The following is a 49,138-nucleotide window of genomic DNA, read 5'->3' on the forward strand; positions in this document are numbered from 1 at the left end:
AATTGTTTTTCATCATTTCCCGCACGAGACATATAAGCAATATCAAGAGTATAGCCATCTGGAGAAACGCTGTTTTCTTTTGTTCCCTGAACATATTGATTCCTAATCGTGTCAGGTGAAAAAGCTGTCCGATAACTTTCTCTTTTTTCTAAAGTAGGATTAGACCAATATTCTTCTCGTGCTGCCCATTTCTCACCAAGTCCTTCACGATATATGTTTCCATTCTGGCTTATGATTGCTGTTACACAATCTGGACGTTGCATGGCTATACGAAAACCAATAGGAGCTCCATAATCAAAAACATATAATGCGTATTTAGTCAGCTTTAGTTTATCGATAAACGACATCATAATAGTAGTAATTTGGTCAAACGTATATTTAAACTCTTCCCTGTCAGGTGATGAAGAGTTACCGAATCCAGGATAATCAGGAGCGATTAGATAATAATCTTTTTCTAAAACGGGAATTAGGTCTCTAAACATATGGCCAGCAGACGGAAAGCCGTGGAGTAAAAGAATAACTGGTTTTTCTGGATTGCCAGCTTTACGATAAAATACTTCTAATCCTTCGATCTCTAATGAATGATAAGTTGTCACATCATTGCCTCCTGCATATTTACCTTGATTATTCCCCGCTGTCCAACATATATTCACTATTCTTTTGCAGATCTTAGTGATCATTGCTAAGATGATACAACGTTATTGTAATCATGTAAAATACAGAAATGAGATACCAAATATCAATATTTCATATACCTAAAATGATGGACTATTCATGTCTTTTTGATTATTATTAGGATCACTCGAGCTGCTCAACACATCGTTGACAGGGTATCTATTAAAAGGTAGAATGCGAGCATGAACAAAAATACCGAAGAAGTTATTCTAGATACTGCGCAGTCGATTGTACAGGAATATGGGTTTAATGGTTTCAGTTATGCCCACATAGCTAAAAAAGTAGGAATACGCACCTCAAGTATTCATTACTATTTTCCCAATAAGGAGGATCTCGGAGAAGCACTGATTGTGAGGTATTACAACAATTTTATGGCTTCAATTGCTCAAATTGATGCCGAAACAACTGATAATATAGAAAAATTACGAAAGTTCATCCAACTTTATAGTGGTCCAGTTCAGGAATATTGTACTTGTATGGGTGTTATGCTTGCTACTGACCTAGCCTCGTTATCGGGTCAAACACTAGATGGAATTGCAAAGTTGTTTACAAGCAATTTGGATTGGTTGAAACGAGTATTGGATGAGGGACGGAATGAAGGTCAATTAAACTTTTCCGGTTCATCGGAGACAGTTGCCCATCAATTTCTTGCATCACTTCAAGGGGCACAGTTATTAGCAAGAAGTTTCCGGGATTACAATAGATTTAATCTAATTGCGGAAGGACTTATAGCCGCTTTGATTTAACTAAAATTCTTTCCATTCATTTGTACATGTTAACTTTAGTTAATTGAGATGAATGGTTTGAGTTCAATCTATGAATTAGTAGATAGATAAAGTAGCTGATAACGCAGGGTACTGTACGGACTGTGGATTTGTCGAGTTTCATGAATTTTATCTATGAATTAGTAGATAGATAAATAATAAGCAGATTAAGGAGGTGACGACGAAGGATGCTGTACGAATTGCGGATTTATCATATTAATCCAGGTAAGATGCAGGCTATTCAAGACAGATTCAAAAATCATGTTATTCAGTTATTCGACAACCATGACATGAAGATAACGCATTTTTGGGAAGAATCTGATGGTGATCGCCTATTTTATATTGTCGAGCATGAGAATATGGAGCAGCGTAATGTTAATTACGATCGTTTTCGTAATGATCCTGCATGGATTGAAGTGAAAAAAAACTCTGAGATTAACGGAGCATTAATTCATAAACAAGAGAGCATTTTCATGAAAGATGTATCTTTCTTTGAGAATAAAAAGGCACACTGAGGAATGCTAATAAAAAAAGATGAAATGGAGTCAATAAAAATGAAAACTTTGGTAATTGTCGCTCATCCCAACCTCGAAGCATCCAACTGGAATAAATCATGGGTAAAAGAACTGCATAAAAATGATGATATTACGGTTCATGAGCTGTACAACACGTATCCAGATGAAAACATTAATGTGGCTAAGGAGCAGCAATTGATCGAGGCACATGACCGGATTATTTTCCAATTTCCTCTGTACTGGTACAGCACACCGCCATTGTTGAAAAAATGGTTTGACTCGGTTCTGTTATATGGCTGGGCATATGGTCCGGAAGGCACTAAAACAGCGGGGAAAGAAATAGGTGTCGCTACTTCCACCTACGGTACTGCAGCATCTTATCAAGCTACCGGGTCCAACCGCTTTACATTAGAAGAAATTTTGCGGCCGATCGAAGCGCTGGCTGAGTTTATTAGTGCCTCGTATCTCCCTCATTTTTCACTCAACGACACTTCCGATGTTACCGAAGAACGGCTGGTAAAAAGCAGTCTGGATTATATCCAGCACATTAAAACGGTAAAGCCAGTTGTGGTTAAGTAATGAAAAATTTAATTATAGATGTTTTTATAGATACGATTTGCCCGTGGTGCCGCATGGGAACAGCCAGTCTGCGAACCGCTTTGGAACAGTTGCCTGAAGGAACAGAAGCAACCATTCGCTGGCATGCTTTTCAGCTTAACCCTGGTATCCGTCCTGAAGGAGAAGATTATCGGGAAGTTATGATTGGTCGTTTAGGCGGTACTGCGCAGTTCGAAGCGAGAATGAAGCAGTATAACCAATATGGGGCGCATTTCGGTCTTACATTTAATATGGATATTGTGAAATTCACACCAAATACTTCACGGTCTCATCAACTAATTGCTATTGCTCCAGAGGAGCTGCAAGAGCAGTTGATAGAGCAAATATATACGGCGTATTTTGAAAAAGGCATTAATATCGGCGATGTCAATGAACTTGCGGAGATAGGACGAGCTGCCGGATTGGCGGATGATGCTTCTGAGCTCAAAATTCGTCTTTTGAACGGTGAGGGTCTTGAAAAGGTTGAGTTAGGGCAAAGTGACGCTCAAAAGCTAGGGGTCAGAGGGGTTCCTTACTTTGTCGTTAATAACGAGATTAGAATTTCTGGATTAAAATCTCCCGATGAATTTATACAAGTATTTGAAAATATGTGACCTTGCATTAACGGATCTGAAATTATCAGATTAATAAAATTTGGAGTCGATGAATCATGAGTTTGTTCAAAAAACTATTTAATAAGGAGACAACACAAATGTCGAAAAAAGTGAATTTAGCGGTTATCTACTATAGTTCTAATGGTACAAACTTTCAGATGGCTCAATGGGCGGCGGAAGGCGGTCGTAAAGCAGGGGCAGATGTGAAAATTTTGAAAGTAGCGGAAACTGCGCCACAATCCGTAATTGATGGAAGTCCATCTTGGAAATCACACCTTGAAGAGACGAAAAATATTCCAACTGTGTCTTTAGCAGACTTGGAATGGGCGGATGCAATCATCTTTAGCATGCCCACCCGGTTTGGCAATCTTCCGGCTCAAATGAAGCAATTCCTTGATACAACAGGCGGCCTTTGGGCTCAAGGTAAAACGGTGAATAAAGTTGTGAGTGCAATGACTTCCGCTCAAAACGCCAATGCCGGACAGGAACAAACGATCCTCCAATTGTACACTTCGATGTATCACTGGGGTGCGATTGTTGCAGCTCCAGGATTTACGGATCCATCTGTATTCGTGGCTGGCGGTAATCCTTATGGTACAAGTGTCACCGTGGATCAGAACGGGGCGATGAAGGAAGATGTCCGTGCTGCTGCCGAGCATCAAGCAAAACGTACGGTAACGATTGCAGGATGGGTAATAAATGGTTTAGGGCAATAATAAAAGAAGTAACAATAATAAAGGAGTACGAACAAAATGACTATTCAGGGAAAAGTGTTTGTAATAACTGGTGGAAGCAGCGGCCTTGGAAAGGCTATGGCAATTGAGATGGTGAAGCAAGGTGCTAATGTGGTGATTAATGGACGCCGAGAACAAGCACTGGCTGAGGCTGCAAAAGAAATTGATCCTACAGCAAAGCAAGTCCGTTTCGTTGCCGGCAACATTGCTGATCCTAAGGTTGCACAGCAAGTAATCGATGAAAGCTTGACCCATTATGGACGTATCGACACACTGGTGAATAATGCTGGTATTTTCTTGTCCAAGCCCTTTACAGAGTATACAGAAGAAGAATTTGAAACTTATTTATCCACTAATGTTATTGGATTCTTCCATATTACGCAACGAGCGGTAACACAAATGTTGAAGCAAGGAACGGGACACATCGTTACAATAACGACGAGCCTGGTAGATCAGCCTTCTTCTGCAGTTCCTTCGGTACTGGCTTCACTGACCAAGGGCGGGTTGAAATCGGCGACGAAATCGCTGGCTATAGAATACGCTTCTCGAGGCATTCGAGCCAATGCAGTTTCGCCTGGAGTTATAAAAACACCGATGCACGCCATCGAATCACATGAAGCTCTAGCTAAGCTGCATCCAATGGGACGTATGGGTGAGGCACATGAAGTGGTAGATGCTGTTTTATTTTTGGAGTCGGCTGAATTTATAACAGGTGAGACTCTTTATGTTGATGGCGGGCAGAATGCTGGCAAATAAATAATATTGTAAGTGGAGAGGGAGGTATATCTAATGCCGATTGTTACCATTCAAGTAACTCGTGAGGGAACTACACCTGATCGTCAATCTGTAACTGCTGAAGAAAAAGCGGAGCTTATTAAAGGGATTAGTGAACTTCTGCTAAACGTTCTGAATAAACCGCTAGAATCTACTTTTGTCGTTATCGAAGAAGTGGATACAGATAATTGGGGCTGGGGCGGATTGCCTGCGCTAGAATATCGTCGACAACTGGCCGATAAAAAGAAGGACCTATAGTCGCTATTACGTTCAGTAGCGCAACTGAAATGGAGCGCACTCCGATGATTCGGCAGTGCGCTCCATTTTATTTATTAATATACGAAGAAGGGCTGCTAACAATCATCTATTTATATATAAAAATAGATAGATGGAATAGACGACAGTAGCAAAAATTAATTAGCATTGTACGGTGAGCGAATATTTTTCGTTATTTCATATTATTTGCTTCCCATGTTGCAATCTCATCCCGAACCCGTGGCGCCACTTCTTTCCCCAGCAACTCAATAGCTTTCATAACATCCTCATGTGGCATCGTACCAACCGGCAAGTGCAAGAAGAACCGTGTGAAGCCTAGTTGCTTACGCATAAAAATGATTTTATTAGCAACTGTTTCGGAGTCACCAACATATAGTGCACCTTCCAAGGTGCGTGAAGCATCAAATTGAGATTGCGTATATTGTCCCCAGCCGCGTTGTTTACCAAAATAGTTGAACGATGCTTGCGTAGGCGGAAAATACTTCTCTACTGCAAGTGAGGTGCTTTCCGCAATGAAACCGAGTGAGTGAACGGCTATTTTTAATTTCGATACATCATGTCCGGCACGTGCGGCAGCCTTCTTATAAAGCGGCACAAGCGGAGCAAAGTTTAAAGGACTTCCGCCAATAATGGCGAGTACGAGCGGCAGCCCTAGTTGCCCTGCGCGTATAACCGATTCCGGATTTCCTCCGCTGCCAATCCATACAGGTAATTGTTTCTGAACGGGACGCGGATATACGCCTAAATCCGTAATGGCTGGTCGAAATCTGCCTTTCCAGGTAACTTTTTCTGATTCCCTTAATTTTAGTAAGAGATCTAATTTTTCCTCGAATAGCTCATCATAATCTTTTAAATCGTATCCAAACAGAGGAAACGCATCGACCATAGAGCCCCGGCCTGCGATAATCTCAGCACGACCATTGGAAATGCCATCAAGAGTGGCAAATTGCTGAAACAAACGTACTGGATCTGCGGCAGAGAGCACCGTAACCGAACTGGTTAAACGAATTTTTTTGGTCATTGGCGCTGCAGCTGCCAGAATGACAGCTGTAGCGGAATCGCCAAATTCTTTACGATGATGCTCGCCAACCCCGAATACATCGAGTCCTACCTGATCAGCAAGAACGATTTCTTCAACGACCTCACGCAAGCGCTGTGCATGACTGATTGTCTCACCTGTTATAACATCCGGGGTTGTTTCGACAAATGTATCTACACCTATTTCCATTAGTAATTCCTCCTATTTTGAATTGCTCTCACGATGTTTGATACCATAACCAATTTTCTTCAACACCTGTATCAGTTCGTATTTTTCCTCATCCGTCGCGAAAGACATATTTTCAGAGATCAGTTGGGCATGTTTGGGGAAAATATCATCAAAGCTGCTTCGGCCTTCAACTGTTAATGCCACATTCGTTTTTCTTCGGTCATCTGGGATTGGGATTCGCTCCACTAGCCCCTTCTTTTCAAGCTTGTCGACCACGTAGGTAATACTCCCGCTTGGAATCGAGAAAGTATCACTTATTTTTTGAATGGACTGTGGCCCTCTATTATAAAGAAGCTCTAAAATTTGAAAGGTCTCTATACTAAGACCGTGGCTCTCTATGTCACGCTCTAGACTCGCGTATAGTTCTTTTACCATGTTTCTTAATACGCGTATTAGCTTTAAATCAAGTTCCAATCCTTCTGCGTCACGTTCAGTCAAATTCAAGCCTCCTTTTTCACTAGGAATTTATCCTATAATTATTTATTCTAATGTTAGGATAAATGATTGTCAATCTTATAACCGCTCAGTGTCGATGAATACAGCCATGTCACATCATAACGGTAACGGTGTAATGCGAAAAAAACCTTCAGATTGCTGAAGGTTTCTTTGCGGAACTGATTTCTTTTTTTGTTTTACCGCTGTATCAACTTTGATGAGCACTCAATTGCCTACACTGAATCTTCACTGTCCCTAATCATCAATCCAACCACTCTAGAGATAGCATCTCTCAGCTCGTCAGATTTGTTAGTCGCACTGGAATCGATGGACGGGCCGAAAGGGTTCGTTGCTGTCCAAGCGGTGGATAGAGCCATGATGGCGGTCAGAAGGAAGTTAGGCGGGAAGGCTGCTCCGATCTGTCCAGCAGACTGCGCTTGTGTCAATTCCACAACTTTTGCGTTGTGGGCAGCAGTTCGTTCGGCGGGGTTATCCGTCTTTTGTTCAAGACTGAACCATGTCATTAGCCGCATGAGGTTAGGGTTTGCCATCGTAAAATCGAATACACGCGCTGCGTAACCGGGAAGGTCCTCAGGTGTAAAGACAAGTTCATCATACACTCGAGTAAGATGCATTTGAAGAATGGTCGTGAAAAGCGTCTCTTTATTCTCATAGTAAATATAGATCATATTTTTATTGCACCCGGCTGCCTTGGCAATTCGATCTACTCGCGCGCCGGCAATTCCGTAGGCGGAGAACTCCGCCATAGCTGCTTCTAATATTCGTTCACGCGTCGCATCGGCGTTGCGCATTATTGTTCCCCCTTATCCGTTCTATAGCTTGGCTTTAATATAGCATGAATAATGTTGAATTGACAAAACGGTTAGTTAGCTGCTAGAGCTCATCAATACAGGTGAATGTTCCATCGAAGGTTTTAGATTTAGATACAGATTTAGGCGAATTCAGTTAAACATTGTTTGCATATGAGATAAGCTGGTTTCGATTTCATCGAAGTCAGCTTACTTTAATTATACTTCCCAACTCGCATCCGGCTCTTTTTTCGTACAACAGCCCCCTTTTTTGATAAGCTTGATGTGGTTAAATAAAAAACGAGAATACTACGCCTATAGGCGGTTGAACGAAGCGCTGCTCACCGAATTTCCTCAGGGCTTCACCTGTGTGGAAATATGCATAAATTCATAGAATAGTTCATGTGTTTTCGAATGCTGCTTCTCTATACTTGTGTTAATAACGGAAATAACGTAGAAAATGAATAATACGTCAATCTAATGATCTCTGCACGGGCGAAGAGGGACTATATATAGGAAGACAGCATCGGGAGGTTGGCTGATTTGTACAAGGTACTAATTGCAGAAGACGAAATGTGGGTCAGGCTCGGGCTGAAAAATTCGATTAACTGGGAAAATCTAGGGATGTCCGTAGCTGCGGACGTAGCTAATGGAGCAGAGGCTTGGGAGCACTATCAGAAGGACAAACCCGATATCGTCATTACGGATATCCGTATGCCGGAGATGGACGGTATGGAATTGATCGACCGCATTCGTGAGCATGACGGAGCGACGAAAATTATTATTTTAACCTGTCTGGAGGAGTTCGGACTCATTCAAACCGCGATGCGCAACGGTGTAAGCGACTTCATCTTGAAGCTGACGATGGAATCCAATGAGATGGTCAACATTTTAGCGAAAGTAAAACAGGAGCTTGATGTGGAGAGGGCAGATTCCTCCAAGCATCTTTTGCGTGATATCGACGTGCTGAAGGAAAGCTTCGTGAAGGATTATTTGTTCCGGAATCGTTATTCCCAAGAGGAATTTCTAAGCTATGTCGCGGAGTACAAGCTGATGCTTGATCCGCATAATATCCGAATCTGCCTTATGGACATTCATCACTATCATCGGCTGAAAACACGGTTCGGGGATGAGCGGGGCCAGCTGCTTCGCATGTCCATGCTGAACGTGCTTCAAGAGATATTGAGAGATTATGGTTGCGGGGAAGTATGCCATGACGCGGACAACCGCTATTTGTTTCTGCTCAGCTTTGGCAATTCGCTTAGCGAGAATGAGCAGTTCCAGCAACTGCATCAGCTGCTGGACCATATCCGCAGAGTGATGCGTTCCTATTTCAACATTGCAGTCACTTTTGCCGTTAGCAGCACAGCGCATGACCTGTCACCCCTGCGGGCGATGTACCGCGAATGTCTGCATGCGATGAGCTACAAGCTTTATGTGAATACCGATCATTTTATTAGTGGCGATGTTAATTTACAGTTGAGGGCGGAGGAGAAGATTCAATCCTCATTGGCTGGACTTACAGAAGTACTTAGCGTTCATGGTGATCAGCTAGTCAAGGAATTCGGTCATTGGACGGAACGGCTGAAAGAGCGTGCGCTCCCGCAATCACGGGAAGCAACGGTTCGTGACTTCAACTATTTGTTTCACCGGCTTTCGCTGCATGTGCCGCATCAATCGCAGGAAAGTGCAGAACTTGTAACCCAATGCACGCTGCGGCTGGAGTCTTGCGAGACTTGGGACGAGATGGTGCAGTTAGCCGAGAACTTCATTCAAGGGCTGATGCAGACCCGGCAAATTCCGATGAGCCGTAAGGTGGCGGAAGCCGTAGCCCATATTAACAGAAACTTTCAGGGAGAGCTGACTCTCCAGGATGTCGCTGATGTCGTCGGGATGAGCCCCAATTATTTATCCTCCCTACTGAAGAAGGAACTGGATGTCAATTTCAGCGAGTATCTCATTCATATCCGGGTTGAAAAAGCGAAGAGGCTGCTGCTGGAGAGCGATCTGCGTTCCTATGAGGTAGCGGAACATGTAGGCTTCATGGATCACAGCCATTTTAGCCGTACATTCAAGAAGTCTACGGGCATGGGGCCGCGTGAATTCCGTAAGCGCTGGGGCCGGGCCGAGGAGAACAGTGATGATGAATAACAAGCGATATGGGATGTTCGCTGCTATCGGAAGGTTTCTAGGCTATGCGCTTCATGAAAGGGCGCGCTGGGGGACGCTGCGCTTCCAGTTGTTTATTACTTATGCAGGTGTCAGCCTGCTCGTCTTGTCTTTGGGCGCTTTTTTCTTCTATGCGAGCACGACGAAGATCGTCAAAGAACGAGCGGAGCAGTTAACGCTGCAAAACTTCAAACAGGCAGAGAGCAGCCTGCTTGCGATTCGCAGTGAAATGGACAAAACAAGCAAGGTGCTGCTGGCGAATGAATCGGTCAGAGGCTATATGGACAGGCCGCTGTCGCAAGCCGAGGAAGTGGAGGCCACGGCAGCACTCACCCAACTATTCAATGATGTGCTGTTCCGGTATGACAACATCCATTCGATCTATGTGTATTCGGAATCGGGAAAAATCCTGGGCGTGACCCGTAAAAAGCTTTATACCAGCTCGGATTCCGGGTTAGCCAGCTGGCCGTATGCATCGGGGTTGTATGAGCATGTGCTCGATACGTTTCCTGGTATGGATTGGCAGAGCAACGTCAAGGTGCGGGATCAAGAAGCGGTTTTCCGGTACCCGGAGACGGAGGAATGGAATGATTCACTTATTTTAGCATCCCGGGCTATTGTTAGCTCCTACCAGGAACGCCCCTTATCGATTCTTACACTTAGTATGAAGGAGAGCAGTCTGTCTCCTTTTTTTGCTGAATTGGCTGGTATTACGAAGGGCTGGATTTATTTGCTGGACGGCAACGGCAACATTATCCGGGGCAACGGGCAGGACGGGAGGGAGCGGGATACGCCGGTCTTTACGCTGGAGCATGCGAACGGGAACAAGTATGGCAGCTATACGACAAGGAATGAGCATGAGAAGCTGCGGGTCGTGTATTACCGGGTCGGTACGACGGACTGGACGCTCGTGAAGGAGATTCCTTACCGCGAGTTTTCCAAGGACAGCAACACGCTGAAAAAAATCGTAATTGTCATGCTGCTTGCAAGCCTTCTTGTCGCTTGGGTGCTTGCTTATTACTGGATCATGAGGCTAACCGTTCCTTTGTCCAAGCTGACCAAAGCGATGAAGCAGATGGAAGTCGGCAACGTCGGCTTCGAGGTAGCTGGTATGGCGCATAATGAGATCGGCCGGCTCGGCATGCAGTTTAACAAAATGTCACGAAGCATTCAGGAGCTCATTGAAACGAATAAGCATACGGAAGAAATGAAGCGGGAGGCCGAGGTGCGTACGCTGGCGTCTCAGATCAATCCTCACTTTCTATATAACACGCTTAATATGGTGAAATGGATGGCGGCTGTGCAGCATGCGCCTAACATTGAGGAAACGGTTACGGCGCTTGGCAATATGCTCCGTCCGATTTACCGGGAGACCTCCGTCTTTACAACGTTGGGGGATGAGCTTGGCTATATTAAGCACTATATGACGATCATGAATCACCGGTACGGGGAGGGGACGCTCATTCATGTGGACATTCCAGAAGAACTCATGCAGGCGCAAGTCCCTCGGTTCATTTTGCAGCCGCTGCTTGAAAACTGTTTCGTTCACGGGATGTCACAGAAATATGCGGGGACGATCAAGCTGTCGGGCCGCGCGGAGGGCGGCTTGCTCGTACTGGAAGTGAAGGACGAAGGCAAAGGAATGTCACAGGAGAAGCTGGTTGAGCTGCGGTATCGGCTGGCGAAAGAAAAGATCGGCGGCGAGCCGGGAACAGCCAGAACGCATGGCATGGGCCTGCTGTACGTCAATCAAAGAATTCAACTGCATGCAGGCGAGTCCTTCGGGCTGGATGTTGATAGCGAGGAAGGGAAGGGCATGACGATTCGTATGCGCCTCCCGTTGGAATATAAACTGTAGAAAAATACATCATACTGTGAAAAAAATCATTTTTATCGGCTGAGCCTGCGAAAAAATCATGCATGGTGCAGGAATAAGTCATCTTTTCATCGTTCCGTCAATTCCTTCGCTTTCCCCTGTTGGCTAATATGAAGATACAACAAGGGAAAGTGAAGCATAGAAGAACGGAAGGTGGAGAGCAAGCCTATGATTCAGGCCGAGCGCAGACAAGTACGCTTTAGGCTGTCCAATCGCATGAAATTGTTTTGGATGGCAGTTCCATTTGTAATCATCGTATTTATTTTCAACTATATCCCTCTATTCGGATGGATATATGCATTTTTTGATTACAAGCCGGGAGTACCGCTTTGGAAAACGCCATTCGCTGGATTGGACTATTTCAAGCTGATGTATGACGAGCGCAAAGATTTATTCAATGTGCTTCGCAATACGATGATTATGAGCGTGCTGGGCTTGTTATGTACGCCGCTGTTTGCCGCATTTGCAATTTTTCTGAATGAGATGAGATCGAAGTCGTTCAAGAAGATTGTACAGATTACAACGACACTGCCGAACTTTATTAGCTGGGTGCTCGTGTATGCTGTATTCTTCATGTTCTTCTCCAGCGACGGCTTTATTAACAAGGTGCTGTTTCATTTCGGCTGGATTGATTCGCCGACGAACGTGCTGGGCAACAACGATATCGTGTGGTACGTGCAGACGGGGATTGTGATGTGGAAAGGGCTTGGCTGGGGCGCCATTATTTATTTGGCTGCAATAGCCGGCATCGATCAAGAGCAATACGACGCCGCGAAAGTGGACGGGGCCGGACGCTTCCGCACGATCTGGAATATTACGGTGCCAGGCATTTTACCGACATTTTTTGTTCTGCTCCTGCTTGATGTCAGCAATATGCTGTCTAACGGCTTCGACCAATATTTTGTCTTTTACAACCCGCTGGTAGCTACTCATATTGAAGTGTTGGATTACTATACGTACCGGGTCGGCATGCTGAATAGCGACTTTTCCTATTCGACGGCTCTTGGCATCAGTAAGACTGTGATCAGTATTACGCTTCTATTTACAGTCAATAATCTGGCCAAACGAATACGCGGAGAATCCATCATATGAGGAGGGACATCGAATGAAGCGGTTCCAGATCGGCGAGTTTTCATTTCATTCTATCAACTACATCGTGTACACCCTATTCATGCTGCTGTGCATTTACCCGTTCTATTACATTCTAATCAATTCCATCAGCAGCCCGGATGCGATTATCGACGGTGTCTACTTTTTCCCGAAAGGCTTCACACTGGATACGTATATCCAGCTGTTCCAGTCGGACAATATTATTAATGCCTTTATAGTATCCGCGTCGCGCGCTGTTATTGGCACAGTCGTGACGGTTATTGCTTGCGCTTTCTTCTCTTATCTCATTACGAAGCGCGAAATGTTCGCAAGAAAATTTGTCTACCGGTTTGTCATCATTACGATGTATCTGAATGCAGGGCTTATTCCTTGGTACATTACGATGCGGGGATTAGGGCTGAAGGACAACTACCTGCTGTACATTTTACCAACGATCATATCGGCTTATTTCATTATTCTGATCAAGACTTATATGGAGTCGCTGCCCATCGTTCTTGAAGAATCGGCGATGATGGACGGTGCAGGCTATCTGCGGCTGTTCAGCCATATCATTCTTCCGGTGTGCATGCCAATATTGGCGACGGTCGCCGTCTTCCATGCCGTCAATCAGTGGAATTCTTGGACGGATAATTACTTTCTCGTGAGCAACCCCAAGCTGCAGACGCTGCAGCTCATCCTGCTCAATTATTTGCGGCAGGCGGAATCGATGGCTTCCGATGCGAATCGGCAGTTGATTACTTCAGCAGCAGGGATAACCGGATTCCGGGTTTCCTCCGCATCCGTTAGACTGGCGATTACGATGATCGTAACACTGCCTATTATGATGGTCTACCCGTTCATGCAGCGTTATTTTGTCAAAGGTATCATGATGGGTGCTGTAAAAGGTTAAGAGCTTATGGATGTATACCTGGCTTGCTTCGGCAAGCTTTGTATAGCGTAGCAAATCGAACATTATAGGGAGGGTTCAACATGCAAACCAAATGGCGGAAATCTTTGCTTGCACTTAGTTTGACCGTAGCGATAGCCGTAACAGCGGCAGGCTGCTCAAGCGGCAAGCAGAATGGACAAGAAACAGGTGCCACAGAGGGTGCGAAGGAAGGGCAGTCTAAAGAAATTACGCTGACCATTTATGGCAACGGCTTTGGAGGCTCTGTTACACCAGGCGTTCAAACGGACCGAGTGGCGCAGGAAATTAAGAAAAAGCTGAACATTAACATCAGCACGGAAGCCAAAGTGAATGACGACAAGCTTAACACGATGATGGCGAGCGGCGATTTGCCGGATATTATTTATGCAGAGCGCCGGCATATGAAGCAGCTCATTGACGGCAATCTGGTCATTCCTCTTGACGATCTGATCGCCGAGCACGGCAAGAGCGTTTTGGAGGAATCACCACAGCGGATTGAATTCAGCAAAAAGTATTTAAGCAATGATACGCATAATTTATTCTTTATTCCGCTGCTGGCTGGCGATGCGCCTAAGGAATATACGTATGCATCCCCGGGTTACATGGTTCGTTGGGATTACTACAAAGAACTGGGCTATCCGCAATACAATAATTGGGAAGATTTGCTGCAGATCCTGAAGCAAATGCAGGATAAGCATCCGACGAATGAAAAGGGCGAGAAAGTATATGCGATGGCTCCGTTGTTCGAATGGGGCTACAGCATTCAGACGGAATTCTATGACCGCTATAACGGCAAGCTGCTGCTTGATAAGTTTATGGATGTTGATCCTGAGACGCTGGAAGCAAAAAGCGCAATTCTGGAGCCTAATGGCAGCGTATGGGAAACAGCCCGGATGTATCAGAAAGCAAATGCACTGGGACTGTTCGATCCAGACAGCTTCACGATGAAGTATGACAATATGCTGGAAAAAATTAAGAGCAACCGCCTGTTGTTCAGCTGGTGGAATTGGGCAGGCACGAACGAAGCGAATGACGCATTCGAGAAAGCCGGCGAATTGAAGGGCTGGGCGCCGCTTCCTCCTGCGAAGGGACAAACGCAATATGTTGGCGAGTACGGCTCAATCGGCCGTCTGGACTCTACGTTCGCTATCTCCAAAAACAGCAAAAACCCGGAACGTGCGATGGAATTGATCAACTTCCTGGTATCTCATGAAGGCTCCCGATTGATTATGAACGGCATAGAGGGCGTTGACTGGGAAGTGAAGGACAATGTTCCTATGGATACTGCGCAACGAATTGAACAGTCGAAGGCCGATCCGGACTTTGGTGCGAAAAGCGGTATTACGAAATATTACAACTGGAGCGGTTTCTCGGCCGGCGCCATTGATCCGAAATATAATGTGCCGACCAACTTCGGCAATATTATTACCCAGCAGCGTCTGGACAAAATGAATCCAATCGAAAAGGATTACAGTAAGCATTACAACATCAGCTACCCGGGTGAGCTAATTGAGAAGCTCGTGGAGCAAGGTGAGATTAAGAAAAACGGAACGGACTATACGCAATTTGCGGCGCTGCCGATTGTAACTCCGGATAATATTAAAAGAATTGACGGAAAAATCGACGAGTACATCAAGCGTATGGTTCCGAAGCTGATTTTGGCTAAGGATGATGCTGAATTCAATCAAATCCAGACTGGCATGATGAAAGAGCTGACGGGTATGGATTTGCAGAAATCGGTAGATTATTGGACCGACGCTTACAAGAAGAACAAAGAAGTTGTTAGAGGAAACTAGATAGGTTGAAGGGCCGGCAGCCTAGGCTGCCGGCCGGCGTGTTATCACCTTCGGAGTCTCACTGCTGCAGAAGGAATGAAGGCAGCTACAGGCTGCTGCAGCGAATCAAAATGTAAATCTGCATGTTGAAAGCCGGATTTTCGATGAATTAGCGCATCCAAATGCAAATGTGCATTTGGATTGGCCTGAAAAGCCTCAAAAGGGCGAAAATGTGGGGTTTCAAATGTACTTTTACATTTTGAGCGCTGATTTGGACCATTTGGGGCTCATCAGCCTGCACATTTGCATTTTGTTGCTCGCTTAGCACGGGAGCGCTGGCACTTAAAGCATTGGAGCATAGGAAGATGAAGTGTATGTAAGGGTTACTTTCTGACCGGCACCTTGTTGCCGGTCATTCTTATTAGGAGGAGAGCATATGGGAGAGTGCAACACGGGAATGTGGGGGATACCAGGGCTGTCGGAGCCGACAGTGAATGGCAGGCATGAAGCAGGGCAATTCAATTGGGAGCAGAGGGAGGTTAGTGCTGGAGTATTTGAATTTACGCTGCAGCTCAATGATGACCGGTCAGTTGGGAAGGACGGCAACCGAGCAGCTGAGCTGGAGTTTGCCATCGACGGCTGGTCGGTGAAAAATCAGGTGATGCTGCCGGGATCGGTATACGGAGGCAACCGGTTTCAGTCCCGGCGTATGCCGTATCCGCCGATATTCAAAGCGGAGGAAGATCTGCGCAAAGATGTGCCGGTGACCGTTACAGATATTGCTCGTTTGAACATCGGGCAAGGGGAGTCCCGATTGGAGCGGGACTCCCGGGATTTATCTACGCCTGCAATTGGCATCTACATGCCGGACAATAAAGTTGGCTTCTGGCTGCTGCTAGAGTCTAATCTTTCTGGCGGTCCGATTGGTATTGTAATCACGGAGAACGAAGACCGTTCTAAGGCGGCTCTATCGTTAAGAATTCCGACTGGCGGCGCCAGCTCGAACGGGGAAACAACGGTGCAGCTCCATGCCCATGTGTTTCCATGTACGAACGTGACAGAATGGATAGGGCGGTTTGCGCCAATCCGCAAGTCATTGGCAAGACAGCAGCAATTGCCGTCCGTTATCCCCTTTTTTGCAGCGTGGGATATCCTAGAAACGAAGTATAACGAAATGAACTGGGCAGAACAGGAGAACTATTATTCTGTCGGGCTGCGGGAGAACCATTTTCAGGATTGGCAATGCGGCTGGGTAGGCGGCGGTATCACGACGTATACACTGCTGGCTGCTGGCAGTAATAAAAGCCAGGAGCGAGCTCGTCAAACAATCGATTTTATGTTCCGTACGCAAGCGGAATCAGGGCTTCTGCACGGTATTTATTCGCAAGGGCAGTATCAGGGCGACGGCTTTGACCGGGAGGATGCTTCAAGGTGGCATCTCGTCCGTAAAAGCGGGGACGTCTTATATTTTACCCTCAAACAAATCGCGCTCATCGAGCAGCAGGGTGAATCGGTACCGGATGCGTGGAAAACCGGAGTGAAGCGGCTGGCAGACGCCTTCGTTCGTTTATGGGAGCAGGACGGCCAATTCGGACAGTTTATCGACGTCCATACCGGTGACATTATCGTGGGCGGGTCTACTTCTGGTGCGATTGTACCTGCTGGGCTTATGCTGGCAGCTGAATATTTCAACAACGAGGGATACGCAGCAGCAGCTCGCGAATCCGCGCGCTTATATGTGGATAGAGATTTGAGAGCAGGCTATACGACGGGCGGACCGGGCGAAATTTTACAATGTCCGGACAGCGAATCGGCATTTGCGCTGCTGGAATCGTTGATCGTGCTTTATGAAATGACGGGTGAACAGGAGTGGCTTGCATCAGCTCAGGAAGCGGCGAACCTGTGCATCACCTGGTGCGTATCCTATGATTTTCAATGGCCTTCCCATGCGGAGTTTGGCCGTCTGGGAATGAAAACGGCGGGAACGGTGCTGGCAAATGCCCAGAATCAGCATAGCGCCCCGGGCATTTGCACACTGTCCGGTGACTCTTTGCTGAAGCTGTTCCGTGCTACTGGCGACATGCTGTGGCTGGAGCTGCTTCGCGATATTGCCCGTACGATCCCGCAATATATGTCTCGCGACGACCGGCCGATCATGAGCTGGGATGAGCCTAGCAGCCGCCTGCCTGCCGGGTTTGTCAACGAAAGAGTTAATCTAAGCGCATGGGAAGGCGAAGACAAAGTCGGCGGCGTATTCAATGGCTCCTGCTGGAGCGAGACGGCGCTTATGCTGACTATTGTTGAGGTGCCGGGGTTATACGTTCAGCCAGATACCGGGATTTTCACAGCGATTGATCATATTGGCGCGGAACGGATTGCTGAGGCGAACGAAGGCGAACTTCGCTTGCGGCTGTGGAATGAGACGTCTTTTCCGGCCATCGTACATGTCCTCTCTGAGACGTCGCAGGAAGCCCGCAAGCCTTTAGGTCAGCAGCAGGCGTGCTCGCTGCCGGTTATTGAGCTTGCTGCCGGTGCATCGATAATCGTTCAATTTGGTTCAGAAGGATTTCAAGTGATATAAAGAATGTTGAACTTATATTTAAACAAGAGAAGCTTCCCCCTTCTCCACTTCAGTGGAGGGCGGGGAAGCTTTCTATTTATAGAGCCAAGAACGACAGGGTGATAAAAAAATGATTGGAAAAAAAAGGAGAATTACAAGATTTGTCGAATTAAACAAAACTCGACAAAGAGGAGGCGGGCATCAAAATAGAGCAGGAGATCTCTTAATGGAGGGGAATAATGACGATTATAGTACTGTGGGCAACAATGGAAGGCTGCTGCACTATTGTTTCAAACGATTCCCATCATATGAAATATCGGTTGTTTTAAGTGAAAGAGGCATGGTTTCAACAAAAATCGAGATAGCTTGGCATTATTCGCACTAATTTGGTGTGAATAGTTGATTATTTGTCGAAAGAGCGTTATAATCCCATTAATCATCAGTGAGTAACAACACGAGCTTACTGAATGCCCGAAAGGATGAACAGAGTGACATTGGAATTGCAAAACTTACAGCTGGAGTACGAGCTGCTTAAGGAATTGTTAAATGCCGAAAGCCCTTTGGGAGCCAGTACGTTGGTTCATACGCTAGGGAAAAAATATGATCTGAGTCAAGCAACGATCGGCCGGAAGCTGATGGAGTTGGACGTGGAAGGCTTTACCGTTCTGGAAGGCCGCAAGGGCCGGATTCTAACAGAGGAAGGAAACAAGCGCATTGCGTTTCTGGAAAGGGAGCTGCAGCAGAAAAATGTGAATGTCCGGCTGCTTCAGCTGTTGAACAATTCCGGAGAATCCGCTTTGCTTGATGTGCTTGTCGCCAGGCGGGCGCTGGAGCGGGAAATTGCTTCTCTGGCTGCGCAGCGGGCAACGAAGGAAGATATTCTTTTGCTGGAGGAATCGATAGCTGCTCAGTTAAAGCTGTTGTCCAAAAATATGATCCCTTATGAGGAAGATCGTGAGTTTCATACTTTATTGGCGCTCACAGCACGCAATCAGGTTCTTTTCCATGCTGTTCAATTAGTCTGGCAGACGAGCAGAGACTTTATGGAAACCGCCTATATCCGCCGTTCGGTAGGCAGTGAGCTGGTTGTTGATCACCAGCGGATACTCGATGCGATAGCGGCGGGCTCCCCGGAGCAAGCGGAAGCAGCAATGGTTACGCATATCAATCAGATGATCGAGGATGTTAAACGTTATTTCGCGATCAAAAATAGAGAGCAACGTATTTAGCAGGTTGCGCAGGGTGAAGGAGTGAAGGGGATGGATGCCATCTACCGGTTGGGCATAGATATTGGCGGTACGTTTACGGACGCGATCGTCACGAATGGCGAAGGTCAGGTTGTCGCAACACTTAAGACGCCTTCGGTTGCCGATGCGCCTGAGCAGGCCATCTTTCATGCGCTGGAGCAATTGCAAGACCGAGGAATTGATACGGGTAAAATTGATCTGTTTGTTCATGGCACCACGCTTGGAGTAAACACATTAATTGAAAGAAACGGCGCAGTTACCGGTCTGCTGGTGACGGAAGGCTTCCGCGATGTGCTCGAAATCCGCCGGCTTCGGCTTGAAAATACGACGAATCTATACGGAGACAAGACGCTTCCGTTAGTTCCGAGGCATCTGGTGAAGGAAGTTGAGGAGCGGCTGCTTGCGGACGGCAACGTGCTGAGGCCGCTTGTCCCGGAACAATTGTTAAAGGCGGTTGACGAGCTTGTTCAAGAGGGCGTCACAGCGCTGGCAATCAGCTTTCTGCATTCCTATGCGAATGATGAGCACGAGCGGCAGGCGCAGCAGCTCATTCGCGAGCGTTATCCGCAATTATTCGTCTGTACAAGCAGCGCGATTTGGCCGCAGCAGCGGGAGTTCGAGCGAACATTGGCTACTGTAATGAATGCTTATGTAGGCGAAAGAATGGGCTCGTACTTTAACCGGCTGCAGGCTGGAATCGGACAATATGGCGTTGAAGCTGCACTGCTGTCGACAATGTCCAACGGAGGCATCATGACGGCAGCAAGAGCGGCGGCGGAACCTGTCCGGACGCTTCTGTCCGGACCAGCTTCCGGCGTCATCGGCGCTACTCATATTGCGGAGCAGGCAGGTATATTCCAAGTGGTGACATTCGATATGGGCGGAACGAGCGTAGATGTTGCCTTAATTGATAAAGAACCGGCTTATTCTACTGAAAATCAAGTTGGCGACTTTCCCGTTATTATTCCGGCGGTAGATGTGACTGCAATTGGCGCCGGCGGAGGCTCCATCGCCTGGGTCGATTCGGTAGGCGTTCTGAAGGTAGGCCCGCGCAGCGCGGGCGCCAAGCCGGGGCCTGCTTGCTACAATCGGGGCGGTGATCAGGCTACGACGACGGATGCGTATCTGCATCTTGGCATTTTGCAGGCAGATCGTTTTCTCGGCGGTCAGATGCGGTTATATCCCGAATTAGCGGAACAGGCGCTTAAGCGGCTGGGCCATCAGCTTGGGCTAAACGCGACGGAGACGGCGCAAGCGATATTGGATGTAGCAACAGCTAACATGTACGCACAGTTCTCGCCGCTGATGGCGCGCAAAGGCGTCGATCCCCGCGATTTTACGCTGCTCGCTTATGGCGGAGCGGGGCCGATGCATGCTTTTCTAATGGCTCGGGAGGTTGGCATTCGCCGGGTTCTCATTCCGCCTTCACCTGGAACCCTTTGCGCAATGGGCTGTACAGTTGCCAATCTGCGCAATGATTTTGTCTATACGCATCACAAGAACAGCAGCAGTCTGAATGACGATGAGCTTGCGGGTCAATTTGCCGGGCTGGAGCAGCAAGGACGCCGCTGGATCGAGGAAGAAATTCGCGGCGGCGTGAAGCCGGAGCGCATATATGTCATTTATAGCGCGGATATGCGCTACGAAGGACAAGCCTTCGATATGGAAGTCACGCTGACAACTGAGGATATTAACAATCCTGAAGGAGCTGTCGTGAAGTTTCATGCGCTTTATGAGACGGTATTTGGCATCAGCCAGCCGGAGGCGGAGGTTATGTTCGTCAATTTGCGGGCTACGATCGTTGGTGTGCTTCCGAACAAGAGCAAGGCAAGCATGCAGTCGCCAGCCTTTAGCGGGAAGCCGATTGAGACTCGGAGGATTACGTTTGACGGGCGTCATTATGAGGCTAGCGTACTGAGCCGCGAGCAGCTTCCTGACGGGGAGCGGATACCCGGTCCTGCAATCCTCGAAGAGTATGATACGACAGTATTCGTCCCGCCTGGCTACTCGATTTATAGAGATGTGAACGGCAATATAATCGGGGAGGCGGAATGATGATTACAGATAAAGTCTTCCTTGAGATTTTCAATAACCGGATTCAGGCTGCGGTCGAGGAGATGGCTAACGTTGTTCTTCGTACCGGGTTTACCGCTTTTGTCAAAGAAACCGGCGATTTCGGCACCTATTTGCTATCGCCGGAGGGAGAAACATTTGGTTCGCCGCTCGATACCGGCTATAACTTGTCGCTGGGTATTCCAGCAGCTGCGGCGATTCAAGCGATCGATAACTGGCAGGAAGGCGATATCGTCATTTGCAATGATCCTTATACGACCGGGGGCATGGTCACCCATCTTCCGGATATTCATTTGATCAAGCCTTATTTCCATGCGGGGCAAATAATCGCCTTCGGCATGTGTTTTGTCCATTCCTCCGATGTCGGAGGCAAAGTTCCCGGGAGCGTGTCACCGACCGCTTACGATATTCATATGGAAGGGATACGAATCGCACCGGTTAAGCTGTATGAGGCCGGACGGCCAAACGAGCAAGTGCTGCGGCTGCTTCTGGACAACAGCCGTATTCCCGAGCAAAATCTTGGCGATCTAAAGGCGCTTATGGCGGCGCTCAATCGGGGCGAAGTCCGGCTTAAAGAGCTGATTGCCAGATACGGCGCTTCCCAAGTGGAACAGGGGATCGAGAGCCTGCTGGAGTACGCCGAGCTGAAAGGGCGGGCGATCGTCGAAGATATCCCCGATGGCTCCTATGATTTCTGGGACTACCTGGAGAAGGGGCCAGGGGGCTATCCGATTCGGCTGCGCTGCCGTATGACGATAACCGGCTCCGATATCCATCTGGACTTTAATGGAACGGACCCGCAGGTAAGAGCTTCATTCAACATACCGACGCATAACCAGCAGGGCCACTACATGCTAGTACCGGCGCTAATCCGATATTTCCGTACGATCGATCCTACCATTCCATGGAATTCCGGTATGATCCGGATGGTGCGGAATGATGCGCCATCAGCTTCGGTGCTCAACCCGGAGCCGATGGCGGCAGTGGGCGCGCGTGCAGCGACTTTTATCCGTGTTATGGACGTCATTACAGGTGCGCTTAGCAAAGCGCAGAGCAGCAAGCTGCCCGCTGCCGGAGCAGGCCAGGCTTGCATCGTTATGATGGCGATGACCGATGCCTCGGATGGAAAGAAAAAGGTAGGCGTCATCCAGCCGATTTGCGGGGGCTCTGGCGCAAGGCCGATGAAGGATGGCATTGACGGCATGGACTTCGCTGTTGGACATTTGCGCAACATCCCGGCAGAAACCGTTGAAGCGGAAATGCCGATCTTGATCGAACGCTACGGCTTGCGGGCTGACTCTGCCGGTGCTGGCAAATACAGGGGCGGCAGCGGCATCGATCTTCGTGTCCGAATTCTTAGTCCGGATACGGTAATGACGGCGAGAAATATGGAACGAATGCAGTTCCAGCCCTGGGGCCGTCTTGGCGGCGGCGTTGGCGAGCATGGAGAAGCTATCTTAAACGCCGGATTGTCTGATGAATGCGCTTTGGGACGAATTGACGAGCTGCTGCTGCAGCCGGGAGAAACGGTAACTTTTCTATCTCAAGGCGGCGGAGGCTATGGCGATCCATTCGACAGAGATCCCGTTCTCGTAATGAAAGATGTGCAGAGCGGTTTGTTGTCGGCGGGCAAAGCACGAGAAAGCTACGGCGTAGAGGTGAAAGGGAAACAGCTCGATGAAGCGTCTACTGCCAAATTACGCGCCAACCATGTAAGAAGCGGGGAAGCATTCAGCTTCGGACCAGCAAGAGAACAGTTTGAAGCGTTGTGGAGTGATGAATTGCAGCTTGCAGTTAACGCCGCATTGCGCAGCTATCCGGTTTCGCTTCGTGATTTCCTGAAGAGAAAAACGATGGCGGAGATCGAGCGTATCAGTCAATCCGGTACATTAGATGATCCCTTAACATCCCTTGAAGTGGCGAGTTTGATGGAAAAGCTCCGCCGGGGAATCGAGCTTCGTTAATTGCAGGTTAGGCTGTAGTAAGCACAAATAATTAACTATAAAAAATACGAGCAACTATGAGGAGAGATCGAATATGTTCACTGGAACACGTAAACGTTCATATGTATGGCTTACACTTACGCTTGCCCTGATGCTAGTCCTGTCAGCTTGCGGCGGCAGCAGTACTAATAGCCCGGCTGTTAATAATCCAGACAGTGCAGGAAGCGGCAAAAAGGTCAAATTGACGATGTTCATATGGGCAGGATCGAATCAGGATACTGTTCCGAAAGAAGTGGTAGCCGAATATGTGAAGAAACATCCAAACGTAGAGGTTACTTTCGAAGAGTCCTCCAACTCCGTTATGTATCCGAAAATGGTAGCAGGTAAGCAAGCCGATCCGAACAACCCGATTGTGAACTTCGGCTACTTTAACGCTGATGCATCAGCTAAAGGCTTGAACGACGATATGTGGGAGCCGCTGGACACTAGCATCGTTACGAACATGAAAGATATCCCGGAGCAATTCCACACTTCCGACAACAAAGGCATCGTCTGGGGCGTATCGAGCTTCGCATTGGTTTATAACAAAAATCTGGTGAAGACACCGCCAACCAGCTGGAATGACCTGTGGGATAACAAAGAGTTCAAAGGAAAATCGGCGCTTTGGGATTATATGTTCTATTCCTACTTGTCCCCGCTGATTGCCGTAAAAGGCGAAGAACTGGGTGCATCCTACGAAAATCCCGAGCCAGCATTCAAGTTCTGGGCAGAGCACAGCGACCAGATCGGTACACTCGTTACATCGAATGATCAATTAAAAGGCTTGCTTGATTCCGGCGATGCCCTCATTGCGCCATTCAGCGCGCAAGTTGCACAAACCTGGATCGATGGCGGTTCTCCGCTTGCAGTTGCTTATCCGAAGGAAGGCGCAATTTCCTTCCCGTATTCGTTGCAGGTTGTTAAAGGCTCGACGCCTGAGCAGCAAAAGGTTGCCAACGAGATTATCAATGAGCTGCTTAGCGCTGAAGCGCTGTCCCGCTATGCGGAAGTGACAGGAACACCTGTTACGAGTACGGCTGCGGCTGTTCCGGATAAATATAAAAACGATCCTTCCTTCTCTGTCGAGGAGCAAAGTAAAGGAATTAATCCGAACTGGGATGCACTTGCCAAAAACAGCTCCGCGTGGAAAGAGCAATGGGATCGTCTCGTAAAAACAAAGCTGTAAGTCGGCTTGGCAGCACAGATTAGATAGGAGGGGAGCACGATGAGCGACGGGCAGGGGGCAATAGCGATAGAAACGCGTCATGCTGTTAAGCGTTATGCGGGAAATACTGCCGTTGATCAGGTGTCGTTGCAAGTGAAGCGGGGAGAGTTCGTGTCGCTGCTGGGTCCAAGCGGCTGCGGCAAAACGACGCTGCTCCGGCTGCTCGGCGGTCTCGAGCAGCCCGATGAGGGAACGGTGCTGCTGTCGGGCAAGGATGTCTCAGGTATTCCGGCTTATGGACGGAATTCGAATATGATCTTTCAGCAGCTTGCGCTGTTTCCTCATATGGATGTCTACAACAACATCGCCTATGGATTGAAGGTTAGAAAAGTTGCAAAAGAAGAGATCAAACGGCGCGTCCATGAGATGCTGGAGCTGGTACAGCTTGGGGATTACAGCCGGCGTTCTGTCTCGCAGCTGTCCGGGGGCCAAGCGCAGCGCGTTGCGATTGCACGCGCTTTGATCAACAAGCCCGAGGTGCTGCTGCTGGACGAGCCGCTGTCGGCGCTGGATATGCAGCTTCGCCTCGATATGCAGCGCGAGCTGAAACGGATTCAGCGCGACTTCGGCGGCACCTTTATTTTCGTCACGCATGATCAGAGCGAGGCCATGAATATGTCCGACCGGATTGGCGTGATGAGAGGCGGGAAGCTGCTTCAATACGCTGCGCCGGACGAAATCTACGAACGGCCTGCCGACAGCTTTGTTGCTAAATTTATCGGCGACACCAACCTGCTTCAGGTTAAAGTACTGGGAACCGAGCAAGATCTCGTAAGCGTGGATTGCTTCGGAAGCATGTTTCAAATCCGGCAGTCGAAGGGGCTTGCGCCGTTTCAAGCTGGCAGCTTGCGCCCGCTGTCTATCCGGTACGAGTACGTCAGACTGGGTGAAGCAGCGAGCCGCTCAGCAAACCGCTTTGAAGGAAGGGTAATCGAGAGTGTCTACGGCGGTGCCAGCATCCGGTATACGATCGATATCGGCGGAAGATTCCAGCTGCAGGCGAGTGCCCTTTATCAACGGGGCGATATCCGCTATAACGTTGGTGATATGCTGCACATTGGCTTCAACCCCGAGGATGGCCTGCTTCTGAACGATGATTCGTCTGGGAAAGGGGAGGCAGCACTATGATGCGGACAACAAGCCGAATTGTCGGATTGTTCACCTACGGGAACGGGAACCGACCCTGGGCCGCGCAACTGCTGCTGCTTCTACCCGCCATCGCATTAATGGGTGTTGTTTATCTTGGCGGCCTGCTTATTTTCGGACGATACAGCTTTGATCTGTACAACAACGGGAGTCTTGTACGTGATTGGAACGGACAGGCTTACCGCGCTTTTCTGACGGACCCTTACTATTGGACGCTTATCGGGACAACCTTCCGCGTTGCAGCCAAAGTAACGTTCTGGAGCCTGCTGCTTGCTTATCCACTCGCATACTGCATGGCCGGCCTGCGCCGGCCGGGGCTGAAGCAAACACTGCTGCTGTTGACGTTCCTTCCGCTCTTGGTCAGCGCTGTCGTAAGATCCTACGGCTGGCAGCTGCTGCTTTCGCGCCAAGGCTTTATGAATTGGCTGTTTATCCATCTTGGTGTGACCGATAGCGGTTTCGACATGATGTATAACGAGACGGGCGTCGTCATTGCCCTTGTGCATATCTTTCTGCCCTTCATGGTATTTCCGCTATTGAATGTACTGTCTCAAAGCGACAATCAATTAAAGGCAGCTGCCCATGACTTAGGGGCTGGCAAATGGCGCACTTTCTTCACTATTACCTTCCCCTTGTCAGCAAGAGGAATTGCCAGCGGCGTGCAAATCGTATTTACGCTTTGTCTGACGGCCTTTACGACACCGCAGCTGATAGGCGGCGGGCGGGTTATGACGCTTCCCGTATTTATTTATCAGCGGACGCTGGACACCAATTGGCCGATGGCGGCCGTAGCCAGCCTTTTCTTATTCGTCTCCTCGATCGCGGTATCGCTCATTGTCAATAAGGGTGCGGATTGGCTCATGTTCCGGCGCACCCGGCAGGGGAGGATATAACGATGCCTAAGAAAACAGCAGATTTCAAATGGCTCCTCTATGTTTGCGCCGGGGCAGTCGGGCTGTACTTGCTTTTGCCGCTGCTGATGATTATTTTGACCTCGATAAGCATGGGGACCGCCACGAAGTTTCCGCCGGAGGGGCTAACGCTGGAGTGGTATGGCAAGCTGGCGGATCAGAAGCAATTTCTGCAAGCTTTCCTGAACAGCATCGCCGCTTCGGCAGGCGCCGTGGCATTGGCATTAGTCGCCGGTACGCTGGCTGCTTTGGCGATTATACAGTATCCGTTCCGGGGAAGCGGCGTGCTTCGCGCCTTCTTCATGTCGCCGATGGTTATGCCGAAAATTACGCTCGGCGTCGCTTATTTGATTTTATTTTCCAAAATGCACATTGCTGGAGGACTATTTGCGCTAATTTTAGGCGAGGCCGTCATCGTATTTCCTTTCGTCTTGTCCATCGTAGGCAGCGCAATGGCTAATCTGAATGCAGCGCATCGGGAAGCTGCGGCAGATCTGGGGGCGGGTCCGCTTCGCATTTTTTTCACAATCACGCTACCCCAGCTGCGACTTTCTTTATTATTAGCCGGGTCAATCGCCTTCGTGTTTACATTTGATCAGGTGGAGACTGCACTGCTTATATTGCGTCAGGGCAGCTACACTTTGCCAATCCAGCTCTTTCTGTATATGGAGAAATGGCAGGATCCTACCGTTGCCGTCGTTTCTGTCGTTCTTATCGCATTTGCCCTTACTTTGTTCTGGGCCATTAAGCTGGTTATCCGTTCGGCGCCAGGTATAGAAAATTTGCTTGGCGGCGGACAGGACGAGAGGAGGTCGTGAACGCCATGAAAGATGTAGCCTCATTAGGAGAATCAGGGGTAAACCGGTCTCGTGCCCAGCAGCTGATGGCGGCGGGCGGTCTGGAAGCTATAGTGGCGACTACTCCTGAAAATGTCCATTATGTGCTGGGCTCTTCGCTGCGCGCGACCAACTGGACGATGCAGATTTATGCCGTGCTGCCGAAGGACCCAAGCCTGCGCCCCTGCCTTATTATTCCGACCAACCGGCTTGGCGTCATCGCTCAGATGAGCATTACGAGTGCCGATCTATATGTATATAGCGACTTTTTCGTAGAAGGGTCTGTGGAGGGCAAGCCGTCCACACCGGATATCGATTTATTCTATTCCCTGCTTCAAACGGTGAATACTTATTCCGGACCTATTGAAGCTTTAGAGGCTGCGATAGCAGGCTTAGGGCTTAAAGGGCAGCCCATCGGTGTCGATGAGATGAGAATGACCCCGGATCTGCTGAGCCGATTCGCCGAAGGACTCCCAGGCGGGCAAGCGCAGCCGGCCTATAAGCTGTTTCGCCAAATTCGCCAAATCAAGACACCATTTGAAATAGAGCGATTGAGACGTTCAGCTGCACTTAATGAGCGTATCGAGCAGCAGCTGATCGATCTAATCGCTGCAGGTGTTCATGAAAGAGAGCTGGCCGAGCATTACCGGCTTTCTGTCATGAAAGGCGGCGGCACACCTGCCATGACGGCGGTAGGCGCGGGGCCTCGCAGTGCACTGCCGTTGATCGAGAACTATTTCCGCATCATTGAGCCGGGAGACCAAATCCGTTTCGACCTGTGCATGCAGCTGGATGGTTATTGGGGCGATACAGGCCGGACTGCGGTGTTCGGAGAGCCGACGCCTTGGATGACTCGCCACTTTGAGGCTGTGCTGAGCGGATGGAGAGAAGCGCTTGATCTTATTCGACCCGGCGTCAAAGCGTCGGATGTGTTTCAAGCGGCTGTCGCCAGAGTGCAGAAGGAAGGCATCCCTCATTACCGGCGCCAGCATGTCGGGCATGCGATCGGCTTGGAGCTGTATGACGATATCACTTTGGCGCCTGGCGATCATCGAACATTAGAGCCGGGGATGGTGCTTTGTGTGGAAGTGCCTTATTACGAACTGGGCGCCGGCGGTTTTCAGATTGAGGATACCGTTGTCATGACGGCTGACGGCTTTGAATTTCTGACGCATATGGAGCGGAAGCTATTCGTTAAATAAATGGGCAGGTTCCGGTCAACCGGTCCTGCCAGGGCAACCGGAGCTTGCTCAGTGAAGAAGGTTGGAGGAAATGAGGATTCAGCAAGGTACAAAGCCATTCCGCAACATTAGCTTTGCTTTGTTTGCGGGCGGATTCGTCACATTTGCCTTATTATACAGCTTGCAGCCGTTAATGCCTGAGATGACGGCCGCATTTGACATTACACCGACGCAATCCAGCTTGACTTTGTCGGTTACAACGGTATCGATGGCATTGACGATGCTGTTCATCGGGTCATTATCCGATGCGTTGGGCCGCAGATCGATCATGACGGCCTCGCTTATTGCAGCATCTGTCATTTCCATCATTTCGGCATCTAGTCCTCATTTTCCGATGCTGCTGCTTTTGCGTATTTTGCAAGGCGTCGCGCTCGCTGGGCTGCCGGCCATTGCAATGACCTATCTGGTAGAAGAAATCGACTCCAGAAGTTTAGGCTATGCGATGGGGCTGTACATTAGCGGCAATTCCATTGGAGGAATGGCGGGGAGAATGATAAGCGGCCTGCTGACGGACTGGTTCGGCTGGCGGGTAGCTATTGGCGGCATGGGAGCGGTTGGTCTGGCTGCCGCGTTGTTTTTTTTCGCAACGATTCCTCCATCCCGTCATTTCATGAAACAGAACGCCAAGCTGAACCGGGTTATTCCGCTGCTATGGTCGCAATGCCGCAACCCCCGGCTGCTTTGTCTATACGGACTTGGCTTTTTGCTAATGGGCAGTTTTGTCACCCTGTTTAATTATATTGGCTTTGAATTAACAGGCGAACCCTATAATCTAAGCCAAACGATCGTAGGCAGCATCTTTGTCGTCTATCTGATGGGCACATTCAGCTCTACCTGGATGGGCAGACTGGCTGACCGTTACGGCCGGACTGGGGTGATCATCCTTGCCCTTGCTATTATTTTGGCAGGAGCGGTATTGACGCTTCATCCTTACTTAGGGTTGAAGATTATCGGTCTTGCTCTATTTGCCTTCGGCTTTTTCGGCGGTCATTCCATCGCCAGCAGTTGGGTCGGATTGGTGGGGGATGCCCATAAGTCGCAGGCTAATGCTTTGTATTTGTTTTTCTATTATGTGGGTTCCAGTGTTAGCGGCACGGGCGGCGGCTTGCTATACGGGCAGCTAGGCTGGATCGGCATCGTCGGAATGATTGTGGCTTATGTGGCGATCAGCGTCGTGCTATGCTCTATTCTGTGGAACAAGGGCGGAGGGAAGATAACCCAATTGCCTTCTTGAATCGCTGGAGTGAGCTGTTTTATAGAATAAAGAGGGGAAACCTTGATGGGCGGTATGCTGCCCGTCAAGGTTTTTGGCTGGATTTCCGTGAAAAAAGTGGGTTGATAAACCTCTGAAGGGATGATTTACTAATATAGTCTATATTGTTAAAAATGACAGGTACAAGACTTAAATAAAAACGGGGGGTTTATTTGGAATGGGAGCTTTAACAAGTTTAACTAGATTCGCAGCAGCGATAATCGCTTTTCTTGTCGTACTGCCGCTTCTCTTTCTTGCTGGTCAGCCTGCCGCAAATGCGGCACAACAGCCTCAGGTGGTGAAAATAACTGGAGATTCGGCTTTACTTGCCGATCAAACTGTATGGATATGGGGAGACAATCCGTATGGTTCAGACGGCAGCACATTTGAGTCAAAGGGACTCAATCAGCCTGTAATGGTGAAAGAGCTTTCCGGCATTGTTGATATTACCGCGGGCGGCGGATTTTCTGTTGCTTTGAAAAAGGACGGTACCGTGTGGGTATGGGGAAGCGGCCAGTTCGGCGGGTTGGGGAACGGAGAAAGCATGTATACGCTAGGTTTATCTTTTCCAATGTCCGGTCCAAAGCCGTATAGCCAAAAACCGGTTCAGGTGAAGGGGCTCTCAGATGTAACTGCCATTGCTGCTGGGGGCCACGTATTGGCATTGAAAAAAGACGGAACTGTTTGGGCATGGGGACAAAATGGGGGAGGACAGATCGGTGTGGGCAGCCGTGAGATGATCGTTACGGTCCCGACTCAAGTCAGCGGTCTTCCTCCCATTCAGTCAATAGCAGCAGGAAACTTTCATAGTCTAGCGCTTGATAGCAACGGCGGGGTGTGGATGTGGGGAGAGAATTACTTCGGCAAAGCCGGAGACGGTACGGAAAGCAGACTGGCGTATAACGGGGAAGCTACACGAGATATCGGCGAGCCGCAGAACAAGAACGCACCGGTAAAGGTTAAAAACCTTGAGGACGTAGCTCGAATTCAGGCAGTATCTGGCTGGTATAATATTGCAGTTAAAAAAGACGGATCAGCCTGGTTCTGGGGCAAGAACAATATTTTGTCCTTTACACGGGGCGAGACGGCCAATCAATTAATACCGAAGGAGCTGCCGGAGCTTCACGGGGTTCAGAATATTGTCAGCGGCTATAACGCCAGCCTGATTTTGAAAAAGGACGGTACGTTATGGACGCTGGGTTATAATAAATTCGGTCAGCTTGGCAATGGAACGAAGAAGGACCGGATGGAACCCGGTCAAGTGTCCTCCTTGTCGGAGGTTACGGGGATAGCCAACAATGGCGACGCTTCTCTTGCCTTAAAGAAAGATGGGACAGTATGGGCCTGGGGCAGAAATGATGTCGGCCAACTGGGGAATCGGAACCGGTATTTGTTTTTGACGCCGCGCCAAATCATTTTCAATAAAGATACGATTGTAAAAGAACAGCCGATTGAAGTGTTTGTCGACGATGTGCTCACTTCGGTAAAATCGCCTCCGAAAACGATAGACGGCAGCCTTTACGTTTCTTCTAGTGAGTTGTCTAAGACGCTGGGCTATACGTCTACGGCACAAGGTAAAACAAAGCTTGTCATGAAGCGGGGCAATCAAGTTTTAGTGGTGGAGCAAGGAAGTAAGAAAGCATTAATCAATGGTAAAACAGTCATGCTAGATAAGCCTGTTACGTATTCGGGCAATCAATATTGGCTGTCCGTCCATTCTCTGAAAACACTATTTAGCGTAAAGGTGTACTATGAGTCACAAAATCGTTTGATTACGATTACGACGAAGTAAAGACCAGTCCCGTCCCTTTTACAATTTAAGACAATCTTAAGAATTACTTTAAGTAATGTACAGGTTGCGGTTGTTATACTATTGTGTAGATGCACAATACGTTAAGCAGTAGGTGAGAATGAATATGAACGGGAATGCAATGACAATTGAAAATAGAGCAGTGAATAAGATAGCGATTCTTCGCGATTATGAGCAGTATTGCTACCAGGTCGTATATTACTTAATACAGGATGAAGCGGCTGCAGCGGCTGCCACTTGTAACGCCTTGCTGTCAATTTATGTGAATGAAGCATTTTTTCTCGTCAACGCAAGCCCGACAGCAGGAAATAATGAAGCAGGCTGCAACGAGAGAGGCGCTGCAAGCCTTCAAGAATAGCCGCGTGGAGCAGGGCGCGTAGTTTTGGAGAGAATGGGGGCGCGGATTGTGCCAAGTCAGGTCATCGCTTTAAAACCGATCACCGAGGATAACCGGGAGCTTTGCATTACGCTCAAACCCCGGGAAGATCAAATGAATTTTGTAGCGCTATGATTGGCGGCGAAACTGTGCTGGATCTCTTGCATCGATAGCCGTATATGTTATAATCAATTTTATTTCGGTTTCACCGATTCGATTGAAGGGGTTAATGACATGAATACGTATCTTATCATGCAAAATCAACTTCATCATCACAAACAGCGTTAGCACACCTGTGTAATTGATCAGGGTGGGCTAACGCATTTCGCGTTGGCCTCCCTGCCGCATATGGAGCGCGCAGGACCAAGAGGTCCTGCGCGTTTTTTTAATTTTTTTACACAAAAAAGAGAGGAATGAGTAGTTATGCAAAATGTAAAAGGCACGTATGACTTTTTTTGGAGCCGAGCAGGCGCTGCGGAGCAAAGTGCAAGCGGTGCTGCAAGAGGTGTTTGAGCTATACGATTTTGGCAGGATGGAATCTACGGTATTGAATGAATTGGACTTGCTTGCCTCCAAATACGCGGGTGGCGACGAAATTATGAAGGAAATGTACCAGTTGACGGATCAAGGCATGCGCAGCTTAGGTCTTCGTTATGATCTCACTATCCCGTTCGCCAAGGTGGTAGCCTGGAATCCGGGCATCGAGCTGCCGTTCAAACGATACGAAATCGGAAAGGTATTTCGAGACGGGCCGGTAAAAAGAGGGCGGCTGCGGGAGTTTCTGCAATGCGATGTGGACGTAGTTGGCATTGAAGGCCCGGAGGCAGAAGCTGAGCTCATACTCATAGCGGCTGAGGTTTTCAAAAGATTAGAAATCCCGATATTGCTGAAATGGAATAACCGGCGTTTTCTGGGGGAGCTGCTGGAAGCTGTTGGCGTTGCAGATGACCAGAAGCTGTCGGTGATGCTTACGCTCGATAAAATCGCGAAAATCGGTATCGGAGCGCTTGTCGGGGAGCTGCGTGACAAAGGAATCAGCGAAACGGCAATAAGCGCCATTGCCGAGCTTGCTGTAATGAAGGAGCCTTCCTTCCAGCGCTTAGCGGAAACCTATGGCATAGAAAATTCAAGGGGTTCGATGGAGGTGCAGGTACTTCAGCAGCTGCTGGACGGGTTAGGACTTGGTCAAACCTGCCGGTTTGATCCCTTCTTATCCCGCGGCCTTTCCTTCTATACCGGAACTGTCTATGAAATCTTTGATGCGGAGCAGCGGTACGGCTCCAGTCTTGGAGGCGGAGGACGCTACGATGCGATCATAGGCAAGCTGGCGGGAAGAGAGGATATCCAGTATCCGACTGCAGGCATTTCATTCGGCATGGAGTCGATTATGGAAATGCTCAAGGAACGCCCGATTCCATTGCCGATCCCGCTGGCTGTTGTTATTCCGATTGGGGACATGATGACGGAAGCGTTAAAAGCGGCTGCCATTCTGCGGGCCGGCGGCATACGTACAAGCATCGAAATGAGCAAGCGAAAGCTGAAAAAAGCGCTGGCCTCGGCTGCTTCTAAGGGTATTCGTTATGTGGTCTTAATCGGCAATGAAGAAGCAGAAGCCGGCATGCTGCGGCTTAAGGATATGAGTGAGATGACGGAAGCGATGCTGAGCGTACAAGATGCGATTGCGGTCATCAGCAAGGAACGGGCGTAATACCGATCCGGGAAACTGCGCAGCATCGCATGCTGCGCAGTTTTTTTACGTTAATCAAGGTGCAATTCTTATAAACGGTTCATTAATCGAACGAAAGGATAAGCTCTGACTGTTTGTAATATTGGTATACTTATACAAGCTTAGAGGCAATCGTATATGACTTGCATGGAAAGCGGAGGAAGCCGGATGCGTACATTGAGTAAATACAAATGGGAATGGTTTAGATTAAACGGGGCATGGTCAGCGTTATTCTGGTCCTATATTGCGATTCTTCTATTGTTGATCGTTATTGGAAGCTTGCTGTATTGGCGTGCCAAGGATGTCGTAGAGATTTCGGTTGAGCATACCAATTCGGCGATGCTGGGACAGCTGCGGGAACTGGCAGACGGACAATTGCAAATGATCGAGCAGCTGGAGCAGCAAGTCGCGAGCCATCCCAAGCTGATGCAGCTGATGAGAAGCAAGGTGCCTTTGACGGACAAAGATCAATACGCCATGATCGAGGTTGCCGACGATTTGAAGCGCTACAAGCAATTGACTCCTTTTATTTACGATTACTACATCTATTTGCCCAAAATTGGGACGTTGCTTGGACCTGGCGTGAAGACGACGCCTGACATTTTGTTCGGCCAAGTAGACCGGTTCGAAGGATTGACAGCGCAGGATTGGATGAGCAGGTTTCAGGACGGTTACCATTTCCGTACGTTTGATCCGTCACTGCGAGCAAGCAGCAGCTTCGGAGAAGAACGCCATATTCTTGGCTACATGCAGACGCTGCCGCTAGTCGACCGCTCCAAGCAGTTGGCGACCTTATTTATTATGATAAATGATGAACAGCTGGGGAGTATGTTCAAGGGTCTCGCGGAAGCGGGCAAAGGGCAGATTTATATCGTTGACGCTGATAATCGGATCATTAGTGCGACAACGGATACACGAGCTGAGCTGCCGTTCAGCTATTCGGACATGACAGGCGATCAAGGGAAGCTGTCTGCCAAACGAGGCGGAGAAGATACGGTTATTTCCTATGCGACTTCCTCCGTATACGGCTGGAAGTATGTGCTGGAGGTGCCCCGCACCGTATTTTTGGCAGAGGTGAACGAAGTGAGAAGCTGGGCTCTGCTGTTATTTGTTTTGGCAGCGTTTTCAGGGGCAGTTGTATCCGGTTATTTGGCTTTCCGGAATTATAGGCCGATTCGTGATCTCGTAACGGCCGTGTCCGGGAATGGCGCTGGCGTCTTCTCCGCAGGCAAGCAAGGGCCCATCGAATATGAGTTAATTCACACATCGATTCAATCCGCCCGGTTAACGGAATCAGAGCTGCGGGCGAGATTGTCGCATCAGACGCCAATTATCCGCATTCATTTTTTAAGCCGGTTCATTAGAGGCTATGCAGAACCCCATGAATTGCTGGAGCAATCTTTGCAATTTATGGGCATCCAATTCGTCTCCGATCTGTTTGCTATTATGCTGATCGACGTGGAGGATATGAGCGCTTATGCTTCCGGTAATGATGAAAAAGAACGATTATTCGTTAACTTCGTCATCTCTAACATCGCATCCGATCTGGCAAATGAACGGCATATTGCCTATACAACCGAGCTGGATCAGGGAAGAGTGGCTCTCTTAATCAATATCTGTGAAGCAGATGCCGTGCAGGATTCAAGCGGACTGGCATCTATAACGGATCAGCTCGACGAAGTGCTGCGTCAGCGGTTTCGCTTGCGCGTCGCCATTGGCGTCAGCTCTCTCGTTCGCGATCGGCATCACATTGGGGAGGCATTTCGCGATGCGTTAAAGCGGCTGGATGAAAACCGGAAGAGCCATGCCGGGCCAATAGAGACGGGCGAGCTACCGGATCAGATACCGGCCTATTATTTCCCGCTCGACATCGAGCAGCAGTTAACCAATTATGTAAAGTCAGGGGAAGAAGAAAAAACCGAACAGCTGCTGGATGCGCTGTACACCGACCACGACGCGGGCGAAGGCAGCAAGTCGCTGATCATCTCCTATTTTCTCATGCATCTGTCCTCAACCTTGTTCCGAATCGTTCAGACGACGCCGAGAGTTGAGCCGGATCTTGCACTGCGGTTGTTGAGAAATCAAGGGGACAGCATAGCGGATACGCATCGTCAGTTTCTGGAGCTGAAAGCAGATTATCGAATCGTATGCCGGCATTGGAAGGAAGGGCGGAGCGATCAAGGCAGCCGGATGCTCGACACGATTCAGCGGATCGTGCAGGAGCGCTTTGGTCAGAACATGCTTAGCGTCGGTCTGATCGCAGACGAGCTCGGTATTACGCAGCCGTATTTGTCTTCCTTCTATAAGAAAGCAACAGGACGCACCATATTGGAATTCATAGCGGAAGTACGGCTGCGGGAGGCGAAAAGGCTGCTGTCGGAGACGGAGGCGACTGTCGCGCAAATCGCTTTGGTTGTTGGCTATTCCAATGATATCGGCTTTATCCGATTTTTTCAAGAAACATGAGGGCATTACGCCTGGACAATACCGTGCCAACAAATATACGGAACATCCATCTTAAAAGAAGATAGCCTTCCCTGAATAAAAGGCATGCCGATCAAACAACCGGATTATAGGCAGCGGCTGGACTGCAGCGATAGGATAGAGGTCAGGCAGCGAACATCGGCCTAAACAAACTCAAGGGGGTATTATCATGCACAAACGTAAATTCATCATTCTGCTGTCGGTCATTATGACTGTTGCGCTAGCTGGATGCTCAGGCAGCAATGAGCCGGCTAAATCGCCGTCAAACGCTTCGCCGGGTACAGAGACAGCAGAGGCGCCTGCAGACGGCAAAATCGTTTCAAGCCCGCTCACGCTTACTTATTTTGTTGAGATGTCGGGAAGCCCGGCACCGGGCGTAAAGAGCTTGAACGATATGGCGGCTTATCAGGAAACGGAAAAGAAGACGGGTATTCATATCGATTTTAAACATCCGGCAGGCGGGCAAGAAAAAAATCAGTTTAACCTGCTGATGAGCTCCGGTGACTATCCGGATGTTATTCAATGGGGCTGGAATGATTATCCGGGCGGCGGTGTTGGCGCTATGAATAACGGCGTTATTATCCCGCTTAATGAATATATTGACAAGTTCGCGCCAAACCTGTCCAAAATACTGGCTGATAACCCGGCAATCAAAAAAGAAATCTCGACCGATGACGGCCGTATATTCGCTTTCCCATTCCTGCGCAGCGATCCGTACTTGCGTACATACTTCGGACTGGGCATTCGCCAGGATTGGCTGGAAAAGCTCAATCTGCAAATGCCTAATACAATTGATGAATGGCATACCGTGCTGACTGCATTTAAACAGGGCGATCCCAACGGCAACAGCAAGGCGGATGAAATTCCACTGCTGATCCGCAAGGATACGATGCTTAATTTCAGCAACGTATTCGTGAACGCATGGGGCACTTCCGGCCGATTCAATCTGAAAGACGGAAAGGTGCTCTACGGACCGATTCAACCGGAATTTAAGCAGTTTTTGCAAACGATGCGTGCTTGGTACGTGGAAGGGCTTATCGACCGGGACTACGCCGGAACGGATGATAAGCAAAAGGATGCGAAATGGACAGGAGAGCTTCTCGGTTCATCCGAAATGGCAGTCGGAGGCGGTATCGGGAAATATACAAATGCGATGAAAGACAAAAATCCGTCCTTCCGCCTCGTCGGTGCGCCTTATCCGACGCTGGTCAAGGGTGACAAGCCGGTGCTTGGTCAGCTGGAGCCGATTTTCAACAGTGTGGGCGCAGCAATTACGAAAAACAACAAGCATGTTGAGGAAACGGTGAAATGGCTGGACTTCAAATACGGTGAAGAAGGCTCGATGCTGTTCAACTTCGGGATTGAAGGCAAAAGCTATGAGATGAAAGACGGTTTCCCGACTTATACAGATGAAATTATGAAAAATCCGGACGGTTTGTCTTTCGCAACCGCGCTCGGCAGATATGCAATACCTTTCGGGGGACCGCTTGTTCAGGATAAACGCTATCAGGAGCAAAATGCCTCGCTGCCGCAGCAGAAGGATGCGCTTAACACTTGGATGAACGTCGAGAACAGCAACTGGCTGCCGCCGCTTTCATTCACCAACGATGAGTCGGCGCGTCTCGCGGCTATTATGACGGACATTACAACGTTCCGTGATGAAATGTTCGACAAATTCGTGATGGGTGCCGAGCCGGTTGACAATTTCGACGGCTTCGTGAAGACGATTGAAGGCATGGGTCTGCAAGAGGCGCTGGATATTCAGCAAGCCGCTTACGAGAGATATTTGAAACGTTAAGAAAGTAATAAGGGGAAGCGGGTTCGCCGGAAGGGGCCGAGAGTACTCTGCAGCCGGGGAACCTGCTTGCTTCTTCACCTTTCAACAGAAGGAGGGCTTGTAAGTTGAAGCTGCTGCGGGAATGGTCACGCAATAAATACATTTATTTGATGCTGCTTCCGGTCGTGATCTATTACGTCGTGTTTCTTTATTTTCCAATGTACGGCTTGCAGATTGCGTTCAAAAACTTTTCGCCGGCAATCGGAATTTGGGGCAGCGAATGGGTAGGGTTTAAGCATTTTGTCTCTTTTTACGACAGCTATTATTTCTGGAGACTAATCCGCAATACGGTCATGATTAGCTTGTATGAGCTCGTATTCGGCTTTCCCGCTCCCATTATACTGGCTTTACTGCTGAATGAAATCCGTAAACGGGTATTTAAAAATATCGTGCAGTCGATTACGTATTTGCCGCATTTCATTTCAATAGTCGTCGTTGCCGGCATGATGGTCGACTTCTTGTCCGGAGATGGACTGATTAACCAATTGACGGGGCTGCTGGGCCTTCCGTCGGTCTCGTTTCTGATCGCACCGGAATGGTTCCGTACAATCTATGTCTCGTCGGGTATCTGGCAGGGCATCGGCTGGGGCTCGATTATTTATTTGGCAGCTATCGCCGGCATCGATCCAAGTCTGTATGAAGCCGCCAAGACGGACGGGGCGGGGCGATTCAAGCAAATCCTTCATATTACCGTTCCCGGCATTATGCCGACGATTATCATTATGCTTATTTTACGTTTCGGGACGCTTATGGCCGGAGGCAGCCTGGAAAAAATACTGCTGCTGTACAACTCGACAACCTATGAGACAGCCGATGTTATCTCTACTTTCGTATACCGGCGAGGTCTGCTGCAAATGGATTACGGTTTCTCAGCGGCGATTGGCTTGTTCAACAACATCATGAATTTTATATTGCTCGTATCGGCGAATACGATCAGCCGGAAGATCAACAACACGAGCCTATGGTAATTCCATATTAGGAGGTGAAGCCCGTTGAAGCCTCGCATCCCATTTGGGGAACGGATTTTTGATACGGCGAATTCTTTGTTTATGTTAGCGTTAATAGCGGTTACTCTATACCCGTTTCTGTATGTGCTGTTCGCTTCCTTCAGCGATCCGTCCGAACTGATTGAACATCGGGGGCTGCTGCTTGCACCTGCCGGCTTCAGTCTTGAATCGTATAAATATGTGTTCGAGAATCCGATGATTACGACCGGCTATATGAACACTTTAATTTATGTCGTTGCAGGAACGGCTTTGAACTTAACGTTAACGAGCTTTGCCGCATATGCGTTGTCACGCAAGGGCGTACGTTTTGTCGGGCCGATTATGTTCGGCATCGTCTTTACAATGTTTTTCTCGGGCGGAATGATTCCCACTTACTTGAATATGCGCAATCTGGACCTGCTGGACTCCAGATGGGCGATGATATTGCCTTCGGCTATCAGTACCTGGAATCTGCTTGTCATGCGTACCTCGTTTGCGGGCATTCCGGTTGCACTGGAAGAATCAGCGCGAATCGATGGCGCGAATGATTTCCGGATTTTATTCCAAATCTTCATTCCCGTGTCACTGCCCATTATGGCGGTAATGACGCTCTTCTACGGCGTGGCGCACTGGAACGCCTACATGGACGCTTTAATTTACTTGAGGGATAGGGATTTATATCCGCTGCAGCTCGTATTGCAGGAAATTCTCATTTCTAATAGTACAGACTCTATGATGACATCCGTTGCGGACGTCGATAAAGGGCTGATTCAGGAAACGATCAAATACGCGACGATTATCGCTGCGACCGTGCCGATATTGCTGCTTTATCCGTTTCTGCAGCGGTATTTCGTCAAAGGTGTTATGCTGGGCTCTATTAAAGAGTAATAACCCGTTATGCCGTGATTTTACAATAGATTCCGAAAAAAATCCCCTTGCCAATCGGACGATTAGGCAAGGGGATTTGTCGTTGTCGTGCATGGTGGAGCGTGTGTGATTAGGCGCGTCCCGTATAGATAAGGACAGCATCTCGCAGGAACGCCGCCGTTCCAGGCTGCTCGCTGTCATAGTAGGCCGTGAATCTCTCATCATCGACATACATTTGAGCCAGGCCTGCATGAGCTTCTTTATTGTAGCTGTCCCAGTAGAAGGTGAGCCACTGGCGATGTAGATCGGCAGCTTCCTGGGCGAGAACGCCTGCGGCATCGCCTGTTGCGAAAGCTTCGGCAAGCCTGCGGTGAAGCTGCTCGTTCAGCTTTTCGACAGCGGCATGCTCCTCCTGCGACATACTTTTAAGCTTTTTGTTCGAACGGTCGATCTGCTCGTCTCCGTATTTGGCACGGATTTCTTCGCCGTATTTCCGCTCGTTATCGTCGATTAAACTTTGCTTGAAGCCTTCGAATTTTTGCTTGTCACTCATTGTGCTTTTCCCCTTTCGCTGCTCTAACGTCCTGTCGACGTTGGCAATCAGCCTATTGAGCTGCTCGCGCTTTTCCAGAAGCTTCACGCGGTGCTCCTCTAAGGCGCGATCGGCGTCAAAAGCTGGCGAGGCTACGCTGTCTTTGATCTCATCCAAGCTGACACCCAGCTCCCGATAGAACAAAATATGCTGCAGCCGATCCACCTCTTGCTGCCCGTAAATGCGATAGCCCGATGAATTGATTCTCGCCGGCTTGAGAAGGCCAATCTCATCGTAATATCGAAGCGTCCGGGTGCTGACGCCCGCCAGGAGCGCTAGCTTCTGTATCGTATATTCCATTCTGCATCCCTCCTGACCTAAAGCTATCCTACACCTTTACGCCGCGTGAATGTCAACAAGCAAAGTGCGGTATATAGAAAGCCCCCGCGTTTGTAATAAACGGGGGAGCTCTGTATGCTGATTCTATTAATTTGCGGCCAGTTGCAGCGCTGCTTTCATTTTCACTTTGCGGTCGAGCATGAAGCTAAGCAGAACACCAATGAAGCCGAGCATTGCGAGTCCGGCAGCCAGCCAAGTGAGGGAGTGCAGTCCCGCCAACGTAATAGCGGCACCGCCCGTATACGCACCTAGCGCATTGCCGATATTCAATGCCGAATGGTTGGCTGTAGCAGTAAGCATCGGTGCGTCCCCGGCTAGTGTCATCGTCCGCAGCTGAATGCCCGGCATAATGGCGAAAGCGGCAACGCCCCATAGAAAAATGGTAATGACGGCAAGAATCGGATTGGACAGCATGACGGTCAATACCGCCAGAATGATTGCAAGCACAGCATAGTTGATCGCCAAGTACGGGAGCTGCTTCCAGTCGGCCAGCTTGCCCCCGATAATGTTGCCAATCGTGACGCCAATGCCGAATATCACGAGAATCCAGGTGACGCTGTTTTCCTGAAAGCCGCTAATCGACTGCAGAACAGGCGAGATGTAAGTGAACAGAGCGAATAGGCTGGCGCAGCCGAACAAGCCGAAGAGCAGTGTAAGGAGCACCTGCGGTTTCAATACGCTGCTAATTTCCTGCGCAAGGCTCGAAGCTTTCTCTCCGCGGATGACCGGAATAAATCGCATAATGCCAAGAAGCGAGAAGATGCCGAGCACCGTAATGACACCAAAGGAAGCACGCCATCCGAAATGCTGGCCGATGAACGTTCCGATCGGTACGCCAATAATGTTGGCGATTGTCAGCCCTGCGAGTACGATGGAAACAGCGCTGCCGCGACGCTCGGGACTAACGAGGTAAGTGGCGATCAGTGAGCCGACGCCAAGGAATGTCCCGTGGGCTAAGGCAGTTAGTATACGAGCGCCAACGAGCAGCGGATACGTGGGTGCAATCATGGAAAGCGCATTGCCGAGAATAAAGATCAGCATCAGCAAGATTAATAATCTTTTTTTAGGCAAAGAGTGGGTAAGCATCGTGAGTACAGGTGCGCCAATGGCAACGCCTAGTGCATAAGCGGTAATAATTTGCCCAGCCTGAGATATCGTCACATTCAAATCAGCGGCTACATTGGGGAGCAGTCCCATCACTAGAAACTCCGTCATGCCGATTGCAAAAGCGCCGATGGTCAAGCAGATAAGCGATAGCGGAAACGCTCCTTTTTTCTTTAAAGACGCAGCTTGTGCATGCTGCAACGTATTATTCATTTTAGTGCTGACTCCTATCCCTTGGAAGTATGGCTTGCCTTTCTTCTCTCTTTTTTCTATTCATCAAGAAAGGTAAGCTAATCATAATCGTTCTGCAGGAGCAGCACAATCACACATCTTGGCTTTGTTTTCCCCTGTTTAGGGAAATGTTATATATGTTGCTTAGGTTGAAAAACCATTCTATCGGTTCCAATCAAAATGGCGATTTGGTATGATGAATAGAAATGCAGACTTGAAAAGAGGCTTAAGACAACAATGACGATGACTAATTCATTTGATCAACTGAATAATAGAAGGAATACAAGATCCTACAAATGGGATGATATGAAAAAGCTGTTCGGCAGCTCGGAGCTGCTGCCATTATGGGTAGCCGATATGGATTTTGGCAGTCCGCCGGCGGTGCATAAAGCTGTGGCTGAACGTGCTGATATGGGCTTGTATGGCTATACGTTTTTCTCGGACGAATATTATGGGGCAATTTCAGGCTGGTTTAGCCGCCGTCACGGCTGGAGCATCGATCAGAAGTGGATCGGGAATTCGCCTACGGTCGTTACTTCGATTAGTATAGCTGTAGAGCTCTTGAGCTCGCCGGGTGATTCCGTCGTTATTCAAACGCCAGTGTACCCTCCTTTTTATGAGGTAATTGAGGACAACGGCCGTGTTGTGGCGAAAAATCCGCTCGTCAGCCGGAACGGACGCTATGAGATGGATCTACCGCATTTGGAGACATTGTTCCAAGGCGGCGCGAAGCTGATGATTCTGTGCAGCCCGCATAATCCAGGCGGCCGCGTCTGGACGGAGGAGGAGCTGCGGGCGGTAGGCGCGTTGTGCCTGCAATATGGAGTGATGGTTATCTCCGACGAGATTCATTGTGACTTGACGTTCCCTGGCCACAAACACATTCCGTTCGCTTCGCTCTCGGCTGAACTTAGCGATATTACGGTAACGTGCGCGGCTGCTACGAAAACATTCAATTTGCCGGGCATACAGACTTCCTATTACATTACTTCCAACAAAGCGTTGAAGCAAAAATTCGATAAACGGCTGCAGGTGCTTGGCCTTAATTATCCGCATCATTTTGCAGAAGCAGCGATCGTCGCTGCTTATACGGAAGGTGAAGAGTGGCTGGACGGTTTGTTGGACTACGTTAAGGGCAATCTAGATTTTGCTGTCGATTATTTGTCGGCGCATTTGCCGGAAGTGAAGCCATTAATACCGGAAGGAACCTATTTGCTGTGGGTCGATTGCCGGGGATTAGGGATTGAAGCAGGCAAGCTGAAGGCGTGGATGGTTGAGCAGGCAAAAGTAGCTTTCAGCCTTGGTTCGGCATTTGGCACAGAGGGAGCAGGATGGCTGCGTATGAACCTGGCTGCCCCGAGAGCCATTGTCGAGCAAGCGCTGCAGCAGTTTTGCGAAGCGGGCAGACTGGCATTGAAATAAATCAAACTCAGGCTGTCAGCTTCGAAACGGCGACATCACATTGTAGCCTATATAATAGAACAGCTCCCGAAACAGAAAGGGAAGCTTCGTTTGCAAGCTTTTGTAGGCAGAGCTTGGGGTGGGTGCGGAATAGGCATCCATTCCGAGCTTTTTTGCAATGGTTAGCGCCCGTTTCATATGGAGGGGATCGCTGACGATCGCAAACGTATGCAGCTGATGTTCTTCCGCCAGCTTGCTTGCAAAGCGTAAATTTTCCTCCGTGATTGTAGAATTCGTTTCAACGAGAATGGCTTCAGGAGCAACGCCCTGTTCCAAGGCATAATCACGCGATACAACCGCTTCTGTCCATTGGCCGCCGTGTCCCATTCCACCGGTGAAAATAATTTTCTGCACATAGCCGTGCTCGTAAAGCCAAATGCCGTAGTCGATTCGCGCCCTCAGTACAGGAGAAGGCTTACCGTCCGATACGGCTGCGCCAAGAACGATTGCTGCATCTGCTGGCGAAGGCACGCGTGGTTTGCCGAATGTCCATATGTCATAGGCTGCATAACCTATTGATAGAACAGCAATGAGAAAGGCAACAATAATCAATTTGTAAAAGACGGGTTTCTTTTTCATAATGGACTAGACGCTGCATCCGCTGGAAAGTTTCATTTTAGATGTAATCGTTTATGGAAACCGCTTTTATTCCACTAAATATATCGATATACTATGATTAATAGAATGGGCAGAAGTTCGAAAAATGATGAGGGAGTTGAACGATAGATGTCCGAGTTTTCCAAGCAAGATCCATTTATACGAAATGAACGGGAGGCGGCCATCGCCTCAAGATCGGACAGATTAGCGGAACTATTCGCTGTTAGGGCACCCCAGCATGACCTTGACAGCAGTTTTCCGGTTGATAATTTTAAAGATTTGCGGGAAAGCGGCTATTTGGCGCTGACAGTTCCACAGGCTTACGGTGGGGAAGAGGCTTCGCTGTATGAACTGGTGCTGGCGCAAGAGCATTTGGCGCGCGGAGACGGCTCCACGGCGCTCGCTGTCGGCTGGCATGTCGCACTCGTGATGCAGCTTCGAATATCGCAGGCTTGGCCGGATTCGCTCTACGCTGCATTAGCTCAAGAGATTGTAGAGCGCGGGGCAATCTTCAACAGCTACGCGAGCGAACGGGCAACCGGGAGTCCTAGCCGAGGGGGCAGGCCGGAGACGACGGCTGTACGTACCGAAGGCGGCTGGCTGATCAACGGCCGGAAGACGTACAGTACGCTTAGTCCAGTCGCTACACACTGTATGGTGTCAGCCTCGGTGGAGTCGGAGGACCGTGTGGGCGAGTTTTTTGTCCGTATCGGGCGGGGCGTTGAAATCGATGAAACCTGGAATACGATGGGCATGAGAGCGACAGGAAGCCATGATCTAATATTCAATAATGTGTTCGTTCCAGATGGAGAATCAATAGCGGGGGCAGCCCTGCGTCCTAAGATACCGGCAGAATCCGATCATGGGGGAGCAATGCTTCATATACCAGCCTGTTACATTGGCATTGCGCATGCCGCTCGGGATTTCGCACTGCGCTTCGCCAAAGATTACCGGCCGAACAGCTTGAATGGCCCTATTGCAGATTTGCCGAATATTCAGCGGCAGCTTGGCGAGCTGGAGGCTGAGCTTATTACAGCCCGGACGCTCTTGTACAGCTTGGCGGACCGCTGGGACCGCGATCCTGAAGGAAGGCCGGAACTTCGTGCTGACCTTGGGCTTGCTAAATATGTAGCGACGAATGGGGCGCTGCGAATCGTGGATCTCGCGATGAGGATTGTAGGCGGCGCGAGCCTGTCCCGCAACCATCCGCTGGAGCGGTACTACCGGGATGTCCGAGCAGGGCTGCATAATCCGCCGATGGACGATGTCGCTTTGCAGAACCTAGCCAAGCGGGCGATTGCTTCGTTTGAGTGATAGGGCTTGTCGGGACTTAAGAGAAACAGGCTGTCGAGAGGGTCTCGACAGCCTGTTTCGGTTTCTTTACGCAGGTATACTTTATATTTAGATACGGATCAAAAATTTTAATAGGAAGAAATAAAAAAGAAGCTTGATAGAATCAAGCTTCTGGAATGTCTTATTAATGGTCGGGATGACACGATTTGAACATGCGACCCCCTGGTCCCAAACCAGGTGCTCTACCAAGCTGAGCTACATCCCGTCCTGTGATGGTGCCGGCGATAGGAGTCGAACCCACGACCTACTGATTACAAGTCAGTTGCTCTACCAACTGAGCTACACCGGCATAAAATCTCTCAGGCACAAAATGTATTATGCCATAAACATTAAAGATAATGCAACTGTTTTTTTAGAAATTTAGAAATTTATTTTTATTGCCTTTTTACTTTGAAGTGAACAACTGCGCTATAGTGCATTTTACCTGTAAGCTGGTTGAACGCGGAATGATGCTGGACCGAATGCACATCTAGCATCAACGCTTTATTATTTTCGATTTGCCGGTCGATTTGTTTTTCCAATGTTCTTAGGTCATAAGCTTCGAAAAACTCGACTTTATTTTCTATGAGATCCAAACGGAAGTCCATAATCATTCTCCTTCAGGTGCTGTTATTTATTATTTCTGTTCATTATAAACAACCTGACAAGAAGCGTCCAATCTCTGAAAATATGAATATATTTTGTTAGACAAACTGGCAAAAATGTCCTAAACTAGAAGGGTGTCGAAAGTGGTCGAAAAATAGAAAATGAACTGAAAAGGGCAAACTTGTTGAAAAACAAGGACGCAAAGTTATGGGCCTAAGGTTACAGAACTATGGCTGCCAGACCACCAGATCAAGGGAAATTCGCTGAACTTAGGCTATCCGACTATCTGTGGTCGGATAGCTTTGCACTTTTTCGGGGATAGGAAAAGGAGATAAAGGACAGATGGCTCTATGGAAAAAGTGGCCGAATCAGGCGGCCATGTTCGTGAAAAAGCAGAAAATTACGTCGAAGCTTCTGCTTATTACGTCGCTTATTACTATTTTTAACGTGGCGGCAGGGGTATTGATTTACACGCAAAATTTATCAGTATCGAAAGCGATTGACAGCTCCAACGAATTTGGCGATACCGAACGGGAGTACAAAGCATTGTCCGATACGATGCTCCGCACCATGCTTCTAATGATCAATTCGATTGAGAACGGGGAAGATGAATCGGATGTCATTACACAATCGATGAAGCCGATTCCCGATATGCTTGCGAGCTTGACCAAAAGCTTCGAAAAGATGGATAAAAAATATCCGCCGCAAGAAGGCGACTTGGAGTACAGCAATCAAGTTAAGGTTTTCCAAATGGCTTACAATAGCTTGAACGGATTTGCAATGGACAACGCAGAACTGCGGAGCGATATGAAGTCGTTGCGTATCCGCGAACTGATCAGCGTCTACACGATTACTTTGAGTTATGCGAATGAAGCGGTCGAGGCGCGAATGAACGTTGACCAAGCTTCCAATGAGAAGCAGCTCGCAAGAAGCGTAGATGCAGCTAATACCATCATTATTATCAACGTCCTGCTGTTGGCATTATTGCCATTCTTAATGTCCTACACGCTTAGCCAAAGCATCAAAAAAGGGTTAAGAGGCATTATGGGCCGGATTGACGCCTATAAAAACAGCGATTTTACATACGATTTGAAGGTGGACCGGCATGACGAGTTCGGGGATATCGACCGGATGCTGGCCGAAATGGGCCATCGTTTGCGCGATACGATCAAATCTACACTTGAGGTAAGCGGAACGGTGCTCAGCATGTCCAATTCCATGGGCGAAATGGTTGACCGCAACCGTACAGCCTCCGAGCAGGTACGCGATCAAATCAAGGTAGGTACAGTTACCTTGCTGTCCCAGTATGATGATGCTTCTTCTATTTCTGCTGTAACCGAACAGATCTCGGCCAGCTCTCAGGAGATTGCTGCATCCAGCGATTATATCAATAGCGATATGCGCCAAATGCGTCAAGCTTCCCAGGAAGGCGCTCAGGATATGGAAGGCGTCGTTGAGATGGTTAACCAGACGGTCGAGCAATTCGAGCTTGTTAATGAATCGTTTAACCGCATTGTACAGCGTTTCGGCAATGTGACGAAGTTTCTTGGTGGTATTCAAGATCTGAATACACAAACGAATCTATTGTCGCTTAATGCTTCAATTGAGTCGGCTCGTGCAGGCGAGCATGGCAGAGGGTTTGCTGTAGTGGCGGAGGAAATCCGCAAGCTGTCCGGCCAGACTGAAATGTTCTCGAAAAACATTACGAAAGAGCTTCAGCTTATTCAAAGCGATGTCGCATCGAGCAGCGACCGTCTTGGTTCTTTCTCGCAAGTTATTGCGACAACAAAAGATGCATCGATTGCCGCAAGCGATATGTTCAAGGGGCTGGAGCAGCAAAGCAGCGCGTTGTCTGAGCAAGTGGGCGAGATCTCCACTGCAATCGCGGAAATTACGTCCGGCATGACTCACATTGTCACGGCAGTAGATAAGCTGCTGCAAACGTCCTCCGACGTTAACGGCAAAATGGATGTGATGAGCGGTCTGTCCGAGGAGCAAAACTCGGTATCCGACCAATTAGGCGCCCTTGCAGGTGAGCTCAAGCAATCATCCGGCGTACTGAAAGAGAAAGCAGCTGTATTTAAAGTGTAAAAGAAATCGATGCCTGTGTCGCATCCCAGCTATAGGGATGCGACACAGGTTTTTTTTGTTTTTGTCCATATAATTATTGGTGAATGCTGTGAGTCTGGTTAATCGCCCATTTGTGTGTTAACTTAAACAGTTTCGAATACATGGTGGGAGGAACGTCGTTTCACGAAGTAACGAATGACTAGGGCGTGGACATCAAGCAGATCAGGTAAATCCGCTAGAAGTCGAAGGTTAGTTTGAGTAAACGTGGGCAAATGGAGGAGTTGTGTGCAATTATGCGTATTTCGCTCGAGATCCAAGTAACCTAATATGGCGTTAGCGAAGGTGAATTCGCAAAATGGTCATGTAGGAGCATGGCCATGGCCAACAGCGAAGCAGGTTCGCTGTTGACCAAAGTCGCTGTAGGGAGGTTGCTGCCGTTAGTGTCAGAACAGCGAAGCAGGTTCGCAAAATAACGAAGGTAGATTCGCAAAATGGCCATGTAGGAGCGTGACTTTGGCCAACAGCGAAGTGAATTTCGCAACTGGCGAACCTAGGTTCATGAGTAGCGAAGAATGCTTCGCTAAATTGAAACCAAAGGTTCACGGCTAGTTGAACAGCGAAATTATCTTCGCAAATTAGCGAAGCAGGTTCGCTGTAGTGCAGGGTAGCGTCGCTGTAAGGGAGGTTGCTGCCGCTAGTGTCAGAAGAGCGAAGCGGGTTCGTAAAATAACGAAGGTGAATTCGCAAAATGGTCATGCTGGAGTGCGACTTTGGTCAACAGCGAAGCAGGTTCGCTGTGGTGCAGGGTAGCGTCGCGGTAGGGAGGTTGCTGCCGTTAGTGTCAGAACAGCGAAGCAGGTTCGCAAAATAACGAAGGTAGATTCGCAAAATGGCCATGTAGGAGCGCGACTTTGGCCAACAGCGAAGTGAATTTCGCAACTGGCGAACCT

Annotated in this window: 40 protein-coding genes, 2 tRNA genes and 1 riboswitch (1 of these 43 cut by a window edge); of the genes, 32 read left to right on the forward strand and 10 right to left on the reverse strand. The window is 48.7% G+C overall.

Features of this window, described 5'->3' with window-relative positions; all coding sequences use genetic code 11:
• A protein-coding gene (locus TY10_RS00920; protein WP_042159628.1) for an alpha/beta fold hydrolase crosses the window boundary here: on the reverse strand, nt 1–596 show its 5' portion. Its footprint begins 259 nt before the window's first position; the window shows 596 of its 855 coding nt (coding positions 1–596); its start codon is at nt 594–596; the stop codon falls past the left edge of the window.
• Nucleotides 597–857: 261 nt separating this feature from the next.
• On the opposite strand from TY10_RS00920, the gene TY10_RS00925 reads away from it, so the two are divergent.
• From TY10_RS00925 to TY10_RS00955, 7 genes are all read left to right on the forward strand, one after another.
• Complete coding sequence (locus TY10_RS00925; RefSeq protein WP_052350274.1) at nt 858–1,421, forward strand: TetR/AcrR family transcriptional regulator; 564 nt, start codon at nt 858–860, stop codon at nt 1,419–1,421.
• Nucleotides 1,422–1,627: 206 nt separating this feature from the next.
• Nucleotides 1,628–1,954 (forward strand): NIPSNAP family protein, encoded by a 327-nt coding sequence (locus tag TY10_RS00930; RefSeq protein ID WP_042159630.1) that lies wholly within the window; start codon nt 1,628–1,630, stop codon nt 1,952–1,954.
• Nucleotides 1,955–1,993: 39 nt separating this feature from the next.
• Entirely contained in the window at nt 1,994–2,533 is a 540-nt protein-coding gene (locus TY10_RS00935; RefSeq protein ID WP_042159632.1) for an NAD(P)H-dependent oxidoreductase, read from the forward strand.
• Nucleotides 2,533–3,165, forward strand: coding sequence for a DsbA family oxidoreductase (locus TY10_RS00940; protein WP_042159634.1), 633 nt, complete (start codon nt 2,533–2,535; stop codon nt 3,163–3,165). Before TY10_RS00935 ends, TY10_RS00940 begins: the two co-directional genes overlap by 1 nt.
• A 56-nt stretch (nt 3,166–3,221) precedes the next feature.
• On the forward strand, nt 3,222–3,881 hold the full coding sequence (gene wrbA / locus TY10_RS00945) for an NAD(P)H:quinone oxidoreductase (protein WP_042159636.1): 660 nt from the start codon (nt 3,222–3,224) through the stop codon (nt 3,879–3,881).
• A 36-nt stretch (nt 3,882–3,917) separates the two neighbouring features.
• A complete protein-coding gene (locus TY10_RS00950; RefSeq protein WP_042159638.1) occupies nt 3,918–4,655 on the forward strand; it encodes an SDR family NAD(P)-dependent oxidoreductase in 738 nt (245 codons plus the stop codon).
• Nucleotides 4,656–4,688: 33 nt separating this feature from the next.
• Nucleotides 4,689–4,931 (forward strand): tautomerase family protein, encoded by a 243-nt coding sequence (locus tag TY10_RS00955; RefSeq protein ID WP_042159639.1) that lies wholly within the window; start codon nt 4,689–4,691, stop codon nt 4,929–4,931.
• A gap of 190 nt (nt 4,932–5,121) precedes the next feature.
• On the opposite strand, the gene TY10_RS00960 is transcribed toward TY10_RS00955, so the two are convergent.
• From TY10_RS00960 to TY10_RS00970, 3 genes are all read right to left on the reverse strand, one after another.
• Nucleotides 5,122–6,177: an LLM class flavin-dependent oxidoreductase gene (locus TY10_RS00960; RefSeq protein ID WP_042159641.1), complete on the reverse strand. Its 1,056-nt coding sequence runs from the start codon at nt 6,175–6,177 to the stop codon at nt 5,122–5,124.
• Between the two features lie 12 nt (nt 6,178–6,189).
• Complete coding sequence (locus TY10_RS00965; protein ID WP_238327392.1) at nt 6,190–6,654, reverse strand: MarR family winged helix-turn-helix transcriptional regulator; 465 nt, start codon at nt 6,652–6,654, stop codon at nt 6,190–6,192.
• 230 nt (nt 6,655–6,884) lie between these two features.
• Nucleotides 6,885–7,463 carry a TetR family transcriptional regulator gene (locus TY10_RS00970; protein ID WP_042159643.1) on the reverse strand — a complete coding sequence of 193 codons (579 nt, stop codon included), beginning with the start codon at nt 7,461–7,463 and terminating at the stop codon, nt 6,885–6,887.
• 540 nt (nt 7,464–8,003) lie between these two features.
• Between TY10_RS00970 and TY10_RS00975 the strand changes: the two genes are divergently transcribed.
• The 22 genes from TY10_RS00975 (at nt 8,004) to TY10_RS01080 (ending at nt 39,877) form a co-directional block, all read left to right on the forward strand.
• The gene (locus TY10_RS00975; RefSeq protein ID WP_042159645.1) at nt 8,004–9,611 is read left to right on the forward strand and encodes a response regulator; all 1,608 of its coding nucleotides are present in this window, start codon (nt 8,004–8,006) and stop codon (nt 9,609–9,611) included.
• Nucleotides 9,601–11,487, forward strand: a complete 1,887-nt coding sequence (locus tag TY10_RS00980) for a cache domain-containing sensor histidine kinase (RefSeq protein WP_081735057.1) — start codon at nt 9,601–9,603, stop codon at nt 11,485–11,487. The genes TY10_RS00975 and TY10_RS00980 overlap by 11 nt, the downstream gene beginning before the upstream one ends.
• A 186-nt stretch (nt 11,488–11,673) precedes the next feature.
• Entirely contained in the window at nt 11,674–12,597 is a 924-nt protein-coding gene (locus TY10_RS00985) for an ABC transporter permease (protein WP_042159649.1), read from the forward strand.
• 13 nt (nt 12,598–12,610) lie between these two features.
• Complete coding sequence (locus TY10_RS00990) at nt 12,611–13,504, forward strand: carbohydrate ABC transporter permease (protein ID WP_042159651.1); 894 nt, start codon at nt 12,611–12,613, stop codon at nt 13,502–13,504.
• A gap of 80 nt (nt 13,505–13,584) precedes the next feature.
• Nucleotides 13,585–15,318 carry an extracellular solute-binding protein gene (locus tag TY10_RS00995; protein WP_042159653.1) on the forward strand — a complete coding sequence of 578 codons (1,734 nt, stop codon included), beginning with the start codon at nt 13,585–13,587 and terminating at the stop codon, nt 15,316–15,318.
• A 415-nt stretch (nt 15,319–15,733) separates the two neighbouring features.
• Entirely contained in the window at nt 15,734–17,878 is a 2,145-nt protein-coding gene (locus tag TY10_RS30910) for a YyaL domain-containing protein (RefSeq protein ID WP_063510414.1), read from the forward strand.
• A 467-nt stretch (nt 17,879–18,345) separates the two neighbouring features.
• A complete protein-coding gene (locus tag TY10_RS01005; RefSeq protein ID WP_238327393.1) occupies nt 18,346–19,086 on the forward strand; it encodes an FCD domain-containing protein in 741 nt (246 codons plus the stop codon).
• 30 nt (nt 19,087–19,116) lie between these two features.
• A complete protein-coding gene (locus tag TY10_RS01010; protein WP_042159657.1) occupies nt 19,117–21,159 on the forward strand; it encodes a hydantoinase/oxoprolinase family protein in 2,043 nt (680 codons plus the stop codon).
• Nucleotides 21,159–23,141, forward strand: coding sequence for a hydantoinase B/oxoprolinase family protein (locus tag TY10_RS01015; protein WP_042159659.1), 1,983 nt, complete (start codon nt 21,159–21,161; stop codon nt 23,139–23,141). The genes TY10_RS01010 and TY10_RS01015 overlap by 1 nt, the downstream gene beginning before the upstream one ends.
• 73 nt (nt 23,142–23,214) lie before the next feature.
• Nucleotides 23,215–24,345 (forward strand): ABC transporter substrate-binding protein, encoded by a 1,131-nt coding sequence (locus tag TY10_RS01020; RefSeq protein WP_042159661.1) that lies wholly within the window; start codon nt 23,215–23,217, stop codon nt 24,343–24,345.
• Nucleotides 24,346–24,384: 39 nt separating this feature from the next.
• On the forward strand, nt 24,385–25,512 hold the full coding sequence (locus TY10_RS01025; RefSeq protein ID WP_042159663.1) for an ABC transporter ATP-binding protein: 1,128 nt from the start codon (nt 24,385–24,387) through the stop codon (nt 25,510–25,512).
• Nucleotides 25,509–26,423: an ABC transporter permease gene (locus TY10_RS01030; protein ID WP_042159665.1), complete on the forward strand. Its 915-nt coding sequence runs from the start codon at nt 25,509–25,511 to the stop codon at nt 26,421–26,423. The genes TY10_RS01025 and TY10_RS01030 overlap by 4 nt, the downstream gene beginning before the upstream one ends.
• Nucleotides 26,424–26,425: 2 nt before the next feature.
• A complete protein-coding gene (locus tag TY10_RS01035; RefSeq protein WP_042159667.1) occupies nt 26,426–27,259 on the forward strand; it encodes an ABC transporter permease in 834 nt (277 codons plus the stop codon).
• 5 nt (nt 27,260–27,264) lie between these two features.
• Nucleotides 27,265–28,479 (forward strand): M24 family metallopeptidase, encoded by a 1,215-nt coding sequence (locus tag TY10_RS01040; protein ID WP_042159669.1) that lies wholly within the window; start codon nt 27,265–27,267, stop codon nt 28,477–28,479.
• A 70-nt stretch (nt 28,480–28,549) separates the two neighbouring features.
• On the forward strand, nt 28,550–29,752 hold the full coding sequence (locus tag TY10_RS01045; RefSeq protein WP_042159671.1) for an MFS transporter: 1,203 nt from the start codon (nt 28,550–28,552) through the stop codon (nt 29,750–29,752).
• Nucleotides 29,753–29,948: 196 nt separating this feature from the next.
• Complete coding sequence (locus TY10_RS01050) at nt 29,949–31,562, forward strand: RCC1 domain-containing protein (protein ID WP_052350276.1); 1,614 nt, start codon at nt 29,949–29,951, stop codon at nt 31,560–31,562.
• A gap of 124 nt (nt 31,563–31,686) precedes the next feature.
• Nucleotides 31,687–31,938, forward strand: a complete 252-nt coding sequence (locus TY10_RS01055) for a hypothetical protein (RefSeq protein ID WP_155985642.1) — start codon at nt 31,687–31,689, stop codon at nt 31,936–31,938.
• A gap of 463 nt (nt 31,939–32,401) precedes the next feature.
• Nucleotides 32,402–33,664: a histidine--tRNA ligase gene (locus tag TY10_RS01060; protein WP_042159675.1), complete on the forward strand. Its 1,263-nt coding sequence runs from the start codon at nt 32,402–32,404 to the stop codon at nt 33,662–33,664.
• 186 nt (nt 33,665–33,850) lie between these two features.
• Entirely contained in the window at nt 33,851–36,148 is a 2,298-nt protein-coding gene (locus TY10_RS01065; RefSeq protein ID WP_162160554.1) for an AraC family transcriptional regulator, read from the forward strand.
• A gap of 187 nt (nt 36,149–36,335) precedes the next feature.
• Nucleotides 36,336–37,964 carry an extracellular solute-binding protein gene (locus TY10_RS01070; RefSeq protein ID WP_042159679.1) on the forward strand — a complete coding sequence of 543 codons (1,629 nt, stop codon included), beginning with the start codon at nt 36,336–36,338 and terminating at the stop codon, nt 37,962–37,964.
• 110 nt (nt 37,965–38,074) lie between these two features.
• Nucleotides 38,075–38,971 (forward strand): ABC transporter permease, encoded by an 897-nt coding sequence (locus TY10_RS01075; protein WP_420329369.1) that lies wholly within the window; start codon nt 38,075–38,077, stop codon nt 38,969–38,971.
• Between the two features lie 81 nt (nt 38,972–39,052).
• Nucleotides 39,053–39,877, forward strand: a complete 825-nt coding sequence (locus TY10_RS01080) for a carbohydrate ABC transporter permease (RefSeq protein WP_042159723.1) — start codon at nt 39,053–39,055, stop codon at nt 39,875–39,877.
• A 109-nt stretch (nt 39,878–39,986) separates the two neighbouring features.
• Here TY10_RS01080 and TY10_RS01085 read toward each other — a convergent pair whose 3' ends face one another.
• Together TY10_RS01085 and TY10_RS01090 are read right to left on the reverse strand one after the other, a co-directional pair.
• Nucleotides 39,987–40,748 (reverse strand): MerR family transcriptional regulator, encoded by a 762-nt coding sequence (locus tag TY10_RS01085; RefSeq protein ID WP_042159685.1) that lies wholly within the window; start codon nt 40,746–40,748, stop codon nt 39,987–39,989.
• Between the two features lie 126 nt (nt 40,749–40,874).
• Entirely contained in the window at nt 40,875–42,104 is a 1,230-nt protein-coding gene (locus TY10_RS01090) for an MFS transporter (RefSeq protein WP_081735058.1), read from the reverse strand.
• Between the two features lie 255 nt (nt 42,105–42,359).
• On the opposite strand from TY10_RS01090, the gene TY10_RS01095 reads away from it, so the two are divergent.
• Nucleotides 42,360–43,544, forward strand: a complete 1,185-nt coding sequence (locus TY10_RS01095; RefSeq protein ID WP_337588320.1) for a MalY/PatB family protein — start codon at nt 42,360–42,362, stop codon at nt 43,542–43,544.
• Nucleotides 43,545–43,559: 15 nt separating this feature from the next.
• On the opposite strand, the gene TY10_RS01100 is transcribed toward TY10_RS01095, so the two are convergent.
• A complete protein-coding gene (locus tag TY10_RS01100; RefSeq protein WP_042159688.1) occupies nt 43,560–44,162 on the reverse strand; it encodes a YdcF family protein in 603 nt (200 codons plus the stop codon).
• 147 nt (nt 44,163–44,309) lie between these two features.
• Here TY10_RS01100 and TY10_RS01105 point away from each other — a divergent pair, with 147 nt between their 5' ends.
• Nucleotides 44,310–45,494: an acyl-CoA dehydrogenase family protein gene (locus TY10_RS01105; protein ID WP_042159690.1), complete on the forward strand. Its 1,185-nt coding sequence runs from the start codon at nt 44,310–44,312 to the stop codon at nt 45,492–45,494.
• Nucleotides 45,495–45,661: 167 nt separating this feature from the next.
• On the opposite strand, the gene TY10_RS01110 is transcribed toward TY10_RS01105, so the two are convergent.
• From TY10_RS01110 to TY10_RS01120, 3 genes are all read right to left on the reverse strand, one after another.
• Nucleotides 45,662–45,738 (reverse strand) — tRNA-Pro (locus TY10_RS01110).
• Between the two features lie 8 nt (nt 45,739–45,746).
• Nucleotides 45,747–45,822, reverse strand: a tRNA-Thr gene (locus tag TY10_RS01115).
• A gap of 85 nt (nt 45,823–45,907) precedes the next feature.
• Complete coding sequence (locus TY10_RS01120; protein ID WP_042159692.1) at nt 45,908–46,120, reverse strand: YrzA family protein; 213 nt, start codon at nt 46,118–46,120, stop codon at nt 45,908–45,910.
• A 162-nt stretch (nt 46,121–46,282) separates the two neighbouring features.
• Nucleotides 46,283–46,367, forward strand: a riboswitch (cyclic di-GMP riboswitch).
• A gap of 93 nt (nt 46,368–46,460) precedes the next feature.
• On the opposite strand from TY10_RS01120, the gene TY10_RS01125 reads away from it, so the two are divergent.
• Nucleotides 46,461–48,209 (forward strand): methyl-accepting chemotaxis protein, encoded by a 1,749-nt coding sequence (locus TY10_RS01125; protein ID WP_042159694.1) that lies wholly within the window; start codon nt 46,461–46,463, stop codon nt 48,207–48,209.
• Nucleotides 48,210–49,138: the final 929 nt, after the last annotated feature.

This window comes from Paenibacillus gorillae, from assembly GCF_000513275.1.
GTDB classification, from domain to species: Bacteria; Bacillota; Bacilli; order Paenibacillales; family Paenibacillaceae; genus Pristimantibacillus; species Pristimantibacillus gorillae.

Coding starts and splice junctions, on each gene's coding strand:
- TY10_RS01125 (WP_042159694.1), top strand. CDS start 46,461: ATGGCTCTATGGAAAAAGTGGCCGAATCAGGCGGCCATGTTCGTGAAA.
- TY10_RS30910 (WP_063510414.1), top strand. CDS start 15,734: ATGGGAGAGTGCAACACGGGAATGTGGGGGATACCAGGGCTGTCGGAG.
- TY10_RS00960 (WP_042159641.1), bottom strand. CDS start 6,177: ATGGAAATAGGTGTAGATACATTTGTCGAAACAACCCCGGATGTTATA.
- TY10_RS01085 (WP_042159685.1), bottom strand. CDS start 40,748: ATGGAATATACGATACAGAAGCTAGCGCTCCTGGCGGGCGTCAGCACC.
- TY10_RS01020 (WP_042159661.1), top strand. CDS start 23,215: ATGTTCACTGGAACACGTAAACGTTCATATGTATGGCTTACACTTACG.
- TY10_RS01025 (WP_042159663.1), top strand. CDS start 24,385: ATGAGCGACGGGCAGGGGGCAATAGCGATAGAAACGCGTCATGCTGTT.
- TY10_RS01070 (WP_042159679.1), top strand. CDS start 36,336: ATGCACAAACGTAAATTCATCATTCTGCTGTCGGTCATTATGACTGTT.
- wrbA (WP_042159636.1), top strand. CDS start 3,222: ATGAGTTTGTTCAAAAAACTATTTAATAAGGAGACAACACAAATGTCG.
- TY10_RS01060 (WP_042159675.1), top strand. CDS start 32,402: ATGACTTTTTTTGGAGCCGAGCAGGCGCTGCGGAGCAAAGTGCAAGCG.
- TY10_RS01105 (WP_042159690.1), top strand. CDS start 44,310: ATGTCCGAGTTTTCCAAGCAAGATCCATTTATACGAAATGAACGGGAG.
- TY10_RS01045 (WP_042159671.1), top strand. CDS start 28,550: ATGAGGATTCAGCAAGGTACAAAGCCATTCCGCAACATTAGCTTTGCT.
- TY10_RS01120 (WP_042159692.1), bottom strand. CDS start 46,120: ATGGACTTCCGTTTGGATCTCATAGAAAATAAAGTCGAGTTTTTCGAA.
- TY10_RS00925 (WP_052350274.1), top strand. CDS start 858: ATGAACAAAAATACCGAAGAAGTTATTCTAGATACTGCGCAGTCGATT.
- TY10_RS00930 (WP_042159630.1), top strand. CDS start 1,628: ATGCTGTACGAATTGCGGATTTATCATATTAATCCAGGTAAGATGCAG.
- TY10_RS01010 (WP_042159657.1), top strand. CDS start 19,117: ATGGATGCCATCTACCGGTTGGGCATAGATATTGGCGGTACGTTTACG.
- TY10_RS01065 (WP_162160554.1), top strand. CDS start 33,851: ATGCGTACATTGAGTAAATACAAATGGGAATGGTTTAGATTAAACGGG.
- TY10_RS01015 (WP_042159659.1), top strand. CDS start 21,159: ATGATTACAGATAAAGTCTTCCTTGAGATTTTCAATAACCGGATTCAG.
- TY10_RS01100 (WP_042159688.1), bottom strand. CDS start 44,162: ATGAAAAAGAAACCCGTCTTTTACAAATTGATTATTGTTGCCTTTCTC.
- TY10_RS00970 (WP_042159643.1), bottom strand. CDS start 7,463: ATGCGCAACGCCGATGCGACGCGTGAACGAATATTAGAAGCAGCTATG.
- TY10_RS01095 (WP_337588320.1), top strand. CDS start 42,360: ATGACGATGACTAATTCATTTGATCAACTGAATAATAGAAGGAATACA.
- TY10_RS00950 (WP_042159638.1), top strand. CDS start 3,918: ATGACTATTCAGGGAAAAGTGTTTGTAATAACTGGTGGAAGCAGCGGC.
- TY10_RS01055 (WP_155985642.1), top strand. CDS start 31,687: ATGAACGGGAATGCAATGACAATTGAAAATAGAGCAGTGAATAAGATA.
- TY10_RS01050 (WP_052350276.1), top strand. CDS start 29,949: ATGGGAGCTTTAACAAGTTTAACTAGATTCGCAGCAGCGATAATCGCT.
- TY10_RS01035 (WP_042159667.1), top strand. CDS start 26,426: ATGCCTAAGAAAACAGCAGATTTCAAATGGCTCCTCTATGTTTGCGCC.
- TY10_RS00940 (WP_042159634.1), top strand. CDS start 2,533: ATGAAAAATTTAATTATAGATGTTTTTATAGATACGATTTGCCCGTGG.
- TY10_RS00985 (WP_042159649.1), top strand. CDS start 11,674: ATGATTCAGGCCGAGCGCAGACAAGTACGCTTTAGGCTGTCCAATCGC.
- TY10_RS01030 (WP_042159665.1), top strand. CDS start 25,509: ATGATGCGGACAACAAGCCGAATTGTCGGATTGTTCACCTACGGGAAC.
- TY10_RS01040 (WP_042159669.1), top strand. CDS start 27,265: ATGAAAGATGTAGCCTCATTAGGAGAATCAGGGGTAAACCGGTCTCGT.
- TY10_RS01090 (WP_081735058.1), bottom strand. CDS start 42,104: ATGAATAATACGTTGCAGCATGCACAAGCTGCGTCTTTAAAGAAAAAA.
- TY10_RS00935 (WP_042159632.1), top strand. CDS start 1,994: ATGAAAACTTTGGTAATTGTCGCTCATCCCAACCTCGAAGCATCCAAC.
- TY10_RS00990 (WP_042159651.1), top strand. CDS start 12,611: ATGAAGCGGTTCCAGATCGGCGAGTTTTCATTTCATTCTATCAACTAC.
- TY10_RS00980 (WP_081735057.1), top strand. CDS start 9,601: ATGATGAATAACAAGCGATATGGGATGTTCGCTGCTATCGGAAGGTTT.
- TY10_RS01080 (WP_042159723.1), top strand. CDS start 39,053: ATGTTAGCGTTAATAGCGGTTACTCTATACCCGTTTCTGTATGTGCTG.
- TY10_RS00995 (WP_042159653.1), top strand. CDS start 13,585: ATGCAAACCAAATGGCGGAAATCTTTGCTTGCACTTAGTTTGACCGTA.
- TY10_RS00955 (WP_042159639.1), top strand. CDS start 4,689: ATGCCGATTGTTACCATTCAAGTAACTCGTGAGGGAACTACACCTGAT.